This window comes from Actinosynnema sp. ALI-1.44 (assembly GCF_001984155.1).
Classification (GTDB): domain Bacteria; phylum Actinomycetota; class Actinomycetes; order Mycobacteriales; family Pseudonocardiaceae; genus Kibdelosporangium.
The window spans coordinates 1-56,443 of the sequence record NZ_MTQO01000030.1 but is presented as its reverse complement, the minus strand read 5'-3'; the positions used below and the strand labels follow the sequence as shown (position 1 = coordinate 56,443).

Below are 56,443 nucleotides of genomic sequence, written 5' to 3'. Positions count from 1 at the left end.
ACCTCCGCAGAGGCCCCGGCTAGTGCCAGGTGCCGGGTACCCAGCAGCAGCCCGAGGATCGAAAGATCGACCGCAGGGGCGACGAGCGGGGCGACCCAGACGGGTACGCCGAGCCGGAGAGCGAGGTTGAGGACGTTGCCGAAGCCAAACAAAACGTCAGGCCGACGACTGTCCCCATGATCACGGTGACGGACTTGACGACAACCGCCGGGTCGACCGCGGGTCGCCCAGGCCTACTGGCCTCGACCGCTGCCATCAGGCATCACCGCCCGCCGGATCCACAGGGAAGGTGCCCTCAATCACCAGTCGGCCGGTAAGAATCCCCCGGTCAGACCGACATCCTTCTGCATGATGCACCGCCAGGGGTTCGAACCTGCGCACGAAGTGGATCACGGTTCATCCACCTGCTCGCGACGCTCCATCACTAGAGGCACACGCGCCTCAATGACCAGCGGTTTTACCGTGAGCCGGGTGCTATCCGAACGAGCCACCCCTACCACCTGAGCGGATCGGAGATCCGTGTGCATCCTGTACGAGCCGCTCCAGGGGCTCGAACGCACACATCGTGAGAAGCAACAGCACCCGATGCATCTCGCGCGATGCCCGCCCAGACCGGCTGTGGGCAGCACGCCGTCGTCGCTCGGTAAGGAGTGTCCTCAGCCAAGACACGCTGCTTGCCACCCGACGAACGACGTTCACCGGAAATCACGCATGGTCAGCGCAGTTCTGGCTGGTTCGATACATTCACCCGTTCGTGGACGACCTCATTTGGTGTTAGTCAAAGAGCTGGAGCCAGTCGCTCCTTATTCGCTCCTCCTCCGGCCGTTCAAGATCATTTCGTGACCATTCTGTGACCATTCAAAGATCAACAAGCGGACACAAAAAAAGCCCGCCGACCTGGGCATTTACCCAGAGTCAGCGGGCTCGTTCCGACCGTCGGGACGACAGGATTTGAACCTGCGACCCCTTGACCCCCAGTCAAGTGCGCTACCAAACTGCGCCACGTCCCGGCCGCATCCGGTTTCCCGGGTGCGAGGAATAGCTTAGCGTACGTCCCCTGGGGGTCCGCACCGGGTTACTTCTTGCGCTTCTCCCGCACTCGTACTGAGAGGCGGACGGGGCTGCCGACGAAGCCGAACTCCTCACGGAACTTGCGTTCGATGAAGCGCCGGTAGCTCGCCTCCAGGAAGCCCGAGGTGAACAGGACCAGTGTCGGGGGCCTGGCCTGTGCCTGGGTTGCGAAGAGGACCTTCGGCTGTTTGCCTCCTCGCACCGGTGGGGGTGTCGCTGCGATCAGGTCGCTCAACCAGGAGTTCAGCTGTCCTGTCGGCACCCTTGTGTCCCACGACTTCAGTGCCGTACGGAGGTGGGGGGCCAGCTTGTGCACTGCGCGGCCGGTGAGGGCTGAGATGTTCACTCGCTCCGCCCAGGGGATTCGGACCAGGCCTCGCTCCAGCTCACGAACCAGCTGGTGCCTCCTGTCCTCGTCCACCAGGTCCCACTTGTTCATCGCGATCACGCAGGCCCTGCCTGACTCGACCACCATCGTCAGCACTCGCAGGTCCTGCTCGCTGATCGGGGTCGAGGCGTCCAGCAGGACGATCGCCACTTCCGCCGCGTCGATCGCCGCTTTTGTCCGCAGCGAGGCGTAGTACTCCGCTCCGCTTGCCGTGTTCACTCGTTTGCGCAGGCCCGCGGTGTCCACGAAGCGCCAGACCTCGTCGTCCAGGGTCACCATCGAGTCCACGGGGTCCACCGTCGTCCCCGCCACCGAGTCGACCACCGCGCGGTCTTCGCCGGTCAGCTTGTTCAGCAGCGAGGACTTGCCCACGTTCGGCTTGCCGACCAGGGCCACCCGGCGGGGACCTCCCGCCCGGTTGAAGTCGTCCCGCGGGGTTTCCGGCAGCACTTCCAGGATCTTGTCCAGCAGGTCCCCTGAGTTCCTGCCGTGCAGCGCACTGACCGGGAAGGGTTCTCCCAGCCCCAGGTTCCACAGCGCCATCGCGTCCGCGTAGAGCCTGTCGTCGTCCACTTTGTTCGCCACGACGAGCACGGGCTGCTTCGAGCGGCGCAGGATCTTCGCCGCCGCTTCCTCCGTCGCCGTCGCCCCCACCGACGTGTCGACAACCAGCAGGATCGCGTCCGCTGTGGACATCGCGTATTCCGCTTGGGCCGCAACGGCTTTCTGCAGGCCCGCCGCGTCCGGTTCCCAGCCGCCGGTGTCGAGCACCGTGAACTTCCTGCCGTTCCACAGCGCGTCGTAGGCCACCCTGTCACGGGTTACCCCCGGCACGTCCTGCACGACGGCTTCCCTGCGCCCCAGTATGCGGTTGACCAGCGTCGACTTTCCGACGTTCGGCCTGCCGACCACCGCGAGCACGGGCTGGGCCGCCACGCCCTCCGCTTCATCATCGGTCCCCGCGCCGATGTCCCACTCGGACTCATCGACCCAGGTACCGTCCAGCTCAGTCATCGCAAGTCTCGCATTCGATCCAGTTCACCGACCAGGTCCGCCAACGCGACCCTGATCTGTTCGGTTCCGGCGACAAGGCCGGAACGGCCAGGTCCGACGGTCAGCTCGAACGGCTTGCCGACCAGCACGTCCACCACCGGCCGGAAGCGCCGTGGCGAGCCTTCGGGCCGCCGGGTCCCGCGCACAGCCACCGGCTGCACGAGCGCGCCGGACTGCCGCACGAGCCACGCGGCGCCCTGCTCGGCGTTCACCACGTCACCTTCGCCTCGGGTTCCTTCGGGGAACACACCGATCACACCACCACCGCGCAGCACGCGCACGGCGGCGAGCAGCGGTTTGCGGTCCGCCTCTCCCCTGCGGATCGCCAACTGGCCGATCGCACGCAGACCGCGGCCGGCTATCCCCTTGAACAGCTCACCTTTGACGAGGAACACCGACCGGCGCGGCACTATTCCGAACAGCACCTGCGGCTCGATCATCGAGCTGTGGTTGGCCACCAGCACGACGGGGCCGTCCATCGGGAATTGGTCCATGCTGTGCACGCGGAAGCGGAACGCCGGGCGATACAGGTACCGGCCGATCACCCTGCCGACCTCGTGCACCCACGGGATCGCGCCTTCCGGCAGGTCGGGGGCGGAGGTCTTGCTCACCTGCCCACCGGCTGGCACGTGTGCCACGTGTCGCCCTTTCGTCGCATGACCGCTTCAGCCCTCTATTCTGCCTGGCCGCGCTGGGGGTGAACGCCCAGGACCGGTTGCAAACGTTTTCAACGCTGTCTGTGCCAAGATCGTGGCTATGCAGAGCGTGATACTCAAGCCCGCTGACGCCGCGTTGGTCCTGGCGATGAACAACGCCGCGGTGCCCAACGTGAACGAGGCCACTGAGGCCGAACTCGCCGCGTTGATCGAGATGTCCGGTCTCACGGTGGCGCTCGAAGAGGACGACGCGCTGCTCGGCTTCGTGCTCACGCTGCCACCTGGCGTCGACTACCCGAGCGAGAACTACCGGTTCTTCAGCGAGCGCTACGACCAGTTCATCTACGTCGACCGGATCGTGGTCTCCGACGGGGCACGCAACCGCGGCATCGGCGCCAAGCTGTACGACCTGATCGGCGAGCACGCCGCCGAGCACGGGATCCCCCGCGTGCTGTGCGAGGTCAACCTCGAGCCGCCGAACCCCGGCAGCCTGCGCTTCCACAAGCGGCTCGGTTTCGCCGAGGTCGGGCAGCAACGCACCAAGGGCGGCACCTACCTCGTCTCGCTGCTGGCCAAGGAGTTCTGACGGCCCAGCGCCAGGTCCGCGGCGATCGTGCCCAGCAACGGCGCCAGGGTGAGCCCGCTCGGGCCGAGGCCGGTCGCGACCACCAGGCCGTCGACCGGCGCCGTGATCGTCGGGTCGCCGCTCGTGCTCAACGGCCGGAACCCGATCCTGACCTCGGTCAGGGTCGCGTCGGCCAGCCCTGGCGCCACGCTCAGCGCGTCGGCGAGGATCTTGTGCACTCCCGCCGCTGTCTGCCGGTGGTCGAACCCGCTGCCGGTCTCCCTGGTGGCACCCGCCACGATCCTGCCGCCGGGGAACGCCAGCAGGTAGTGGTCGCTCATCGTGCGGATCACCGGCCAGCCCGACGTGTCCACTCCGGACAGTTCAAGGTGCGCGATCTGCCCGCGCTGGGGTCGCACGGGCACCTCGACGCCGATTTCCTGACACAGCGTGGCTGTCCATGCGCCCGCGGCGACGACCACCGCGTGCGCGCCGATGACTTCGCCGCCGACGTCCACACCGGTCACTCGCGACAACGCTGTCACCAGTTTGGCTTCGCTGTGGATCCGGCGTGCTCCGTACCGCTCCGCCGCGCGCAGCAACGACTCCCGCATCACGCGGCCGTCGACGCGCGCGGCTCCGCTGACGAACAACCCGGCCAGTTCGTTACTCAGTACCGAAAACCGCTTCGCGGGCTCGCCGACGGGCAGTGTTTCGATGTCCCCGACGGACGGATCGCGGTCTCGCAACGGACGGATCGCCGCGGCCATCGCGTCCAGGCCGCCGGCGTCCTCGGTGATGGTGATGCCACCGACCCGTGCGTAGCCTGGGTCCGGCTCGCCGTCCTCGGCCAGTTGACGCAGCAACGCCGGGTACTGGGCCGCGGCAGCCCACCAGAACTCCTCTGTGCCCAGCGACGGCTTCCCCATCGGCCACGGCCACACGATCCCGGCGCCCGCCGCGGTCGCCTGCCCCGCCCGGCCCGCGTCCACCACCAGGACTTCCGCGCCTTCCGCGGCCAGCCGGTACGCCGTCACCGCGCCGACGATCCCGCCACCGATCACGACCACTCGCATGAGCTCCAGCTAACCGCACCCGGCCGCACCGGACCAGACGAGCGCGGACAAACCCTCGCGAGTGCCGCCTCGCGAGGGCTCGTCCCTCCCCCGATTCCCCAGTGCGGAGAGTGTGCCCGTGCCATCATGGAGAAACCTTGAACAGACCTTGAATGGGTTCACGACATGGTGACAGCGGCGCTGGGATTGCGACCCCGGGGGCTCGTTCGCAGGCAAGCTCCCGGGGCCGCAAGTCTTGCTAGTTCAAACCGCCGCGCAGGGCGGTGATGAGTTCACCGTTGGTGGTGTCGCCGGACAGTTCCCAGAAGAACGCGCCACCGAGACCCTGGCTCTTGGTGTACGTCATCTTCCCGCCGATCGTGGCCGGGGTGTCGTAGCTCCACCACTCGCTTCCGCAGTGGGCGTAGGCGGTTCCGGCGACTGTTCCCGTCACGGGGCACTTGGACTTGAGGACCTTGTAGTCCTCGATTCCCGCCTCGTAGGTCGCGGGGGCCGCGCCCGTCGCTGTTCCCCCCGGCGCGCTCTGGGTCACGCCTGTCCAGCCGCGGCCGTAGAAGCCGATGCCGAGCAGCAGTTTGCTCGCCGGGACGCCCTTGCTCTTGAGCTTCTGGATCGCCGCGTCGGAGTTGAAGCCCTGCTGCGGGATCCCGTCGTACGACGTCAGCGGCGAGTGCGGTGCCGTCGGTCCCTTCGCGTTGAACGCGCCGAAGTAGTCGTACGTCATCACGTTGTACCAGTCGAGGTACTGGGCCGCGCCGCCGTAGTCGGCCGCGTCGATCTTTCCACCGTTCGAGCCGTCGGCCGTGATCGCCGCCGTCACCAGGTAGTCCTGGCCGAACCGGTTGCGCAGCGCCTGCGACAGGGTCTTGAACGACGAGAAGCCGCTGGTGTCACAGGAAAGGCCGCACGCGTTGGGGTACTCCCAGTCGATGTCGATGCCGTCGAACACGTCCGCCCAGCGCGGGTCCTCGACCAGCTTGTAGCACGAGTCGGCGAACGCCGCCGCGTTCTGCGCGGCCTGCCCGAAGCCGCCGGACCAGGTCCAGCCGCCGAACGAGAACAGCACCTTGATGTGCGGGAACTGCTTCTTCAGCTTGCGCAACTGACCGAAGCTGCCGCGCAACGCACCCGTGTCCCACGTGTCCGCGACGCCGTCGACGCTGTCCGCGGCGGAGTACGCGCGGTCGTAGTCGGCGTAGGTGTCACCCAGCACGCACTGGCCGTTGGTCACGTTGCCGAACGCGTAGTTGATGTGCGTCAGCTTCGATGCCGAGCCGCTCGTGACGATGTTCTTCACGTGGTAGTTGCGGCCGTAGACGCCCCACTGCGTGAAGTACCCGAGGCTGATCTTGCCGCCAGGCGTCGGCGGATTCGTGGTCGGCGGCGTTGTGGTGGGCGGGGTCGTCGTCGGCGGCGTGGTCGTCGGCGGTTCGCCGGTGGCGTCACAGGAGCCGCCGTCGAGCTTGCAGCCGGTCGGCGCGGTGAACGCGCCGCTGTAGCCGACGTTGAAGCCGAAGCTGATCGACGCACCCGGCGCGATGCTGCCGTTCCAGGTGTTCTTGACCGTCACGTGCTGGCCGCTGGTGGTGTAGCTGCCGTCCCAGAGGCCGGACAGCTTGTGCCCGGCGGGCAGGTCGAACTCGATCGTCCACGACGTACGCGCGGTGGTCCCGCCGTTGCGGATCGTGTACTTGCCCTCGTAGCCGGTTCCCCAGTCGGAACCCTTGCTGAAGGCGGCCGAGACGCCACCCGCGCCCGCGGCGGGCGCGACGGCGAGGCCGAGGACCACCGCTGCCGACGTGGCCACTAAAGCCGAGGCATGGTGCCATCGAAGCTTGGACATCAGTCTCCTCAAGGCAGGGAGCGGAGCGATGTCCCTACGATGTGGTCCAGACCACTACACGGCAAGGGTCTAGACCACTCTGTCACTCGAATGGGGTAGTGCCGGAAAATCGCACGTCAGACGCGACGAGTACTTTGTGTACTCCTAACCATACAAAGTACTGACTTGCTTGACTTCCGGCGCGATGTCTGGTCGCTCCACAACGGTCACTCCGGCCGCGGCGAGCGTCTCGAAGCCCTTGCCGACCACGAACCGGCTCGGCTCGCGCAGCCCGAACACCGCGCGCGGGATACCCGCGTCGATGATCCACTGCGAGCAGCTGCGCGGACGCGACTTGCGCGTACTGCACGGTTCCAGCGAACTGTAGATGGTCGCGGTCGCCAGCCGCGGATCACCGGCGCCGACCTTGGCCAGCGCCTCCTCCTCGGCGTGCGCCGTCGGATCGGTCTCACGGGAGTAGCCGCGCGCGATCTCGGCACCGTCGGCTCCTACGATCACCGCGCCGACCGGGAACGCGGTCTCCGACGGTGGGCACTTGCGTGATTCCTCGACGCACACCCGCAGCCAGTACCGATCCGCGTCCGGGAACATCCGCATCACCGTGACGTCCCCGACCCGGCGCACGTCACCGAGCACCATCCGGCCGGCGTCGAACTGTCCATCCTGGACGAACCGGGGCGCGCGGCTGTCCCCGACGAAGACCGGGGCGACGGCCAGCTGGATCTCGTCGGCCAGGTTCTGCGTCAGGAACGCGGTGTGCACGGCACTCCCGCCTTCGACCATCAGCCTGCGCACGCCACGCCTGGCCAGGTCCTCGACCACTACGGACAGCGGAACGGCCGGTGGGCCGTAGACGACGAAGTTGTCGTCGCTGAAGAACTCGGCGTCCCTGTCGAGCCCGCCGGACGCCGTGCAGGTGACCCGCAGCGGGTTCTCCGGCAGTCCACGCGCCACGCGCTCCGCACGCCGCGTCTCCGAACGGACCCGCAGGCGCGGGTTGTCCTTGCGGATCGTGTTGGCGCCCACCATGATCGCGTCCACGCCCGCGCGCTGCTCGTCCACCCGGTCCCAGTCCTCGGCACCGGACAGGACTAGCCGCGCGTCACTCGCGTCGTCGATGTAGCCGTCGACCGACATCGCCGCGCTGAGGATCGTGTACGGACGGTTCACCGTGTCACAGACCGACAGCGGAGTAGAGCGCGCCGATCTCGTTGCGGTTCAACGCCCGCATCGTGCCGGGCCGCTGGTTGCCGAGCCGGACGTCGGCGAACGCGGTCCGCACCAGCCGCTCCACCGGGTGGCCCACCTTGTCCAGCATCCGCCGGACGATGCGGTTGCGGCCCTCGTGCAGCACGATCTCGACCATCGCCTTGCCCGGCATGGAGTCGACGAGCCGGAACGAGTCCGCCCGCGCCCAGCCGTCGTCCAGCTCCACGCCCTCCTTGAGCCGCTTGCCGAGCTCCTTGCCGATCGGGCCGGGCACTTCGGCGACGTAGGTCTTGGGCACCTCGTACGACGGGTGCGTGAGCCGGTGGCCCAACTCGCCGTCGTTGGTCAGCAGGAGCAGGCCCTCGCTGTCCGCGTCGAGCCGTCCGACGTGGAAGATCCCGGCGTTGGCGTTGCGCTCGTACTTGTGCACGTAGTCACCGACGCACGGACGGCCTCGGTCGTCGGTCATCGTGGTGTGCACACCGAGGGGCTTGTTGAACGCGAGGTACACCAGGTCCTCGCTGAGCACCACGCGGACACCGTCCACATGGATCACGGCGTTGCGCGGGTCGACGCGGCGGCCGAACTCGCGCACGACCTCGCCGTCGACACTGACCCGGCCCTCGGCGATCAGGTCCTCGGCCGCGCGCCTGCTCGCGACCCCCGCCTTGGAGAGCACCTTCTGCAGCCGGACACCTTCCGGGCTTTCAGACATCGTCGATCGCATCCACTTCGGGCAACAGGGGGGCGATCGGCGGCAGGTCCTCGAGTGAGGACAGCCCCAACCGCTCCAGGAACAGCTCGGTAGTCCGGTAAAGGATGCCACCCGTGTCCTTGTCCGTGCCGGTCTCCTCGATGAGACCACGCACAAGCAAGGTACGGATGACACCATCAACGTTAACGCCACGCACAGCGGCAACCCGCGCTCGCGTGACCGGCTGACGGTACGCGATGACCGCGAGAGACTCGAGGGCGGCACGGGTCAGCTTCGCCCGCTGGCCGTCGTGCAGCAGCTTCTCGACGAACGGCGCGTACTTGTCCCGCGTGTAGAACCGCCAGCCGCCACCCACATCCCGCAGGTCGATGCCCCGGTTCTGCTCGTGGTACTGGGCGGCCATGGTCTTGAGGGCCGCCCGGACGCGCTTCACGGGCTGGCTGAGCGCGTCGGCGAGGTCCTCGACTTCCGCGGGTGAGTCGACGACGAGCAGCAGGGCTTCGAGCGCCGAGTGGAGGGCTTCGTCCTCGGTGAGGTTCGGGAAACGGGACGGGGCGCCGTCGGAGTCGTCCTCGTCGGTGTCGTCGGCCTGGTCGGTGGGGATGTCCAGGGGAAGAGTGGAGGGCGCGTCCGGGGATGGCTCGGCGTCAGCCACGAACTGCTGATCGGCTTGGCCATCAGCGGCATCCGGCTGCTCGGCGGCTGCCTCATCGGCGGACGAGGACTCGACCACGCCACTCGCGGCGGCATCCGGCTGAACGTCGGCAGCGGCTTCATCCTCGGCGGCGGCTGACCCGATGGTGGCCTCAGCCTGGCCGGTGTCCGCCGCGTGCGCGGTTTCCTCGGGCGCAGGGGCTTCCTGGTCCGGTTTGTCGGCGGTTTCCTGCTCGGGCGTGGTCACCCGTACTCCTCTTCCTCTGCGGAGGCCTTGGCTGCCTCGGCCGCTGCCTTGGCCTCCTCGACGCTGCCGCCGGTCCATTTCACGCGCAGTTCGCTCAGCGGTTCGTCCTGCTCGAACAGGACCACCGCTTCGCGGTACAACTCGAGCAGACCCAGGAAGCGGGCGACCTTGTCCACGATCTCCGCGCAGTCGGCGGTCAGCTCGGCGAAGGTCAGCGTTCCCGCTTCCGCCAGCATGACCCGGAGGATGCCCGCGGTCTCCTTGACCGAGACCTGGCGCATGTGCACGTGCGCCAGTGACACCGTCGGCGGTGGCTTCGGGCGGAACACCGCCGCCGCTATCTCGGCGAACTTCTCCGGTGACACCCCGAGCATCACCTCGGGCAGCAGCGAGGTGTACCGCTCCTCCAGCGCCACCGACCTCGGGTATCGCCGCAGCGCGGTGGCCTCCAGCTCCGCGAACAGGGCGGCGACCTGCTTGTACGCCCTGTACTGCAGCAACCTGGCGAAGAGCAGGTCGCGAGCTTCGAGCAACGCCAGGTCGTCCTCGTCCTCCACGTCACCCGCGGGCAACAGCCTCGCTGCCTTCAGGTCGAGCAGCGTCGCCGCGACCACCAGGAACTCCGTGGTCTCGTCGAGGTCGAAGTCCTTGCCCACCGCCCTGATGTACGCGATGAAGTCGTCGGTCACGCGGTGCAGCGCGACCTCGGTGACGTCCATCTCATGCTGCGAGATCAACTGCAGCAGCAGGTCGAACGGGCCTTCGAAGTTCGACAGCTTCACGGTGAACTTCGGCGCCCCGGCCGCCGCTTCCGGAGCCGGTTCGGGCGGGGCCACCCCCGGGACGGAGTCGGGCTGGGCAGTGGCTTCCGGGGCCGGTTGGGCAACGGCAACTGCTTCTTCCGCCGCCGGTTCTGGCTCCGGTGCCGGTTCCGGCGGGGTGTCCGTCGCCAAGTCGGTCGTCACTGCCCGTTTTCCTGGCGCAGCCTGCGCACCAGCATGGACTCCTCGCCGAATTCGTCGAGGTCGGCCAGCAGGACGGCGATCGCCTCACGCACCACGCGGCCGCGGTCGACCGCCAGCCCGTGCTTGGCGCGGAGCGCCAGGCGGGCGTGTTCCAGTGCCAGCAGTTCCTCGTCGGACACGTAGACCGTGATCTTGGTGTCGTGTTTCTGGCGCGGCGAGCCACCCCGGACCACTGTCGGCCGGGATTCCGGCTTCGGTGGCGTCGTCGGACGGAAGAGCTCGGCCGCACCCGGCAAAGGGGCGCGGCGGGTCACCTGGCGATCACCTCGCGAGCAAGCGCGCGGTAGGCCTTCGCACCGGCCGATCGCGGCGCCCAGCGCGTGATCGGCTCGCCGGCGACAGTCGTCTCCGGGAAGCGCACGGTCCTGTTGATCACGGTGTCGAACACGATATCCCCGAACCTCTCCACGACGCGGGCCATCACCTCGCGTGAGTGCAGGGTACGGGGGTCGAACATGGTCGCGAGAATCCCGGTGATCTCCAACCTCGGGTTCAGCCTCTCCTGGACCTTCTGAATCGTGTCCATCAGCAGTGCGGCGCCACGCATGCTGAAATACTCGCATTCGAGCGGGATCAGCACGCCGTCGGCCGCCGCCAGCGCGTTCACTGTCAGCAGTCCCAGTGAGGGCTGGCAGTCCACCAGGATGTAGTCGTACTTGTCGATCACCGGACGCAGCGTGCGCAGCAGCGCGTGCTCACGGCCGACCTCCGCGACGAGCTGCACCTCGGCCGCGGACAGGTCGATGTTGCTCGGCAGCAGGTCCATGTCCTCGACCGTGGTGCGGATGACCACTTCGTCGAGGTTGGGCCCGCGCTCGATCAGCACGTTGTAGATCGTCTGGTCGAGCTGGTGCGCCGGGATGCCCAGGCCGACCGACAGCGCGCCCTGCGGGTCGAAGTCGACCAGCAGCACGCGGCGGCCGAACTCGGTCAGCGCCGCGCCGAGGTTGATCGCCGACGTGGTCTTGCCGACGCCGCCCTTCTGGTTGCAGATCGCCAGCACCTTCGCCGGGCCGTGCCGCTCGAGCATGGCCGGTTCGGGAATGTGCCGTTTCGGTCGCCCGGTCGGGCCGATCGATCCGTCCGGACCGGTCGACGGGTCGTCTTCTTCGGCATCTGTCGCTGGCTTCGCGGGGAGACTCAAGGGATCCTCAGTGGGGCGCACTGCCGGTGCCGCACTGACTGGCGGGCGCTCCTGCGGTTGATACGGCTGTTGCTGCTGCGGTGACGGCTGGGGAACGGGATAAGGCGCTGGTGCGGACACGGTTGGGTAAGGCGGAGCCGAGGCGTGCCCCGGCACGCCGAATGGCTGCGCCGCTGACTCGAATGTCGACATGCCGACCTAGCTCCTTGTCGTCCGGTCTTGGCGCAGACTAAGGGTGACCAACCCACGTGGCAACGCGCCTCGCCGGTAAGAGCCGTATCCGCAGTTCAGGAAACGAACGCCGCCGCACGTGCGTGCGCGCCCAGAACCGCGTCCAGCAGGTGCGGGAATTGGCTGTCCAGCGCGTCACGGCGGACGGACAACCACCGCTGGTTGCCGTCGGGTCTGGTGTGCGTCACTCCGGCTTCCCGCAGCACACGCAGGTGCTGCGACAACGTTGATTTGGCCACGGTGACCTCAAGGCAGCCGCATGACATCTCGCCGACTCGTTCCAGCTGCGCGACGACGGCGAGTCGAGTTGGGTCGCTGAGCGCGTGCAGTACGTCGGTCAGGGTGAGCCGCTCATGAACAGGCTCGTCTACCCCAAACATCGTCCGCGCCACCTCCGTTTTGTCCGGCCTCTGTCAGATTAGCCGCCGCCGCGAGGATGAGCGGTCGCGTACACCTCGCGGAGCGTATTCACCGTTACTAGCGTGTAGATCTGCGTTGTGGTTACGGAGGCATGGCCGAGAAGTTCCTGAACCACCCGAACGTCGGCCCCTCCTTCCAGCAGATGTGTGGCAAAAGAGTGACGAAGTGTGTGGGGGGAAACTTTTGCCGTGACTCCGGCACGTTCCGCCGCGTCCTTCAGCACCTGCCACGCGCTCTGACGAGAAAGCCGTCCGCCGCGTTGGTTGAGGAATACCGCCGGGGTGCCGCGCTTGACCAAGCTCGGTCGCGCGCGGACGAGATACGCGTCAAGCGCCGCGAGCGCGGGACGGCCGACCGGCACCAACCGCTGCTTGCCGCCTTTGCCGTCGAGCAACGCCGTCCGCTCGATCGTGTCGATGTCGTCGAGGTCGAGACCGACGGCTTCGGAAATCCGGGCACCGGTGGAATACAGCAGCTCGAGCAGTGCGCGGTCCCGCAACTGCGCCAGGCCGTCGCCGGGGACGTCCAGAATCCGGAGCACGTCGTCCACCGGCAGCGCCTTGGGCAGCCGGCGCGGCGTCTGCGGCGGTTTCACGTCACGGGCCGGGTCGTGGTCGACCAGTCCTTCCCGCACCGCGAACTTGTGCAGACCGCGTACGGCAGCCAGAGCACGAGCCGCCGAGGAGGCGGCGAGCGGTGGGTGTTCGTCGTCGCCCTCACGCAGCACCGCGAGGAACTCGGCGACCGTCGCGTCGGTGATCGCGCCGAATTCGACCGCTCCCTCTTGCAGGTAGTCCGCGTACCTGGTGAGGTCACGTCGGTAGCTGTCGAGCGTGTTGCGCGCGGTGGCGCGCTCGACGGCGAGGTGGTCGAGATACCCGGCGATCACGGAACCAACAGCCAGGGCGCCGGACATGTCCAGACCCTACAGTCGACCACTTCAGGAAGCTGAACAGTCCAGTTGGTCTCGGGCGTTTTCGTCACCTCGGTTGCGTACTGTGGGATCTGTGAACGACCCGGACTTGGTACGCATCGGCACCCAGGAGCGGGACGAGGCGCTCTCGGTGCTCGGCGACCACTTCGCGCAGGGCAGGCTGCCCATCGCGGAGTACGACGATCGGGTCCAGAAGGCAGTCGACGCGCAGACCCGCGCGGACCTGCGTCCCCTGTTCGCCGATCTGCCGCAGCCGCATCCCAGCTCGCTGGCCGCCCCGCAAGCGGCCCCTCCGCTGCCCTCGTTGCCGTTGATACCGCCGCCCCACCCCCAGCTCCAACCGCCCGCGATGATGCCGCCTCCACTGGCGATGGCGACTCCGAACAGCGTCACCTGGCCGAACCAGCGGTACCGGGTCGCGGCAGGCCTGCTGCAGCTGCTCCTGCCGTTCGGGATCGGCCGGTTCTACACCGGGCACGTCAAGATGGCCGTCACCCAGTTGGTGCTGTCGTTCGTCGGCGTCGGCGTCTTCTGGTGCTGGATCGATGGGATCATCCTGCTGGCCAGAGGCGGAACGGACGCCGAGGGCCGCGAGCTGATCTAGTACCTCGGAACTGGCCGACTGGGCCCAGTGCCTGTCGGCGGACCAGCCGAGAAACCGCCGTCCACCGTGGACGGTGCCAGCCGAGTCGAACCGCTCGCCGCGCACCACCGCGGACATGGCGGACAAGTTCTCACTGTTGCGCAACGCGGGCTTCAGCGGGGTGGTTCCTGAGGTCGCCGCCGGAAGGCCGGAATACAGGTTGTCTTTGGCTTTTCGGCGGTGGCGTCAGGGACCGCATCCGGCCCGGCTATCGCGGGCGGGGGCGTCGATGTAGGCACTAGGCTCGCCCGTATGGATCTCAAACCGCGTAGCCGCGATGTCACCGACGGGTTGGAACGGGCGGCGGCCCGGGGCATGCTCCGGGCGGTCGGGATGGGCGACGAGGACTTCGCCAAGCCGCAGATCGGCGTCGCGTCCTCGTGGAACGAGATCACACCGTGCAACCTGTCGTTGCAGCGCCTCGCGCAGGCGAGCAAGCAGGGGGTGCACGCCGCGGGCGGGTTCCCGATGGAGTTCGGCACCATCTCGGTGTCCGACGGCATCTCCATGGGCCACGAGGGGATGCACTTCTCGCTGGTGTCCCGTGAGGTGATCGCGGACTCCGTGGAGACCGTCATGCAGGCCGAACGGCTCGACGGCGCGATACTGCTGGCCGGGTGCGACAAGAGCCTGCCGGGCATGCTGATGGCGGCCGCGCGGCTGGACGTCGCCGCGGTCTTCCTGTACGCGGGGTCGATCCTGCCGGGCACTGTGGACGGTCGCGAGGTCACGATCATCGACGCGTTCGAGGCCGTCGGGGCGTGCGCGCGTGGCCTGATCTCCCGTGAAGAGGTCGACAAGATCGAACGCGCGATCTGCCCGGGAGAAGGCGCGTGCGGCGGCATGTACACCGCGAACACGATGGCCTGCGCGGCGGAGGCGCTGGGCATGTCGCTGCCCGGTTCGGCCAGCCCACCGTCGGTCGACCGGCGACGGGACACGTTCGCGCGCGCCAGCGGTGAGGCCGTGGTCGGGATGCTGGCCAAGGGCATCACCGCGCGCCAGATCCTGACGCGGGAGGCGTTCGAGAACGCGATCGCGGTCGTCATGGCGCTGGGTGGTTCGACCAACGCCGTGCTGCACCTGCTCGCGATCGCGCACGAGGCCGAGGTGGAGTTGACGCTGGACGACTTCACCAGGATCGGCGACCGCGTGCCGCACCTGGCGGACGTGAAACCGTTCGGGCGGCACGTGATGACCGCGGTCGACCGGGTCGGCGGCGTTCCAGTGGTGATGAAGGCGTTGCTCGACGCGGGTTTGCTCAACGGCGACTGTCTCACTGTGACAGGGAAGACGTTGCGGGAAAACCTGGACGAGCTGGCACCGCCGGAGTTGGACGGCGAGGTGGTGCGCAAGCTCGCCAACCCGATCCACCCCACCGGCGGGCTGACGATCCTGCACGGCAGCCTGGCGCCGGAAGGCGCGGTGGTGAAGAGCGCGGGCTTCGACTCGTCCCGTTTCGAAGGCACGGCACGGGTTTTCGACGGTGAGAAGGCCGCGATGGACGCGCTGCCCACGTTGAAGCCGAACGACGTGGTGGTGATCCGCTACGAGGGGCCGCGCGGCGGGCCGGGGATGCGGGAGATGCTGGCGGTCACGGGCGCGATCAAGGGCGCGGGTCTCGGCAAGGAAGTCCTGCTGCTGACCGACGGCCGGTTCTCCGGCGGCACGACCGGCCTGTGCATCGGGCACGTCGCGCCGGAGGCCGCGCACGGCGGGCCGATCGCGTTCGTGCGTGACGGCGACCCGATCGTGCTGGACATGGAAGCGCGGACCTTGGACCTCGCGATCCCGTCCGAGGAGTTGGAGCAGCGCGAACAGGGCTGGACAGCGCCCGAGCCGACGAGGCGCACCGGCGTTCTGGCCAAGTACGCGCGCCTCGTCGGCTCCGCGGCTCAGGGAGCCATCTGCTCTTAGGGCCGTGGGATCGCGACCGCGTTGTACGGGGTGTCCGGCGTCGGTGGCGTGGTGAAGCGGGCGTTCGGCAGGTAGAGGCGCCTGCCGAACGACGCCACCGTGGTCGGGACGTCGAACCGCGGGTCGGTGACCTTGGTGACCAGCTTGCCGGTGGTCCCGGACCTGTTCAGCCGGAACACGGCGACGGTGTTCAGCCGGTTCTGCACCACGTACAGCGTGCTGCCGAGCACGAGCAGGCCGTCGCCGTTGGTGAGCACCTCGCCGCCGAGCGCGACTTCCTTGGTCACACCGGTGGCCGGGTCGACCCGGAACAGCTTGCCGGTGTTGGTCTGCACGATCAGCAACGCCCGCCCGTCCGGGGTTTCGGCGATCCCGTTGGCGTTGGTCGCGCCGGGAGTCAGGGCGAAGTCGCCGGTCAGCGGCAACGGCGTGAAGGTGTCGGGCAGTTTGCCGTGCCGCCCGAACGGGACTTTGTACAGCACAGCCTTGCGGGAGTCGGTGTAGTACGCGGCCCGGTCGGTGACGACCACGTCGTTGACGAACGTGTCGGTGTCGGCGAACTTGTAGCTCTTGAGCACCGCGCCCGAGCGGGCGTCGACGACCCGCGCGTCACCGGCTGTGCCGCCGGAGACGAAGACCCGCTCGCGCTCGTCGATCTTGAGACCGACCGACGGGGTGCCGGGGCCTTTCGAGAACACCTCACCCTTGCCGGTCCGCAGGTCGACGCGGAAAAGCGAACCGTCGGCCCGTGAGCCGAAGTACGCCGTCGGCGCGTCGCCGACGGCGATGCCCTCCGGCAGGAAACCGTTCGGCAGGGCGAACTCGGCCGGGAACCGCCCGGACGAGCCCGGCTCGGCGGCCGCCGCAACCGGCGCGACCAGGGTGACCCCCAGCACTGCCACGGCCAGCACGCCAAGTCTTCGGTACATGCTCACTCCTAACGCTCGCAGGGGGAAGACCTGCCGATCCTTACGCAGGAACCGGACAGAAGGTTCAATCGACAGCAGACCGACAGTGTTGATTGTCCTCGCTCCGCTCGGACGGGCATTGTCGCCAATGCCAGGCCCCGGATATCCACAGGACCTTCACATATCTCGCGGGAGCTCTCCATACGCCGCGCATAGAGTCGGGCCCATGCGGGAGGGGCAACGGCGGGTCCTGGTCGTCGAGGACGAACTGACGATCGCCGAGTCGGTGGCCGCGCGGCTGCGCGCGGAGGGGTTCGAGGTCGAGCTGGCCCACGACGGGCCGTCGGCGGTGGAGAAGGCCGGGCAGACCGTGCCCGACCTGATCGTGCTCGATCTGATGCTGCCAGGCTTCGACGGCCTGGAAGTGTGCCGTCGGGTGCAGGCGCACCGCCCTGTGCCTGTGCTGATGTTGACGGCGCGAGACGACGAGACCGATCTGCTGGTCGGTCTCGCCGTCGGCGCCGACGACTACATGACCAAACCGTTCTCGATCCGGGAGCTCGCGGCACGGGTGCACGCCCTGCTGCGGCGCGCGGAACGCAACCAGCAGGCCGGGTCCACGATCGTGCTCGGCGACCTGGAGATCGACCCGGTCGAGCGCCGGGTGCAGCGGGCCGGGGAACCCGCGCACCTGACGCCGACCGAGTTCGAACTGCTCGTGCACCTGGCGGGCCGTCCGCGTGCGGTCGTGCCGCGTGAGCGTCTGCTCAGCGAGGTGTGGGGCTGGTCGGACTCCGCGGGGACGCGGACGGTCGACAGCCACATCAAGGCGCTGCGCCGCAAGCTCGGCGCGGACCTGATCCGGACCGTGCACGGCGTCGGCTACGCGCTGGAGGCGCCTCGATGAAGGGTCTGCCGAGGCCGCTCGACCCGATCCGGTCGATCAAGCTGAAGATCGGCCTGCTGGTGGCGGGCGCGGGGGCGACCGCGTTGACGTACTTCTGGCTCCGGCTCGGCTGGTTGCCGACGTACACGTCGCTCATCGCGATCACCATCGGCGTGATCACCTCGCAGTTCCTCGCGCACGGCATGACACGGCCGTTGCGTGAGATGACGGCCGCGGCCAAGGGGATGGCCCGTGGCGACTACACGCGCCGGGTGCGTGCCACGTCCCGGGACGAGGTCGGTGAGCTCGCGCGGGCGTTCAACACGATGGCGGCCGACCTGGCCACGGCCGACCAGCAGCGCCGTGAGCTGATCGCGAACGTCTCGCACGAGCTGCGGACGCCGATCTCGGCGCTGCGCGCGGTGCTGGAGAACGTCGTCGACGGCGTCGCCGAGCCGGACCCCGCGACGCTGCGGACCGCGCTGTCGCAGACCGAACGCCTGGGGCGCCTGGTTTCCGAACTGCTCGACCTGTCGCGTGTGGACGCCGGGGTGAGCCCGCTGCACCGCGAGTACTTCGAGCTCTCGCCGATGCTCGACGAGGTCGTCGCCGAGGTCTCGGTGGCCGGCCGCGAGGCTCGGTTCGTCCTGGATGTCCGGCCGGGCAAGGTGTTCGCCGACCGCGCCCGGTTGCACCAGGTGATGTGGAACCTGGTGGACAACGCCGTGCGGCACGGGCCGCAGGGCGGAGACGTGGTCGTGGTGTCCCGCCCGGTCGGCGACGGCGGCGCGGTCGTCGAGGTCCGCGACCAGGGCCCGGGCATCGCGCCCGCCGATCGCGAGCGCGTGTTCGAGCGGTTCACCCGAGGGGAGAGAGCGGGCGGTGGCACCGGACTGGGGCTGGCCATCGCCCGCTGGGTGATCGACCTGCACGGCGGCGAGATCTCGGTCGTCGACCCAGCCGGAATCCGCGTCGTCCTGCCTGGTCAGCCTTCGTGAGAGTTTCGGCCGGTTAGAACCGGCCGGAACACTCACGAGTCATCACCTGGAGGAACCCATGAATGATCGATCAGCAACCGCGTCGGCCCTGCCGCCCGCACCGCCGGTGCTCAACCAGCCACTCCTGCCGTCCACCACCTATCCCACGGTCATGCACTGGGAAAGACCCGAGAAACCGGCGCCGCCGCGGACACTGCTCGCCATCGGGATCGCTGGTACCGCCGGCGCGGTCGCCTTACCCGAGACCACGTCCGGCATCGGCTACGTGATCGTGGCCATCGCGTGTGCCGCGGCGGCGTGGATGGTGATGCGGCGCCCGGCGCCCGGGACGCTCGCGTGGGGTGGGCTTTCGCTGGCACTGATCGGCATCACGCCGTTCCGGGACGCGGACTGGTTGTTCTACCTGTGTCTGCTCGGATCGCTCGCGGCGGCGTCACTCGCGCTCGCGGGCGGCAGGTCTCTGGCGGGCATCTTCCTCGGCTCGGTCACGGTGACGTTCGCCAGCATGCTTGCCGTGCCGTGGGTGCTTCGCGGCCTGAAGGCGTTGCGCGACAACGGCAAATCGCACAGGAAGGTCCGAGTCGCCAAGCCGGTGCTGCTCAGCGCCGCGCTGCTGGTCGTCTTCGTCCCGCTGCTCGCCAGCGCCGACGCCGCGTTCGCGGACCTGCTCGGCAGCATCACGCCCGACGTGGACGGCGACTTCACGGTCCGCTGGTTCCTGCTGTTCGTCCTCGTCGCGATCGGGATGGCCGGGGCGAGCCTGGTGATCGCGTCGGGACCGGAACTGCCGGACGAGCCACGCAAGCCGTCCCGTCTGTCCATCATGGAATGGGCGATGCCGGTCGGCATCCTGGTCCTGCTGTTCACCGCCTTCGCCGCGGTCCAGTTCACGGTGCTGTTCGGCGGAGCCGACTACGTGCTGCACACCGCCGACGTGACATCGGCCCAGTACGCCCGTGGCGGTTTCTGGCAACTGGTCGCCGTGACCGTGCTGACGCTGGGTGTCGTGGCTGCCGCGGCCCGGTGGGCGCCGCGGCGGACGTCGGCGGAGCGGACGTGGCTGCGCGGCCTGCTCGGGTCGTTGTCCTTGCTGGTGCTGGTGATCGTCGCCTCCGCGTTGAGCCGGATGTGGACATACCAGCAGGCGTACGGCTTCACCGTGCTGCGCCTGTCGGTCGAGGCCTTCGAGCTGTGGCTGGGTTTGCTGTACGTGCTGGTCCTCGTGGCCGGTGTCCGGCTGGAGGCCCGGTGGCTGCCGCGGGCGATCGTCGGCTCCGGCCTCGCCGGGTTGTTCCTGTTCGCCTTGGTCAACCCGGAACGCGTGGTCGCCGAGCACAACGTCGACCGGTACGAGCAGACGAAGAAGGTCGACGTGGACTATTTGTCCAGGCTGTCCGCGGACGCCGTGCCTGTCCTGCTGCGGCTGCCGGTCGAACACCGGTGTGCGATGACCGGCGCGCTCGAGCGGCTCGACGACAGGTCGTGGCAGAGCTGGAACCTCAGCCGCGCCACGGCGTTGCCCCGCGTCACGGGCCTTCGGGCCGAGTGCTCGACACGCTATTGAGCCCCGGTCAGCACACTCGCCAGGAGTTCAAGCCCCAGTCTCTGATCGTCTGCCTACCCTCGTGGTCGGCCAGCAGGATGAACTGCATGCCGAGCGGGTTGCTGTCGAGGACGATCTCCTGGTGTGAACTGAAGTCGGCGTCGAGCACCGAGCAGTACTCCTGGACGTCGGCCTCACCCTGGACCAGGTCCGTCCGCTGGGCCGGGGTCAGTCCGATGTGGACCCGCATGATCGCGGCCTCGCAACTGGACGTGCGCGTCCTGGTCTGGAACTTCTCCAGCGCGGCGCCGGACAGGAGATGGCACGCTGTCGGGGCATCGCCCGCTCCGACAGCGCGGAAGAACTGGTACACGGTGGCGCCACTGGCCCTGAGGTTGGCCGAGCAGGACTGGAACATCAGGAACACCGACGAGATGATCACCGCGGCGACGGCGACGCGGATGAGGAACTGCCGCACCTTCACGACGTGTCCTTTCTAGCCGGGGTTGCCGAAGTAGTCGGTGCTGCCGACCGCGACCCAGGTGGCACGGCCGTCCGGGCTGATCACCACCAGGCCTTCGCCCGCCGTGTCGCCTGGGGCCCGGACGTAGATCAGCGTGCGGTTTCCCGGGCTGGTCAGTGCGCGGGCCGTACCGGTGCCGGTCGGCAAGGTCGCGGTGACCTTCCCGGTCCGCAGTGACACCACGCTGAGCGCGCGGTCCCTCGAGTTGACGTCACGGTTGTGGTGCACGACAACGAGTCCGGCGCCCGCGCCCGCCGCGGTGGTGGACCGGCGGCCGGTCGGGAAGTCCTCCGGTTCGGCCTCGCCGGGCGGCGGCGTGAGGGGGATCTGCGCCTCGTGGAAGACCGCGTCTCCCACTGGTGTACCGCCGCCACCGGTGCGGCGCACCAGGCTCAGGCCTGGGGCGTTGCCTCGCGGCTGCAGTCGCACGGCGTCCCCGCCGGGCAGCAGCCCCTCGGTGCCGGAGGAGCTGCTGGTCGCGCCGATGGGACGCTTGGCACTCAGCTTGCCCGCCCACGCGGTCACCACCTCCGGCGACGCGGGGACGGCGCTGATGGCGTCCAGTGCGATGGTCCGCAGGCCGCCGTCGGCGTCCATGGCCACGACGGCCTTGGCCGACGCGTCGTACCCGTAGGCGCCGCGGGAGGTCACCGGCCGGGGCAGGCCCTGGATGCCGTGGTCACGGGCCAGGATCTCACCGGTGGTCAGGTCGAGGATCACCAGACCGTCATCGGTGACGACGTAGGTGTTCCACGAGCCCGACGCCAGCACCCTGGCCTGCCAGCTCAGCTTGTCCGCGAGCGGCACGTCCCACAGCGCGTGTCCGGTGTCCAGCTCGGTGGCGGCCAGCCGCACCTGGAACATGTCCTGCGTGATCATCTGGTACATGCCCCTTTTGCCGCTGCGCTGGTACGGCAGCAGCGCGATCTCCTTGCCGGACACCGCGGCGAACCCGGCGCCGGGCTGCAACGTCACGTCCGGCTCCGGCGTGACCAGGTAGGAGAACCCGAAGAGCATGAACCCGACTATCACGACCGGGACCAGGGCGAAGAACCGGGCACGTCGAAACCTGACGCGGCGCTCGCGTCGCACCTCATAAGGCCCAGGGGGCGCCCACACGTACCCGGACTGGCTGGTGTCGTTCATCGGAGCCTCTCCTCTCGTCATGGGAGAAGCCTCGAACGCAGGCAGCTACTACCGATCACAACTTTGCGGTCGCCGCCTACGATATGACCATGACAACGCCAGCGGGGCCGAGCTGGCAGCGATGGAGACAACTGCACAACGAGGGTGCGCAGCTGGCCGCCGAAGGCGACTGGGAAGCGGCCGCCCCGCGGATACGCGAGGCGTACGAACTGACCTTGGCCGCGTCCGGCGATCCCGAGGCACTGGCCCGGCGTGCGCAGACGTTGATCAACCTCGCCGGACTCACCGACGGCGACGAGGCCATCGCACTGGTCACCACCGCGATCGACCTGACCCACGAGTGCGAGGCGCTGGTGGGCGACGAGTTCGGCACCGTGTCCTTGCGCGCGACGCTGTTCGCCACCCGCGCGCAGATCGTCCTGAACACCGGAGCCTGGCAGGAGCCACTGGCCGACCTGCGGCGGTCACTGGACATCGAACCGGCCAACGAGACCGCGCAACCCGTGCTCGGCAACGTGATCACCTGGCACATCCAGTTGGCACAAGCGTTGCGCCACAACGCCGATTTCGCCACGGCCCGGCAGGTGCTGGACACCGGGCTCGTCGCCGTCACCTGGTTCCCGCTCCCCCAGGAGGCAGGCCTTGCCGCGTTGCTCAGCACCCGCGCCGACGTGCTGGCCACCGCGGGTGACTACGCCGAGGCCGCCGCCGACGCGGACCGGGCCATGGCGCTGGCGAGCCAGGCGGCTCCGCACCTCATCCCGAACATCCACAAGGCGCTGGCCGAGATCGCCGACGGCACCGGCGACCAGATCACCGCCGCCGAACACCTGCACCTGGCGCGGGAGTTGTTCGCCGCGATCGGCGAGCACGACGGCGAGGCCGTCGCGTTGAACAGCCTCGGCAGGCTCGCTCACCTGGCAGGCCGGGACGACGAGGCGGTGGCGCACTACACCGCGGCGGCGCGGCTGGGCACCGACCCGTGGCACCAGGTAGCCAGCCGATTCGGCCTCGCGGCCGCCGCGGTCACGCAGTCCCGCCCGCAGGAAGCGCTGCGGTTGCTCGACGAGGTGCCGGTGGATTCGCCCCGCATCCACGCGGGCGTGTTGTCGGTGCGCGGCAACGCCTACGAGGCGATGGGCGAGTTCGCCGATGCCGACGAGTGCTTCGACCAGGCGCGGGCGCTGTGCGTGGACAACGGCCTGTGGCACCTGGCGCTGAACCTGGACTGGTGGCGGGCGGACGCGTTGCACCGCCGCGTCCTGCACGGCCTGCCGCAGCCGGAGCTGGGTGCTCGGGCGCTGGACCTCGCTCTGCCCGCGGCACTGGCGGCCGAGGCCGCCCGCAGGCGGTTCCGGGCAGGCCCGCTGCGTGAACGCTGGATCGCGCTGGCGGCGGCTCCGGCGACCAAAGCCGCTCTCGTCGCCATCGGTGCCACCCTGGACGTGCCACTCGCGGCTGCCTACCTCGACCACCTGGCGGCCACGGTGTCCCTGCCGGGTCAGTCCGTCGAACCGGCCGGGCCCACCGACCTGCTGTCGCTACCGGCGCCAGACGATCTGGCGCTCGCCGCCACGGGCGAAGGCGAGCCGCTGCCAACGCCCGAACTGCTTGTACCGCCACGAGTCCGGGCGGATCTCGCGGTGCCGTCGGCACTGGAACCGTGGTTGGACCTCGCCGAGCAGCGCTACGGCATCCAAGTGCGTTCGGCGGAGGTGGTGCGCTCGTGGTGACCGTCCAGGTGACGTACGTCGACGCGGGCGACCTGTATGTGAGCTGGCGCTGGGAACACGACCCGGACAACCCCCGGGTGCTGATCCTGCCGCGAGACCGAGTCGCCCCACCGCTGGCGGCACTGGCCGACGCGCTGCCGACGCCGCACCCTGGCGAGTCCATCCACCAGGCGTTGACCAGGGCGCTCACCGGCGGCGCCCTGACCGACCGGGACCGCGAGTGCGCGCTGTCCACCAGCCTCGCCGCCGCGCTGATCCCCGCGCAGCTGGCCAGGGAGTTGGACGCGGTGATCCTCGCCGGGGACCAGCTGCACGTACGCATCCAGCCGTCCCCCTCCACCACGCAGGTTCCGTGGGAGGCGCTGCGGGTCGATGAGGCGGAACGGTTCGTGCACAACGCGAAGCTGTCCATCCTGACCCCGGCCACCGTCCGCAACGCCCGCGCCCGCCGGGTGTCGCCCAACACCGGTCCGGTGGCCGCGGCGGTCGACCCGCCCACCCCGCTCGGCCGCGTCCTCACCGAGGTTCCGCAGGCCCTGGCGGCGTTAGACGTCCTCGACCGGGAAACCCTGCGTCCTGCACTGGCCGAGGCGGGCCGGTTCCTCTACGTCGGCCACGTGACCACCGCCGCGCACGCTCTCGACGCCCGCCTGCACCTGGCGCAGGGCCCGCTCACCGCCGCCGACCTGCTGGGCTGGCGCATCCCCAATCGCGCTGCCCTGATCGCGTGCGAAAGCGGCGGTGACCACCGCTACGCCGAACCCTCCGGCCTGGTCGCCGCCCTGGTGCACGGCGGAGCGGAGTACGTCATGGCCACCCGCTGGGTCCTGCCCACCGACGCGGGCCTGACCGCGCTGATGCCGGGCTTCCACGCCCCGGCCGGAGGGACGCTGGCCGGGGCGGTGCTGGCCGTACACGACGCACAGCAGCAGGAAGATCCCGTCGCGGCGCTCAACGACTGGCAGCGTGCGCAGGCCGATCACTGGGAGAGCACCGGGGCCCCGGAGTCGACCCCGTTGGTGTGGGCGGCATTCGGCGTCGCGTACGCGCCCGCACCGCCCGGATAGGCTCGGCACGCAACGAATGCCACCTTGGTTGCGTTTTTCGCAACGAAGGCCACATTGGTTGCCAACAGCGCAACGAAGGCCACATTGGTTGCACCGAGGTCGGTGCTGGGGAAACGTCAGGAAAGGAATCCGCGCAGCAAGGACGCTGTTCCGTCGAGGTGCTCGGCCATCGCGTCGCGCGCACCAGCCGTGTCCCCGGCAAGGATTCGGTCGACGATCGCGGCGTGCTGGACCGCGGAGTGATCGATGTTGGTGTGCAGCAACGGGATCGCGTCGAGCAGCTCGTTCAGCCGGACCCGCACGTCGGCCACGGCGGACGTCAGCGTCGGTGACGCCGCGACCTCCGCGATCGCCAGGTGCAGCCGCGAGTCCTTGCGCCGGTACTCCGACAGGTCGTCGGTCCTGGACTCCACCAACTGGTTGCGCAGGTACACGCGGTCGGTGTCGGTCAGGGAACGAGCCGCCGCGGCCTCCGCCGCGCCCATCTCGAGGACCCTGCGCATGGTCAGCACGTCCTCGATGTCGCCAGGCGACACCTGGCGGCCCGCCGGTTTGGCGGCCGGGAGCGTGTCGTTGACGAACGTGCCGCCGTACCGGCCGCGTTTGGACTCGACGTACCCAGCTTCCTGCAGCGCCCGGATCGCCTCGCGCAGGGTGACCCGGCTGATGTTCAGCCGGGTCGCCAGGTCCCGTTCCGCGGGCAGCCGCTCACCCGGCCCGGCGACACCGAGCCGGATGGCCTGCAGCAGGCGCTCGACCGTCTCCTCGAACGCGTTGCCGGTCCGGACCGGCCGGAACAGCGCGTCGTCCGCGCTGGCCAGCGTCGATGCGTCCGGGTCGGTCATGGGACGAGTGTAGTGGCCGTCATCAGCACTCGATCACGTTCAGCGCCAGGCCGCCGCGCGCGGTCTCCTTGTACTTGGTGCTCATGTCCGCACCGGTCTCGCGCATCGTCTTGATCGCCTTGTCCAGCGGGACGATGTGCGAACCGTCGCCACGCAGCGCGATCCGCGCCGCGTGCACGGCCTTGGTCGAGCCGACGGCGTTGCGCTCGATGCACGGGATCTGCACGAGCCCGCCCACCGGGTCGCACGTCAGGCCGAGGTGGTGTTCCAGGCCGATCTCGGCGGCGTTCTCGACCTGCAGCGGCGTACCGCCCAGCACCTCGGCCAGCCCGGCGGCCGCCATCGCGCAGGCCGAGCCGACCTCGCCCTGGCAGCCGACCTCCGCACCGGAGATCGAGCCGGTCTCCTTGAGGATCACGCCGATCGCGCCTGCGGTGAGCAGGAACCGCACCACGCCCGCGTCGTCGGCGCCCGGCACGAACCGCTCGTAGTAGTGCAGCACGGCCGGGATGATGCCCGCGGCACCGTTGGTCGGCGCGGTCACCACACGCCCGCCGGACGCGTTCTCCTCGTTGACCGCGAGCGCGAACAGGCTGATCCAGTCCATCGCGTGCAACGGGTCCTGCGTGCCGTCCTCGTGGATCAGCTTGTCGTGCAATGCTTTCGCGCGCCTGGGCACCTTCAGCCCGCCGGGCAGCGCGCCTTCCTGCGTGCACCCCTTGCGGACGCACTCCCGCATCACGTCCCAGATCTTCAGCAGTCCGGCCGTGATCTCTTCCTCGGTACGCCACGACAGCTCGTTGGCCAACATCACCTGGCTGATCGGCGACCCGGTCGCCGCGCAGTGCTCCAGCAGTTCGGCGCCGGTGCGGAACGGGTGGCGCACCTCGGTCGTGTCCGGCACGATCCGCAGTTCGCCGGTGGTTTCGGCGTCGACGACGAACCCGCCGCCGACCGAGTAGTAGGTGTGCGCGGCGATCTCCTCGCCCCGCCCGTCCAACGCGGCGAACTTCATCCCGTTCGGGTGCGCGGGCAGCGACTTGCGCCGGTGCATCACCAGATCGGCGTCCTCGTCGAACGTGATCTCCTTGCGCCCGAGCAGGTTCAGCCTGCGCCGGTCGCGGATGGCCGCGACCCGCTCGTCCACCGAGTCGGTGTCGATGTCCTCGGGGCGTTCACCCTCCAGCCCGAGCATGACCGCCTTCGGGCTGCCGTGGCCGTGGCCGGTCGCGCCGAGCGATCCGAACAGCTCGGCGCGGACGGTCTCGGTCCGTTCGATCAGACCGTGCTCAGCCAACCCCGCGGCGAACGTGCGAGCCGCACGCATCGGGCCGACCGTGTGGGAGCTGGACGGCCCGATCCCGATGCTGAACAGGTCGAAAACGCTGATGGTCATGACAAGCCAGGGTAGAGCGGGTGTTTGCCTGCGAGCGCGTCGACGCGGGACCGTGCCGCGTCGAGATCGGCTCCTGGTCGGAGTACCTCCGCGATCACGTCGGAGACCTCGGTGAACTCCGCCTCGCCGAACCCCCGGGTGGCCAGCGCCGCGGTCCCGATCCGCAGGCCGGACGTGACCATCGGCGGGCGCGGGTCGAACGGCACGGCGTTGCGGTTGACGGTGATCCCCACGCTGTGCAGCAGGTCCTCGGCCTGCTGACCGTCCAGTGCGGACTCACGCAGGTCGACGAGCACGAGGTGCACGTCAGTGCCGCCGGTGAGCACGTTCAGCCCGGCGTCGAGCAGCCGCGCGGCCAGGATCCGCGCCCCGTCGAGGGTGCGCTCCTGGCGCTCCTTGAACTCGGCGCCCGCCGCGATCTTGAACGCGACCGCCTTGGCCGCGATGACGTGCTCGAGCGGACCGCCCTGCTGACCGGGGAACACCGACGAGTTGATCTTCTTGGCCAGGTCCTTGGTGCTGAGGATGACGCCGCCGCGCGGGCCGCCGAGCGTCTTGTGGGTCGTCGTGGTGACGATGTCGGCGAACGGCACGGGGTTCGGGTGCAGTCCGGCGGCGACGAGTCCGGCGAAGTGCGCCATGTCGACCATCAGCCGCGCGCCGGTGGCGTCGGCGATCTCCTTGAACTTCGCGAAGTCCAACTGGCGCGGGTACGCCGACCAGCCCGCGATGATCAGCTTGGGCCGGTGCTCCTTGGCCAACTGCTCGACCTCGGCCATGTCGACGAGGCCCGTGTCCTTGTCGACGTGGTAGGCGACGACGTTGTACAGCCTGCCCGAGAAGTTGATCCGCATACCGTGCGTGAGGTGCCCGCCGTGCGCGAGGTCGAGGCCGAGGATCGTATCCCCCGGTTCGAGCAACGCGAACATCGCGGCGGCGTTGGCCTGCGCGCCCGAGTGCGGCTGGACGTTGGCGTGCTCCGCGCCGAACAGGGCTTTCACCCGGTCGATGGCCAGCTGCTCGATCACGTCGACGTGTTCGCAGCCGCCGTAGTAACGGCGGCCGGGGTACCCCTCGGCGTACTTGTTGGTCAGCACCGAGCCCTGTGCCTCGAGCACGGCCTGCGGCGCGAAGTTCTCCGACGCGATCATCTCCAGGGTGCCGCGCTGGCGGGACAGCTCCGCCGCGAGCGCCCCGGCCACTTCGGGGTCTACTGTGGACAGTTCGGCGTCGAACATCCGGGAGCTCCTCCTCGTAGGTTTCGGAACTCCCCACTCTGTCCTTGCTGCCTGAGAGCTTCACCGCGTGCGCGGCTTTCACCGTTGGCGAGGCGTCGTGACGCCTTCTTTCCAGAGTTGCCTGGCCGTGGCGGTAGCTGTACCTGAGAGATTGCGGGGAGGCTTGCTCCTTCGGTGCTTCGCGGATCCGGCTGGCGAAGGCTCTCCCGCCGCGGCTCATAGCGGCTCGTATGCAGTTGTCTACGACTGTGCTCAACCTACGCTCAGACCGTAGTCCGAGTCCACCTCCAGAATGACGGACCGCAGTCTGATGCACCCTGTGACCAGGCCCGATAGCGTACAGAGCATGACCGACAAGCGACCGTTCCTCGCCCGGAAGCTGAAGCTGTGGGAACTCGTCGCGGTCGACGCGATCGCGGCGGCCGCGCTGCTGCTCGCGCACATCTCGTTCCTGGACCTGCCCGGCGACGCGAGTCAGGAACAGTTCACCGGCCCGCTCTGGTTCGGTTGGCTGATTTCCATCATCGCCACCGTGCCGATGGCTGTCCGCAGGCTGTGGCCGGGGCCGGTCCTCGCCCTGACGCTGCTCGGGTCAGCGCTGGCCACGATCTTCAACGCGACCCGTGAACCATGGGTACCCGCGGCGGCGGCGCTCTACATCATGGCCACCACCCACCGCAGACCGGTGTTGTCCCTGGTCTCCGCCCTCGGCACCGTCGTGGTCGCGGTCGCCGTCACGTCCGCGCTGACGCCCGCGCAGTTCGCCAGCCTCCCGCGCGACATCCTCATCTCCGTCGGACTGATCATGGTGGCCGTCTGGGCGGTCGGCCGTTGGATCGAGGCCCGCCGTTCGTACCTGGCCCGCTCCGCCCACCAGTTGGCCCAGTCGATGGTCAGCGACGAGCGCCTGCGCATCGCCCGCGAACTGCACGACGTGGTCGCGCACAGCATGAGCCTCATCGCGGTCAAGGCAGGCATCGCCAACCACGTCGCGGACCAGCGTCCGGAGGAAGCGCGGGACGCGCTTCGCGTCATCGAGTCGACCAGCCGCACCACGTTGATCGAGATGCGCCAGATGCTGGGGATCCTGCGCTCCTCCCCCACCTTGCCCGCTTCCCCGGGCGAACACACCACACCAGGCCCGCGCTTAGCCGGGTCCGGGGCATCGGCGGACACGGAGTTCGAGCGGGAGGACGACGACGCCCCTGGGCTGACGCCCGCGCCTGGACTCGCCGACCTGCCCGCGCTGGCTCAGCGGGCCAGGAGCGCCGGGGTCGATGTGACCATGTCCGCACTGCCTTCGCTGTCCTTGCCGTCCGGGCTGGAGCTGTCGGCGTATCGCATCGTGCAGGAGGCGCTGACGAACGTCGTCAAGCACGCGGGGGCGGTCGCGTGTTCGGTCGATGTCAGCGTGTCCGAGGGGGCGCTGCGGGTGTCGGTGGTGGATTCGGGCCGTCCGGGTCTGTCGCGGGTGCCGGGGTCCGGGCATGGTCTGATCGGGATGCGCGAACGCGTCATGATGTACGGCGGGCAGTTCTTCGCTGGGCCGTCGTCTTCCGGCGGGTTCGCCGTGTCCGCCACCCTTCCCTGTTCAGGAGTGTCGCCGTGATCCGTGTCGCCGTCGCCGACGACCAGGCGTTGCTGCGTGGCAGTTTCCGGATGCTGATCGACACCGCCGACGGCCTGGAGACCGTGGGCGAGGCCGGCAACGGCATCGAGGCGATCGACCTGGTCCGCCGGGAGCAGCCGGACGTCGTGCTGATGGACGTGCGCATGCCGGAGATGGACGGCATCGAGGCGACCAGGCAGATCTGCGCCTCGACGGACACTCGCGTGTTGATGCTCACCACGTTCGACTTGGACTCGTACGTGTACGGCGCCTTGCGCGCCGGGGCGAGCGGGTTCCTGCTCAAGGACACGCCACCGGCGGACCTGCTCACCGCGATCCGAATCATCGCGGCGGGTGAGAGCCTGCTCGCGCCCACCGTGACCCGCAGGCTGATCGCGGAGTTCACCAACCGCCCGGAACCGGCCACCAGCCCGGCGCGGGAGCTCGACGGCGTCACCGACCGGGAACGCGAGGTCCTCGCCCTGATCGCCCGCGGCCTGTCCAACACCGAGATCGCCGAGCACCTGCACGTCGGCCTGGCCACGGTCAAGACCCACGTCAGCCGTCTGCTGTCGAAGCTGCAGGCCCGTGACCGCGCCCAGCTGGTCATCGTCGCCTACGAGACGGCGCTGATCACGCCGTCGGGGAGGTGACCGGCCCGTCGAAGCGGTGGCGGGCCGCCTCGATGTGCCGCAGGTACTGCTGGGTCCAGTCGCACATGCCGTCGACCGTCTTGCGCAGGCCGTGGCCCGCGTCGGTGAGGGTGTAGTCGACCCGCGGCGGAACGGTCGGGTGCACGGTGCGCACCACCAGGCCGTTGCGCTCCAGCATGCGCAGGTTCTGGGTGAGCATCTTGTGGCTGATGCCTTCGATCTCGTCCCGGAGTTCGGTGAACCGGCGGGTGTCGTCGCCGACCGACTCGATGATCAGCAACGCCCACTTGTTGGCGATGTCGGAGAAGATCTCGCGCGCCAGCGAGTCCGCGCGAGTCAGATCCGCGTCCGGCGTGCCCTGGAACTGCTTGGTCACCATCAGGTTCCCCAGTCACTGAAAAGTGCGTTCTTCCATGTCAGCGCTCACTCTCCTACGGTTCCCGAGTAACCACAAGAGACCATTGGGAGAAGACGATGCCCGTCAATCTGGTGAACCCGGCAGGCCTGCCCGTGATCGACGGCTACCACCAGGTGTCCGTCGCGACCGGCTCGAAGCAGGTCTTCGTCGCGGGCCAGGTCGCCTGGGACGCCGACGGCACCACGATCGGCGAGGGCGATCTCGCGGCTCAGGTCGAGCAGTGCTACCCCAACATCGACGCCGCTTTGACCGGTGTCGGCGCCACCTTCGCCGACGTGACGAAACTGACTGTCTACGTCGTCGACTGGACCCCGGACAAGCTGCCGCTGTTCTTCGAAGGCGCCGCCCGAGCGGCCGCCAAGCTCGGCATCACCCCGACACCGCCCGGCACCCTGATCGGCGTCGCGGCCCTGGACGTGCCCGAACACCTGGTGGAGGTCGAAGCCGTCGCCGTCATGGACTGACCGGCGGCACGCCACCGGCACGGGATCCGGCCAGGTTCACCACAATGCCCACGGCGAACCAGATCGCGCCGACGATGAGTGCGGTCGTGCTGGACAACGCCAGTACCGCGACCATCACGGCGGCGCCGAGGATCGGGACCACGAGGTGCGCCAGCACCCTGTACCGGCCACGGAAGTAACCGATCACCGACAGGTGCAGGAGGGTGAAGGCGGCGAGCGCGCCGACATCCACAATGGACACCAGGATGTCCAGTCCGTCGTCGCGGCTCGCCGCCCAGACCGCCACCACCAGGGTCAGCACGGCGGCGAACAGGATCGCGGTCCATGGCGTCTTCGTCCGGTTGTCCACCGCCGCGAGTTGCTTCGGCAGTCGTGATTCCCTGGCCATGCTGTACAGCAGCCGCCCCACCGCCGCCTGCGCGACCATCGCGGAGAACGCCGGGCCGACGGCTTTCACCGCCGTCACCACCACCGCCAGCCATGGGCCGATGCTGGTGCGCAGCATCTCGTAGAACACCTGCCCGGAGGAACCCGATGGACTCGCGGGGGTCAGCAGGGCGCCGAGGTACGTCTGCACCACGAACAGGAAACCGGCCAGCACGAGGCAGAACAGCGTCGCACGGCCGACGACCTTGCTGGGGCCGACGTTCTCCTCCGCGAACGACGCGATCGCGTCGAAACCGAGGAACGACAGCACCGCGACCGACACCGCGCCGACCACCGCGGTGACCTCGAACCCCGAGACACCGGTGAACGGCGACTGCCACGGGCGTTGCGCACCATCCGTGACAAGCACCACCACGGCCGCGACGACGAACACCACCAGCAGCACGATCTCCACCACGAGCACGACCAGGCCGACGACGGCGGCCAGGCGTACACCGGCGAGGTTCACCGCGGTGGTCACGAGAATCGCCGCGCCGGTGGCCAGCCAGACCGGGATCCCGGGCACGAGCGCGTTCGTGGCGATCCCGGTGAACAGGTACGCCACACTCGGGATCAGCAGGTAGTCCAGCAGCACCAGCCATCCGGCGAAGAACCCAGCCGTCCTGCCCAGTCCCGCCGAGGCGTAGGAGAACACCGAGCCCGCTCGGGGGATTTCCGCGGACATCGTCGCGTACGAGTAGGCAGTGAGTCCCATGGCGACGGTCGCGACGAGGTAGACCAACGCCACCGCGCCGCCGCTGCGGGCATCCAGCACGCCGAACACGCCGACGGGCGCCAGCGGCCCAATGAACAGCAGACCGTAGACGACCAGGTCACGCAGGGTCAGCGTGCGCCGTAAGGTGGGGATCTCGCTCACTTCGGCCCCTCGTCGTGGAACACGATCAGACCTCACCACGTTCCACTGCGCGGGACCACCGAAGACCACCTGATGGGAGACCAGCATGAACCCGACCCCGGTCCAGATCCGGCGGTCCGCCCCGGCGAAGTTCGTCGCGACCAACGCCCGCGGCGCCGAGATCAAGATCGGCCGCTCGGGCGACGGCCCGGACTTCTCGCCGGTCGAACTGCTGATGGCGGCGCTCGGCGCGTGCGCGACGCTGTCGGCCGACAGCGTGATCTCCCGCAGGCTCGGCGACGACGCCCCGATCGACATGGTCGTCACCGCCGAGAAGGACGTCGAAGCCGACCGGATCACCAGCGTCGAGACCAAGTTCGACCTGGACATGACCAAGCTCGACGAGGCCGGTCAGGCCCAGCTGGTCAAGCTGGTGGTCAAGGCCGTCGAGCTGACCTGCACGGTGAGCCACTCGGTCGAGCCGGGCACCCCGGTCAAGGTCACCGTCTGATCAGGCCGTCGCGCCGCCGTCGACGACCAGGTCGTGCCCGACGACGTAGCTGGCCGCGTCGGACGCGAGCCACAGCACAGTCGCCGCCACCTCACCCGGGTCGCTGACCCGGCCCGCGGGGACGGCCGCGGCGACGCGGGCGTCGCGGTCCTCCTTGGTCTCGCCTGGCCGGTACGACATGGGTGTGTCGCTGGCGCCGGGGCTGATCGCGTTGATCCGGATGCCGTCCGCGATGTATTCGCGGGCGGCGGTCTGGGTGAGCACGCTGACTGCCGCCTTGGAGCTGGCGTAGGCGCTCAGCCCGGGGCGTCGGCCGTGCGCCCCGATGTTCGACGAGACGTTGATGATCGCGCCGCCCCCGGTGCGCCGCATGGCAGCGATCTCGTACTTCATGCACAGGAAGACGCCGGTCAGGTTGGTGTCCAGCACCGACTTCCACGTGTCGAGCTCGAGCGACGCGACCGGCGCGGGTTTGCCGAACACGCCTGCCGCGTTCACGGCCACGTCCAGACGGCCGTGGCGGCGCACGACGGTGTCGACCATCTCCGCCACGTCATCCGGGTTGGTCACGTCGGCCACCACCCAGCTCACGTCCCTCTTGCCGCCCGCGGCCTCGGTCAGCCGGTCGGCGTCACGTCCGGCCAGCACGACCTTGGCTCCGTCCCCGACGAAGGCGTCGAGGATCGCACCGGCGAGCGCGCCGCCACCGCCCGTGACCAGAACTACCTTACCGCTAAGAGACATGGCTCCACCGTATCAGCGGTGGACGCTCCTGATCGCGGCAACGTCCGGATGGGGCAGCAGCTCAGGCAAACCCGCGGCGATGTGGCCGAGTTCACGCTTGACACGCCGCGCGATCCCGTCGCGCCAAGGGGTTGCGCTTCAGCCACAGGCCGCGCACGATCCCCGGTGAGGCAGCGATCCGCTCGGCGACCGAACACGCGCCGCCTTCGCCGATCCCGTTGCACCCCAGGTAGACGGTCGATGCCCCGGCCTTGATGGCACCTTCGGTCGCGGACACGGCGCCCTCGTCGCCCAAGCCGTCCGTGCCGAGCAGCAGGTGCCGCACCGGCCCCGCACCGGGTAGAGCGTCCACAACGGACTGGACACCCACCGGCCCGAGGTGGGACTTGCACAGATCCAGCCTGCCGTCCGGCAGTGCCGTGCCGACCGGGAAGTCCAGGCGGCGAGCGGTTTCCGCGCCGCTGCGCAACCACGCGAGCAACGGGTCCAGGCTCACCACGCCACCTCCCGGTAGTCCTTGAGCAGCACACCCGACGGCGGCTCACCGGCCTCTCCGCGCACGATGGGGTCGTAGATCCGCGCGGCGCCGTCGAGCACGTCCAGCGGTGGCCGCCAGCCCTCGTCGGCGATCCGGGTCTTGACCGGCGCGGGGTTCTCGTCCGTGATCCACCCGGTGTCCACACTGGTCACATAGATGCCCTGTCCGGCGAGGTCCTCGGCGCTCGTCCGGGTGAGCATGTTCAAGGCCGCCTTGGCCATGTTGGTGTGCGGGTGCGCGCCGGACTTGTACCTCGCGGCGAACCAGCCCTCCACCGCGGAGACGTTCACGATGTAGCGCCTGGGGGAACTCGACGCGCGCAGCAACGGCATCAGCCCGTCGGCCAGCAGGTACGGCGCGACCGCGTTGATGAGGTGGACTTCGAGCAACTCCGCCGGGTCGACGTCCCCGAGTTTCGCGGTCCACGAGTTCGTCGGCGCCGGGTCGACCATCAGGCCGCTGGCGTCGACCTGACCCTGCCCGGCGGTCGCGATCTCCGCCGAGGACAACGCTTTCGCCCAGTCCGGCTCAGGCAGGGCGGGCGAGAAACCGGGCGCGGCGCCGACCGCGAGCGGCGGTTCGGCCTCGGTAACGCGCGCACCTTGGCCAGCATGGCGAGGCAGGCATCGAAGTCCGCGTCGTCGATCACGTAGAGCCTGCCGGAATCGAACCGGCGTCCTCACTGCTTTGCAGGCAGCGCGCGACGACCTCTGCGCTACCTGGCCTGCGTCGGCCACCTTACAGCGGGGTCACGTACGCGCCAGTGATGCCGCCGTCGACCAGGAAGCTCGACGCGGTCATGAACGACGAGTCGTCACTGGCCAGGAAAGCCACGGCGGCGGCGATCTCCTCCGGTTCGGCGAAGCGGCCCATCGGGACGTGCACCAGGCGTCGCTGCGCCCGCTCGGCATCGGCGGCGAACAGCTCCTTCAGCAACGGCGTGTTCACCGGTCCGGGGCACAGGGCGTTGACCCGGATGCCTTCACGGGCGAACTGGACACCGAGTTCGCGGGTCATCGACAGGACCGCGCCTTTCGAGGCGCTGTAGGAGATCTGCGACGTCGCCGCGCCCATCACCGCGACGAACGACGCCGTGTTGATGATCGATCCCTTGCCCTGGCGCTGCATGTGCGGGATCGCGGCCTTGCAGCAGAGGTAGACCGAGTTGAGGTTCACGGTCTGCACGCGCTGCCAGACGTCCGGCTCGGTGTTCAGGATCGACTCGTCCTCCGGCGGGGAGATGCCCGCGTTGTTGAACGCGACGTCCAGCGATCCGTACGTGTCCACCGCGGTCTGGAAGAGGGCTTCGACCTGCTCCCGGTCCGTCACGTCGGTCCGCACGAACAGGCCACCCACCTCGTCGGCCGTGGCCTTGCCCGCGTCCGCGTCGATGTCGGCCACGACGACCTTGGCGCCCTCGCTGGCCAGGCGCCGCACCGACGCGAGGCCGATGCCGCTGCCGCCGCCGGTGACGACCGCTACCCGGTCCTGCAACCTCATGGAAAAGCTCCTCAGTCGTTGGCGATGAACACGTTCTTGGTCTCGGTGAACGCCGCCACGGCGTCCGGCCCGAGCTCCCGGCCGAGGCCGGACTGCTTGAAGCCGCCGAAAGGCGTCCAGTACCGCACCGACGAGTGGGAGTTGACGGACAGGTTGCCCGCCTCGACCCCGCGCGACACGCGCAGCGCGCGGCCGACGTCCCGCGTCCAGATCGAGCCGGACAGGCCGTATTCGGTGTCGTTGGCCAGCCGCAGCGCGTCTTCCTCGTCGTCGAACGGTAGCACGGCGACGACGGGCCCGAAGACCTCGTCGGTCACCGCACGGTCCGAAGGGGACACTGGCGCGAGAACGGTTGGCGGGAACCAGAAGCCAGGCCCGTCCGGCGCGCTGCCCCGGAACGCGACGGGAGCGTCACCGGGCACATAGGACGCCACGGACGAGCGGTGCGCGGCCGAGATGAGCGGGCCCATCTCGGTCGATTCCTGACCGGGGTCGCCGACGACCACGCCCTTCACGGCCGGTTCGAACAGTTCCATGAACCGGTCGTACACGCTGCGCTGCACCAGGATCCGTGACCGCGCACAGCAGTCCTGCCCGGCGTTGTCGAACACCCCGTACGGCGCCGTCGCGGCGGCTTTCTCCAGGTCGGCGTCGGCGAAGACGATGTTGGCGTTCTTGCCACCCAGTTCGAGCGTCAGCCGTTTCACCTGGGCCGCGCAGCCCGCCATGATCTGCTTGCCGACCTCGGTCGACCCGGTGAACACGACCTTGCGCACCAGCGGGTGGTCGACGAACCGTTGCCCGACAACCGATCCCTTGCCCGGCAGGACCTGGAACACGTCCTCGGGGATGCCCGCTTCACGGGCCAGCTCGCCGAGCCGGATGGCGGTCAACGGGGTCAGCTCGGCCGGCTTCAGCACGACCGTGTTCCCGGCGGCGAGCGCGGGCGCGAAGCCCCAGCCCGCGATCGGCATCGGGAAGTTCCACGGCACGATCACGCCGACCACGCCGAGCGGTTCGGCGAACGTCACGTTCACCCCGCCCGGCACCGGGATCTGCCTGCCGAACAGCCGTTCCGGCGCCGCCGAGTAGTACTCGACGACGTCACGGACGTTGCCGGCCTCCCAGCGGGCGTTGCCGATGGTGTGCCCGGCGTTGGTGACCTCCAGCCGCGCGAGGTTCTCGATGTCGGCGTCCACAGCGGACGCGAACCGGCGCAGCAGCCGCGCCCGGTCGCCCGGTGCGACCGCCCGCCAGGCGGGCCACGCCGCGTGGGCGCGCCTGATCGCCGCGTCCGTCTCGTCGGCCGAGGTCAGGGCGACGGTCCTGACGATCTCCTCGGTGGTCGGGTTGATGACGTCAAACCCTGTTGTCACTGCGACTTCCTCCGGAACGCGGCCCGTACGAGGCCTTGGAACAGGCGGACATCCCTGGAGTTCTCCTCCGGATGCCATTGCACACCGATGACGAACCCGGCTTCCGGCAGTTCGACGGCCTCGATCGTGCCGTCCTGCGCCCAGCCGACGGCCGACAGACCCGAGCCGAGCTGGTCGATGGCCTGGTGGTGATGGCAGTGCACGATCGTGTTCTCGCCGACCAGCCCGCCGACCACGCTTCCCGGCGCGAGCTTGATGTCGTTGCTGCCGAACACACCCGGCGACGGGTTGTGGGTCTTCGACCCGGCCACGTCGGGCACGTGCTGGTGCAGCGAACCGCCGAGCGCGATGTTGATCAGCTGCAGGCCGCGGCAGACGCCGAGCACCGGGAGGTCGGCTTCCAACGCGAGGTGGAACAGGCTGAACTCGGACGCGTCCCGCTCCAGCCGCAGCGTCCCGGTCGACGCGTGCGGCGCCTGGCCGTAGCGGCTGGGGTCGATGTCCGCCCCGCCGGACAGCACCAGTCCGTCCAAACGGGACACGTGCTCCGGCAGCCAGCGACCGACCGGCGGCAGCATGACCGGCATCCCGCCCGCGGCGACGATGCAGTCCAGATAGGACTGCATGAGCACCGCGGACGGCACGTCCCACAGGCCGAACCTCGCTTGTTCGAGGTACGTCGTGATGCCGATCAACGGCGTGTCAGAGCCGTTCGAAGCCACGGACCCTCTCCCAATCGGTGACCGCGGCCTCGTAGGCCGTGAGCTCGACTCTTGCCGCGTTCAGGTAGTGCTCGACGACCTCGGCACCGAACGCCGACTTCGCCAGTTCGCTGTCCGCGAGCAGGTCCGCGGCGTCCCGCAGGGTGTGCGGGACGTGCTCCTTGTCGGAGTCGTACGCGTTTCCGGTGAACGCCTGCTCCAACGGCAACTCGTTCTCGATGCCGTGCAGACCGGCCGCGATCAGTGCGGCGACCGCCAGGTACGGGTTGACGTCCCCACCGGGAACGCGGTTCTCCACACGCAGTGACGAACCGTGCCCGACGACACGCAACGCGCATGTCCGGTTGTCCTCGCCCCACGCCACTGCCGTCGGCGCGAAGCTTCCGTGCACGAAACGCTTGTAGGAGTTGATGTTCGGTGCGAAGAAGTACGTGAACTCGCGCAGGCACGCCAACTGCCCGGCGATGAAGTGCTCCATCAACTTGGAGAACCCGTGCTCACGGTCGCCTGCCATGACAGCGTTGCCGTCCTTGTCACGGACGCTGATGTGGATGTGACAGGAATTGCCTTCGCGCTCGTTGTACTTGGCCATGAACGTCAGGCTCTTGCCGTGCGCGGCGGCGATTTCCTTCGCGCCGGTCTTGTAGATGCTGTGGTTGTCGCACGTCGCCAGCGCATGGGTGTACCGGAAGGCGATCTCGTGCTGGCCGGGGTTGCACTCCCCCTTCGCCGACTCGACGTACAACCCGGCGCCGCTCATCTTGTTGCGGATGTCGCGCAGCAGGGGCTCAAGCCTTCCGGTGCCGAGCATCGAGTAGTCCACATTGTACAAATTGGACGGCGTCAGGTCGCGGTAGCCGTTGCGCCATGCCTGTTCGTAAGTGTCGTCGAAGACGATGAACTCCAACTCGGTGCCGACGAACGCCTCAAGCCCGCGCTCGGCCAGCCGGTCGATCTGGCGGCGCAGGATCTGCCGGGGCGACGGCCCGACCGGTCCGCCCTGCACCCTCTCCAGGTCCGCGAGGACGAGCGCCGTGCCGTCGTGCCATGGGACGCGCCGCAGGGTGCTCAGGTCCGGCCGGAGCACGAAGTCGCCGTAGCCGCTCTCCCACGAGGACATGGCGTAGCCACTGACCGTGTTCATTTCCACGTCGACGGCCAACAGGTAGTTGCAGGCCTCGGTGGCGTGGACGAGGACTTCCTCCACGAAGTACTCGGCCGAGCACCGTTTGCCCTGCAAGCGGCCCTGCATGTCGGTTATGGCGATCAACACGGTGTCGATCTCGCCGGAGTCGACGAGCTCTCGTAGCTGCTCGACGCTCAGCAGGCCGTCGGTGTGTCGCATCGGCACCCCATTCCAAAGGATCGCTTCCGATCCATTGCTGGTCATTGCTACCCGAGTGACAAGGTGCATGTCAACGCCACCGGATGTACCGCCGACCACGCCCTTGACAGGATTATGTAACCCGTATCACCCTCTCCGGCAACCAAAGGACCGTAGCTGACCCATTGTTCAGGGCCGACGGGAGCGCCAGTGTCCAAGCAATACGAGACAGTCGACCAGCAGTACCTGGAGAAACGCCAACTCAGGCGAGGCGCGGCGGGCTGGGTGCTGCTCGCCGGGCTGGGCGTCTCCTACGTCATCTCCGGGGACTTCGCCGGCTGGAACATCGGCCTCGCCAAGGGCGGCTGGGGCGGTCTGCTGATCGCGACCGTGCTGATGGCCGTGATGTACACGTGCATGGTCTTCGGACTGGCCGAGATGGCTTCCGCGCTGCCGGTCGCGGGCGCGGGGTACGGCTTCGCCCGCCGCGCGCTCGGCCCGACCGGCGGGTTCGTCACCGGCATGGCGATCCTGATCGAGTACGCCATCGCACCAGCCGCCATCTCGGTGTTCATCGGCCAGTACGTCGAAGCGCTCGGCCTGTTCGGGCTGACCAGCGGCTGGCCGGTGTTCCTGGTCAGCTACCTGGTCTTCGTCGGCGCACACCTGTGGGGCGTCGGCGAGGCGCTGCGGGCGATGTTCGTGATCACCGGGATCGCCACGGTCGCGCTCGTCGCCTTCGTGGTCGGGATGATCGGCAAGTTCGACCCGGCCAAGCTGCTCGACATCCCGATGACCGACGCGGTGGGCGCGAGTTCGTTCCTGCCGTTCGGGATCGCGGGCGCGGTGGCCGCACTGGTCTACGGCATCTGGTTCTTCCTCGCCATCGAAGGCGTTCCGCTCGCCGCCGAGGAAGCCAGCGACCCGAAGCGGGACCTGCCACGCGGGATCATCGTCGGGATGTCCGTACTGCTGCTGTTCGCCGCGCTGATGCTGGTGTTCGCGCCCGGTGGCGCCGGCTCCTCAGCGCTGCAGGGGTCGGGCAACCCGTTGCCGGACGCGGTCCGCGTGGCCTTCGGCGGCGACAACTTCCTGGCCCAGTTCGTGAACTACGTGGGTCTCGCCGGTCTGGTCGCGAGCTTCTTCTCGATCATCTACGCGTACTCGCGGCAGCTTTTCGCCCTGTCGCGCGCCGGATACCTGCCGCGCTGGTTGTCGGTGACCGGGAAACGCAAGATCCCTTACCTGGCACTGATCGTGCCGGGCACGATCGGGTTCGTCCTGGCCGCGTGGATCCACGACGGCGGCAAGCTGATCAACATCGCGGTGTTCGGGGCGACGGTGTCCTATGTGCTGCTCAACGTCTCGCACATCGTGCTGCGGGTGCGCGAACCGGACCTGGAGCGACCGTACCGGACGCCCGGTGGTGTGGTGACCACTTCAATCGCCGCTGTGCTGGCGATCGCGGCCGTGGTCGCGACTTTCTTCGTCGATGTACCCGCCGCGGCGATCACCGCGGGGATCATGGTGGTGGCGTTGGCATACTTCTGGTTCTACAGCCGTCATCACCTGGTGGCGAATGCTCCTGAAGAGGAGTTCGCCGCGATCGCCAGGGCGGAGAAGGAGCTGGAATAGCGCGAAGCCGGGAGGTCAGCCATCAACGAGAGCCACATAGCGCTGCTGCGGGCTTTGCACCACGAGCACGCGGCCACGCTGTTGCGGTACGTGCTGCGCCTGACCGAGGACGAACAACGCGCTCAGGACGTCGTGCGGGACGTACTGCTGCGCGCGTCGAAGAACCCGGACCTGCTCACCGCACCGGACGTGGCCACGGTGCTGTACTCGGCGGCACGCGAGGCGATCGGCGCGTCGGACCCGGCACTGGACTCGTGGCTGGTGTCCGACGCGCTCAGCCAGCTGACGCCGGAACACCGGACGGTGATCGTACGGGCGTATTACATGGGACAATCGGTGTCGGAGCTGGCCGAAGCTCTGGATGTGCCCGAGGGCACCATCCTGTCACGACTGCACTACGGGCTGCGCGCGTTGCACCTCGCATTGCAGGAGAGAGGGGTGACCGGGCCATGAAGTCGTACCGGGAATGGGACGCCGCGTACGTTCTCGGCTCGCTGTCACCCGATGAGCGCAGCGAGTTCGAGCAGCACATGGAGACGTGCCAGTCCTGCAAGGAACAGGTCGCCGACCTGTCGGGCTTACCGGCCATCCTGTCGGCGTTGCCGCAGGATCAGGCCATCGACCTGCTGGACCCGCCGCGAGACACCATGCCCGCGTTGATCAACGCCGCCACGCGGGCACGGCGGTGGGAACGCGCCTGGATCGCCGCCGCGGTGGTCGCGGCCGCGGCCCTGGGAGCGGTGCTGGTGTACGTGCTGCGTCCCAGCGAGCCGGTGGAGGCGAGTGGCGTGACCGCCCGGCTGACACAGACGGTGCCGAGTCCGGTCACCGCGTCGGTGACGTTGGTCGAGGAGCCGTGGGGCACGCGCATCGACGTGCGATGCGACTACGCCGGGTCGAGTGCGGACGGTCCGGCGTTGCCGTACACCTTGTACGTCGCCGACGCGTCCGGGTCCTTGACGCCTGTCGGTAGCTGGAGCGCGGGGCCTGGCACGTCGATGACGCCGACGGCGACCACGGACATGCCACGCGGCCGGATCACCAGGATCGAGATCAGGCTGGCCACGATCGACAAGACCGTGCTGGAAGCGCGGTTTTAGTGCCTTCCGGCATGTGACGCCCGGAAAGCGGCCCTCGCAGGAAATTTGCCGTCCGCGTTGAACACGGGGCGGTGCTGTCTCGTTCAGAACGGGTGACCCGACAGGCCAGCCTGAAAGGCGCCTCCACCGTGACAGCACCGTTTCAGCTCTCCGCGTTGCCCGTCCAGTTCCAGCGCTACGGCGCGGGCCCCGTCTGCCCGCCCCGGTTCAGCCGCGTCCACCACGCCTTCGAAGCGCAGGTGGCCAAGCACCCCGACGCCATCGCCGTCGAGCACCTCGGTACTTGCCTGACATACCAACAACGCCGCGCGGGGCGAGAACATCCACACAGGACTGGAGGTGGAGCTGGCGGCGTTCCGGCAGGCGTTCACCACACCGGACCTGCGCACGGACGCAGCGGCGTTCCTGGCCAAGCGCAAGCCGGTCTTCAACCGGGGATAAGGGGCGTGCGTCATCAACGACAGCCATATGGCGCTGCTGCGTGCTCTGCACGACGAGCACGCGGCACCGCTCCTGCGATACGTACTGCGGCTCACCGGCGATGACCAGCTCGCTGAGGACGTCGTGCAGGAAGCCCTGTTGCGGGCGTGGAAGAACCCGGACATCCTGGCCCACGTTGACCCGCGCGGCACGGACGTCCCGCCGGCGTGGCCGTGTCCGGATCGCGGCGGCTCTTGCCGGAACCGCCACTTTGGGCGCGCTGGTCACGGTCGTGCTCGGCACCGCCACTTTGGGCGCGCTGGTCACGGTCGTGCTCGGCACCGCCAAGAGCGCCGGGGCATGGCGGGCGGGGCCCGGCGGGTTGATGACGCCGAAAGCGACGACGGACATGCCCCGCGCAGCCGTTGCCCGCATCGAGATCCGGCTGCTCAGTACTGGCAAAACCTTGCTGGAAGCCTGGTTCTAGAGCGGCCGGGGCGAGCGGGCCCACGCAGCCGTGGACCCGCCCTTTCCGAGAGATCGACCTACTTGCGGCGTTCCGCGAACGCGGTCGGCTTGTCGTCCCAAGGTGCGTCCGCCGGGCGCAGTTCGGCGTGCCCGTTGCGCACCGCGTACGCGGCCAGCAGCCCGGCCACGGTGGAGGCGTTGATGATCTCGCCCGAGAACACCTTGGCCACCGCCTCGGCCAGCGGGACGCGTTCGACGACGATGTCGGCTTCCTCGTCGCCTTCCGGCTCGACCCGGTTGGCCTTGGTCAGGCCACGCGCCAGGAACACCCGGACGACCTCGTCGGTGAAGCCCGGCGACGCGGCGACGTCCACCAGGACACCCCACTCGGCGGCGGCGAGGTCGACCTCCTCCTCCAGTTCACGCGCGGCGGTGGTGACCGCGTCCTCGCCGGAGACGTCCAACAGTCCGGCGGGCAGTTCCCACAGCCTGCGGCCGACCGGGTGGCGGTACTGGTGGATCAGCACCACTTTGTCCTCGTCGTCCAGCGCGACCACGGCGACCGCGCCGAGGTGCTCGACGACCTCGCGCATCGCCGTACCGCCGCCGGGCATGCGGACCTCGTCCATCCGCAGGCCGACCACCCTGCCGATGTGGATGTCCTTCGTGGACACGACGTCGAACGTGTGCCGGTCGGTCACGATCCCACGCTCACAATGTGGTTGTTCTCCGGCAGCTCGACCGGCAGCCGGTCGGCCGTGCGGTACGCCAGCGCGGCCTTGACGAACCCGGCGAACAGCGGGTGCGGACGGGTCGGGCGGCTCTTGAGCTCCGGGTGCGCCTGCGTGCCGACGTAGAACGGGTGCTTGTCGGCGGGCAGCTCGACGAACTCGACCAGGTGCCCGTCCGGCGAGGTGCCCGAGAAGACCAGCCCTGCCTCGGCCAAACGCTTGCGGTAGGCGTTGTTGACCTCGTAGCGGTGCCGGTGCCGTTCGGAGACCGAGGTCGACCCGTACGAGCTCGCCACGAGCGACCCCTCGGTCAACGCGGCCGTGTACGCGCCGAGCCGCATGGTGCCGCCCATGTCGCGCTCGCCCGCGACGACGTCCTCCTGGTCGGCCATCGTCGAGATGACCGGGTGCTCGGTGTTCTCGTCGAACTCGGCGGAGTTCGCGCCGGTCAGCCCGGCCAGGTTGCGCGCCACGTCGATCACCATGCACTGCAGGCCGAGGCACAGGCCCAGCAGCGGGATCTTGCGGTCACGGGCGAAGCTGATCGCACCGAGCTTGCCCTCGATGCCCCGCACGCCGAACCCGCCGGGGATCAGCACACCGTCCACACCGGACAGTGCGTGCGCGGCACCGGACGGCGTGTCGCAGGAGTCCGACGCGACCCACACGATCTCGACCTTGGCGCGGTTGCCGAACCCGCCCGCGCGCAGGGCCTCGGTCACCGACAGGTACGCGTCCGGCAGGTCGACGTACTTGCCGACGACCGCGATCCGCACGGTTTCCTTCGGGTTGTGCACGCGGCCGAGCAGATCGCCCCACACGGCCCAGTCCACGTCGCGGAACGGCAGGCCGAGGCGGCGCACGACGTAGGCGTCAAGGCCCTCGCCGTGCAGCACTCGGGGAATGTCGTAGATGGACGGGGCGTCCGGCGCGGCGACGACCGCTTCGGTGTCCACATCGCACATCAGGGCGATCTTGCGCTTCAACGAGTCCGGGATCTCCCGGTCGGCGCGGCAGACGATCGCGTCGGGCTGGATACCGATGTTGCGCAGCGCGGCCACGGAGTGCTGGGTCGGCTTCGTCTTCAACTCGCCCGACGGCGCCAGGTACGGCACCAGCGAGACGTGCAGGAAGAAGCAGTTGTCCCGGCCCACGTCGTGCCGGACCTGGCGGCACGCCTCCAGGAACGGCAGCGACTCGATGTCGCCGACCGTGCCGCCGACCTCGGTGATCACCACGTCCGGGACGATGCCGTTGGCGTCGGGCAGGGCCATGGCCTGGATGCGGGACTTGATCTCGTCGGTGATGTGCGGGATGACCTGCACGGTGTCGCCGAGGTACTCGCCGCGCCGCTCCTTGGCGATCACGGTCGAGTACACCTGCCCGGTGGTCACGTTGGCCGTGCCGGTGAGGTCGCGGTCGAGGAACCGCTCGTAGTGCCCGATGTCCAGGTCGGTCTCGGCGCCGTCCTCGGTCACGAACACCTCGCCGTGCTGGAACGGGTTCATCGTGCCGGGATCGACGTTGAGGTACGGGTCGAGCTTCTGCATCGTGACGCGCAGCCCGCGCGAGGTCAGGAGCTGTCCGAGACTGGAAGCGGTGAGTCCCTTGCCCAGTGAGGAGGCGACGCCTCCCGTCACGAAAACGTGCTTTGTCGTCCGCGCTTGAGGCAGCCGCCTACTGTTTTCCACGGGGCTCCACGGTAACACCTTCTTGCCGACCGGTGGGGAACCGGGTATATGAGCGTGTCGGCAACTACCGTACGTGACGATCAGGGGACGACGGACTGCGCCGTTCCCGCGGTGCCGTACCGGCCCGCTTTGCCCTCCAGCTGCTCACCGAGCGCCAGAACCGCCGCCACCCGGCCCGCGTTCAGCTCGACGTTGTCCACAGTAGACAGAATGGCCGTCGTCGCGGTGTCCGCGCGCGCCATGCCGACCGGGCCGGTGGCGTCCGCCGAGCCCGTGTCCCCGGCGAGCACCGCACCGGCACCGGAGCGGTCGAGCTGGGCGGCGAACCGGGCGAGCGTGGACGCCCGGTCCCCGGCACCGTCGCCGGTCGACGCGCTCCCGGTGAGGACCAGCGCGAGCTGGCCGGGCTTGAAGTTCTCCGGCATGCGGACGAACCCGGCGTCGGACAGGCCGGTGAACGCGGCGGTGACCTCGTTCGGTTGGGCCTGCGGCTGGTTGGTGTCCTTGTTGATCACGGCGAGCGACCCGATCAGGCCACCGGAGAGCGTGCCGGGGTCCGACGCGGTCGGCAACTGCAGCCCGGCGGGCAGCAGGCGGGTCACGACGTCCCTGAGCTGGTCGGCCTTCTGCGGATCGGCGAACGCGTCGGTGAGCGCCAGCTCGCCGGAGACCGAGCCGCCCGCGTTGCCGATCAGGGCCTTCACCGCGTCCCGGTCGGCCGGGCGCGCGTCGGACGTGGTCACGAGCACCACGGTGCGCTGGTCCAGCTCACCGCGGACCGCCATCGGCCCGATCGACCCGGCGAACCCGTCCGAACTGGCCAGCCGCGCGTTCAGGCCGTTGCGCTCGGACTCCAGGTCGGCGACTTGCTTGGCCAGCCCGTCGCGGTCGTCGGCCAGCCCGGACAGCAACGTGCGGCTCAACGTGCTCGACCCGAGCACGACACCGACCGCGAGAGCGAGGAAGACCGCGGCGACGGAGATGATGTGGTAGCGCAGCGAGATCACGTGAACAACCCCTTGATCCAGGCAACGAAGTCGTTCCAGGTGCTGACCGTCCAGTCGGCGTAGGACCCGCCGACGCCGGAAACGGCCAGCCCGGCGGCGACAGCGACGAGAGCGGCGAGAACGAGAAGGACGATGGCGGCGGTGGAGACCCGGGTGCGGTGCAGGCGCGCCGCGGCTTTGCCGTCGACGAGTTTGCTGCCGAGCTTCAACCGCGTGAGGAAGGTCGACGGGTTGGACCCGGACCGGCCGCTGTCGAGGAACTCCCGCAGCGTGGCCTGGAACCCGACGGTGACGACGAGACAGGCACCGTGTGCGTCGGCGAGCAGCAGCGCGAGGTCCTCGGCGTTGCCGGACGCGGGGAACGTGACCGCGCCGATGCCGAGGTCCTGAATGCGTTCGAGACCGGGGGCGTGCCCGCCCTCGTCGGCGGGGATGACGACCTCGGCGCCGCCGAGGAGGGTGTCGGTGCTGATGCGGTCGGGGTCCCCGACGATGATCTCCGGCTTGTACCCGGCGTCCTTGAGCGCGTCGGCGCCACCGGACACCCCGACGAGGACGGGCCGGTGCTCGGAGATGTACCGCTTGAGGCTCTTGAGGTCCTCGACGAAGTCGGTGCCCGGGGCGACGATGAGGACCTGCCGGTCCTTGATGGGCACCCGCAGCTCCGGCACACCGACGCCGTCGAGGATGAGGGATCGTTCGCGGCGCAGGAACTCGATGGTGTTGGCGGAGAACGCTTCGAGCTGAGCCGACATCCCGGCCTTCGCCTCGATCATCTGGTCGGCGATGGTCTCGGCGGTCTGCTGAACCCCGGTGGCGACCTCTTTGCCTCCACAGTAGACGGCGGAGCCGTGCAGCCGCAGCTTGCTGCCCTCACGAATCTCCCGCAGCGCGTGGACACCGACACCGTCGATGAGCGGAATCCCGGCCTCGAGAAGAAGTTCCGGGCCGAGGTTGGGAAAACGCCCTGAAATGGAAGGAGAAGCGTTGACCACACCGGCGACACCCGCCGCGACCAACGCGTCGGCGGTCGTCCGGTCAAGGTCAAGCTGGTCGAGCACAACGATGTCGCCGGGACCGATCCGGCGAAGCAGATCGCCGGTCCGCCGGTCGACCCTGGCCGCCCCGGTCACCCCGGGCTGACTCTGGCCGGCGCGATTGAGCACTCCCGGAAGCTTCATAACAGCGATGGTGACAAATGGACAGTCCACAATAACCACGCCACGCCGACGCAAAAGGACGCTCACCCACAGGGGCGATCCACAGGTGACATGCTGTGACCAGCCCAAATGCGCACAATTGCGGCAAAGGCCGGAAGATCCCCAGCATGCGACCGAGATCCGCGAGACCGCGCAACGATCACCCGCTTGACGACATCCGTGGCACTGAGGGCCAGCGGAACACCCTGAGTGAACCTCGCCGTGTCCCCCACCCCAGCACCCCGGAAGGTCCCATCTCGGGGTGCCGGAACGCAGGACACGGCGTGCCCGAATTCGGGACACGCCGTGTCAGGTGCGGCTGGTTACTTCTTGCGGCGGGACTTCTTTCCGTTGATAGCCTCCCGCTTGGCGGCCTCAGCCAACCCGAGAAGCTCCTCGGCATGAGCGCGCCCGGTCTCGGTGGACTCCATCCCGGCAAGCATCCGGGCGAGTTCCACGACCCGCTGCTCTGCCGTCAACGTCTTCACGCCGGACTTGGTGAGGCCGCCCTTGGCTGACTTGTCCACGACCAGGTGGCGATCCGCGAAGGCGGCGACCTGGGCGAGGTGGGTGACCACGACGACCTGGTGGCTGCGGGCCAGCCGGGCCAGCCGCCGACCGATCTCGATCGCCGCCCGACCGCCGACCCCCGCGTCGACCTCGTCGAACACCATCGTCGGCACCGGGTCAGCGTGTGCGAGCACAACCTCGATCGCCAGCATCACGCGCGACAACTCACCGCCGGAAGCCGCCTTGTGCACCGGCAACGCCTGCGCGCCGTCGTGCGCCTTGAGCCGCAGCTCGACCTCGTCGACACCGTCCGGCCCGGCGGACAACTGCACGTCGCCGACCTGCAGCGCGTGCGCGTCATCGGCGGACGCCATCCGGGGACGCACGGCGACGTCGATCCCCGCCGATCCCATCGCGAGCCCAGCCAGTTCGGCGGTCACCTCAGAGGACAACTCCTGCGCCGCGCGCTCACGCTGCTCGGTCAACGTCGCCGCGTGCCGGGCCAGCTCCACCGCCAGCGAGTCACGCCGGGCCGCCAGCGCGGTGAGAGCCTCTTCGGACGTGTCCAGGCCCGTCAGCTGCTGCGCCGCGTCCGCCGCCCACGCCAGCACGCCGTCTATGTCCGTGGCGTATTTGCGCGTCAGCATCTTCAGCTCGGCCTGCCGGGCCAGCACCTGCTCCAGGCGCGCCGGGTCCGCCTCGAGGCCTTCCACGTAGCTGCTGAGCTCGTTGTTCACGTCGCTCAACAACACCGCCGCCTCCGCCAGCCGCGGTTCGAGGTCACGCAGCTTCGGGTCTTCCGACGCCGACAGGCGCCGTCTGGCCTCGTCGACCAACGACATCGCGCCGCTGCCGTCCGCCGGATCGTCCGGCGACCCGCTCAACGCGAAGTGCGCGCCTGCCGCCGCCTCACGCAACTGGTCGACGTCCGCCAGCCTGCGTGCCTCGTCGACCAACGCGTCGTCCTCACCCGGTTTCGGGTCGACCGCCTCGATCTCCTTCAGCCCGTGCTGCAGCATGTCGGCCTGTTTGGCCAGTTCACGCGCGCGCTCGGTCTTCTCGCGCAGTTCCTCGATCACGTCGAGCCACTCGGCTCGCGTCGACCGGTACTCCGCCACCGCCTTGGCGACCGCGTCCCCGGCGAACGTGTCCAGCACCGCGCGCTGCTCCGCCGGGTGCAGCAGGCGCAACTGGTCGTTCTGACCGTGCACCGCGATCAACTGCTCGGCCAGTTCGGACAGCACGCCGACGGGCACCGACCGGCCACCGAGGTGGGCGCGGGACCGGCCGTCCGACCCGACCGTCCGCAGCGCGATCAGGCTGCCGTCCTCGTCGGGTTCCGCGGCCGCTTCGACCGCCACCTTCGCGGCCCGTGAATCAGGCGGCACGTGGAAACGGCCCTCGACCACGGCACGGCTCGCGCCAGAGCGCACTCTGGACGCCTCGGCACGGCCGCCGGACAGCAGATGCAGCCCGGTCACGACCATGGTCTTGCCCGCCCCGGTCTCACCTGTCACTACCGTGAACCCGGGGTCCAGTTGCAGGGTCGCCTCGTCGATGACGCCGAGGCCCTGGATGCGCATCTCGGCCAGCACAGTGCGAACCCTACCTACCCGCCATGACAGTCATCGCTTCCGCCACCCCTGTACGGGCAAACCGAACTTCTTCACAAGCCGGTCGGTGAACGGCCCGTCCCACAGCCGGACCAGCCTGACCGGCTCCGATCCCGCCGAAACCTCCACCCGCGCGCCCGGCGGCAGGTCGAAGGTGCGTTGACCGTCACAGAACAACACCGCCGGGTGTCCGTTCGGGTCGACCTCCATCGCCACGGTCGACGTCGGCGACACGACCAACGGCCGCGCGAACATGGCGTGCGCGTTGCTGGGCACCACGAGCATGGCCTGGACGTCCGGCCAGATCACCGGTCCGCCCGCGGAGAACGCGTACGCCGTCGAGCCGGTCGGGGTCGCGCACAGCACACCGTCCGAACCGAACGCCGACACCGGACGGCCGTCCACCTCGATCAGCACGTCCAGGATCTTGTCCCGGCTGCTCTTCTCCACACTGGCCTCGTTCAACGCCCACGTCCGCGCGATCTCGTCGCCCTCGTGGGTCGCCACGACCTCGAGCGTCATCCGCTCGTCGACGTGGAACTTGCCGTCCAGCACCCGCCGCACGGCCACGTCGAGGTCGTCGGAGTCCGCCTCGGCGAGGAACCCCACCCGGCCGAGGTTCACGCCGAGCACCGGCACCCCCGCGGGCCGCGCGAGTTCGGCGGCGCGCAGCAGCGTCCCGTCGCCGCCGAGGACGAACACGAGGTCGACGCCCTTCGCGGCGTTCTCATCGGTGGGGACCGTCGCCAAGCCGGGACTGAAGTCGCCGGACTCGACCTCGAGCGCCCGGACGGACACCCCGGCTTTCGCGAACTGCTCGGCCACCAGTTCGGCGGTCCGCCGATTCGCGTGGCGGCCGGTGTGCACGACCATCAGGATCTCGTAGATCGACGGTCTGTCGTCGGTCATTGTGGCCCCTTCTGCACCGCAGTGTGAACCATGTCGGCGACCTGCTCGGAGTCGAGCCGGTCACCACGTCGCAGCCAGACGAAGTACTCGACGTTGCCCGACGGCCCCGGCAACGGGCTGGCCACCACGCCGTGCGGGCGCAGACCCAGTTCGGCCGCGGCGGTGAGCACCTCGATGACGGCGTCGGCACGCAGTCCAGCATCCCGGACGACACCGCCGGAGCCCAGTCGTTGCTTGCCGACCTCGAACTGCGGTTTGACCATCGGCACCAGGTCGGCGTCCTCGGTCGTGCAGGCCAGCAGCGCGGGCAGGACGAGTTTCAACGAGATGAACGACAGGTCGGCGACCACCAGGTCGACCGGCCCTTCGGTCAACTCCGGGGTCAGGCCGCGGACGTTGGTCTTGTCGAGGACCATGACCCGCGAGTCGGTCATCAGCCGCCAGACCAGCAGGCCACGCCCGACATCCGCGGCGACGACCTGAGTGGCCTCGTTGCGCAGCAACACATCGGTGAACCCGCCGGTGGACGCGCCCGCGTCGAGACAGCGCTTCCCCTTGACGGTCAACCCATCCGGTCCGAACGCCTCGAGCGCGCCGATCAGCTTGTGCGCGCCGCGTGACGCCCAGTTGTCGTCCGCGTCCTCGCGGACGAGCACCGGCGCGTCGGTTTCCACGGCGGTGGCCGGTTTCCTGGCCACCACGCCCTTGACGGTGACGTGGCCGTCCGCGATCAGCTGGGACGCGTGCTCGCGTGACCTGGCCAGGCCACGACGCACGAGCTCAGCGTCCAGCCGCGACCTGCGGGGCATGGGATGTCAGACCTTGTCGATGCTGGACAGCGCCTCGGTCAGCGCTGTGTGCACCGCGTCGAACCGTCCCACGTGCTCGACCGGCTCCAGCTGGTCGAGCCCTTCCAACCCGGCGAGTGCCGCGGTGATCGCGGCCGTCGGGTCCGGCGGCGGACCTGGGACGGGAGGCCGCCAGCTGCCTTCGGAGTTGAACTGCACCACTTCACGGTACCGCCGTTCTGGCAATTCCCAGTGCCACGAGTGCGGCTCGTGTCGTGTCGTCCTCGGCGCGCACCTTGATCTCGCCGCCGTCGATCGGCCGGTGGGCCGCGCACAGCGCCCGCAATAAGGCCAGTTCGTCGACGGGTGAGCCGTTTCCGGCCCACCGGGCGGTCAGCTGGTGGTCGGTGCGGTCGACCTCCCATGCACGTTGTGCCGCAATCTCCAGCCCGGCAGCGGGCCCGCAGACGTCACCGATCGACGCAGCGACGTACCGCGGCCTGAGCCACGCGGGCGCGGCCAGCAACTCGGCGGGTGTCGTGACCCCGGTCAGCACGAGCAGGGCGTCCACCTCGGCGGTGACGGCACCCGCGATGTCGGTGTCCAGCCGGTCCCCGACGACCAGCGGGCTGCCCGCGTTGGCCGACGTGATCGCCTCGTCCATCAACGGCCGTGCGGGCTTGCCCGCGACAACGGGTTCCTGGCCGGTCGCGGCACGCACCGCTGCCACCAACGAGCCGTTGCCGGGCAGCTCACCGCGTTCAGTCGGCAGTGTGGCGTCCATGTTGCACGCCACCCACAGCACGCCTGCCCGGATCGCCAGGGTCGCCTCGGCGAGGTCGCGGTAGGCGACGTCCCGTGACAGACCCTGGACCACGGCTTTGACGGTGTCGGTGAACATCCGGACCGGTCGCAGGCCCGCCTCGTCGACGATGTCGGCGAGCGCGTCCGTCCCGACGACGAGGACCTCGTCGCCGGGTTGGAGCCGCTCGGCGAGGACACTGCCCGCCGCCTGTGCGCTGGTGCTGACCTCGGACGGCGCGGCGGCGACGCCGAGGCCCGTCAGGTGCTCCGCGACGTCTTCGGGACTGCGCGACGCGTTGTTGGTGACGAACCGGACCGCTGTGCCGTTCTCCCTGGCGGCCTGGACCGTTTCCGCCGCTCCCGCCACCGCCTCACCGCCGCGGTAGACGGTTCCGTCCAGGTCGAGCAGCAGAGCGTCGTAGATGTCGAGCAGCCGACGTTTCACTGCAGCGCGGCCCCGAGTTCCACGGCCCGCTCGGCCGCGTCGGTCTCTTCGTCGTCGTCGGCCTGGGCGGCGTTGAGGAACCAACGGATCGCCTCGTCGGTACGACCGGCAGCTTCGAGGTTGTCGGCGTACGCGTAGAACAGCCGCGCGCTCCACGGGTCCTTGCGCTTCGGGTCCAGGTCCGCGCCCTGCAGCGCGACGACCGCGGCGTCCAACTGCCCCATGTCACGCCGCGCACCGGCCGCGACGATCCGCAACTCGACGGCGGTCGCCGGGCTCACGCCCGCCCCGGCCTCCTTGGCCAGGTCCAACGCACGCTCGGGGCGGCCGAGGGCGCGCTCGCAGTCGGCCATCACGGCGATGTGCGCGTTCGAACCCGTCATCCGGCGCACGGCACGCAGATCCGACAACGCCTCGGACCACTCGCCCGCGTGGTACGCGGCCAGACCGGCGGCTTCCCGGACGATGGCGACCCGTGAGGCCTTGCCACGGGCGATCCGGGCGTGCTTGAGGGCCAGTTCGGGGTCCTCGTCGATCAGCATGCCCGCCGCGGCGAGGTGCTGGCCGACGTCCTCGGCCTGGGCCTTGGGCAGGCTCTTGAGCTCCTGCCGGGCCTCGGGGTCGAGCTTGGAGATGTCCGCGCCCTCCGGCAACGTGGCCAGGTCGGGGTTGGCCGGTTTCTCCGGCTTGGTGTCGGCGGCTTCGGCCTGCTCGTCGGCGTCGCCGGACTCGGCGCTCACCGCGTCCGTGCCCCGCTCGTCCGCGCCGTCCACCGTCAGGTCGTCGCGCTCGACGACGTCAGCGGACTCGGACACGTCGCCAACCAGTTCCTGGTCCACGGCGTCTTTGCGAGGGCTGAGGTCGTCCCGGCCTTCACCGCGGGGACCGCGGTCGTCCTTCGCGAAGTCCCGCCGTGGGCGATCGCCGAAGTCCTTGCGGGGACGGTCACTGCCGCCGAAATCCCGGCGAGGACGGTCGTCCCGGCTGGAATCCTTGCGCGGACGGTCGCCGCCACCGAAATCCCGGCGCGGGCCGTCGTCGCTGTAGTTCCGACGGGGCCGGTCGTCGCGGCCGTAGTCCTTGCGGGGTCCACGGTCGCCGCCGTAGCTACCGCGAGATTTGTCGTCACGGCCGTAGTCCTTGCGGGGTCCACGATCATCGCCGTAGCTACCACGAGGCTTGTCGTCACGACCGAAGCTCTTGCGGGGTCCACGATCATCGCCGTAGCTACCACGAGGCTTGTCGTCACGACCGTAGTCCTTGCGGGGTCCACGATCATCGCCGAAGTTCCGACGGGGCCGGTCGTCGCGGCCGAAGTCCCTACGAGGACCACGATCGTCGCTGTAACTGCCGCGGGGCTTGTCATCTCGGCCGAAGCTCTTCCGAGGACCGCGGTCGCCGCCGTAACTGCCACGAGGCTTGTCGTCACGGTTGAAGCGTGGCCGGTCGTCTCCGCCGCTGAAGGTGCGTCGGGGTTTGTCGTCCCGGTTGAAATCACGGCGTGGTCGGTCGTCGAAGTCCCTGCGGGGGCCGCGGTCGCCTTGGCCGCCGCCACGTCCGAAGTCGTTGCGCGGGCGGTCGTCACGGTTGAAATCGCGGCGCGGTCCGCGGTCGGCGTTCCGATCGTTGCCACGGTCGAAGTCACGGCGGGGCCGGTCGTCCCGGTTGAACCGGGGGCGGTCGTCCCTGTCGAAGGAGCGGCGTGGACGGTCCTGGTCGGAGCCGCGCCTGTCACCACTGCGGTTGTCGTTCCTGTTGTCCCAGCGGTTGTCGTTGTCACGGTCGCGGGACGTGAAGTCGCGTCGGGGTTTGTCGCGGTCGTAGCCACGGGAGTTGTTGTCGCGCGCTGGCTTGCGGAAGGGTCGGTCGTCCCGGCCACGGCCGGAGTCCCCGCGGTCATCACGGCGGAAGTCGCGACGGTCGGAGTTGTCCCGGCGTGGTTTGTCGTCGCGGTTGAAGCGTGGGCGGTCGTCACGGCGGTCGTCACCACGCCATGAGTCGCGCCTGCCCTTGTCCGCAGCAGCTCCTCGCGGCTTGCGGTCGGCGGCGTACCCACGCCGACTGTCGTTACGGCGATCGTTCTGACGATCGCCGCCGGCTCCGCGGCCGCGCGGCTGGTCGCCGCTGCCGCCGTCGGGCCGTTCGAACTCTGACACCTAGACCTCCACGCCCCGTCCGGCGGGGCTGAAACATTCACAAGTCGGCCAGCAGGCCGTCGACCATGGTAACAACCGGTCTGGTGAGCTGACGGCTCAGGCCAGAGCGTGACATACCGAAAGGGCCCCGCGATTCTCGCGGGGCCCCTCGAAAAAATATTACCGCAGTGTCCTACTCTCCCACACCGTACCCAGTGCAGTACCATCGGCGCTGAAGAGCTTAGCTTCCGGGTTCGGAATGGGACCGGGCGTTTCCTCTTCGCTATAACCACGGTAAAACCATGAAACCACCTCAAACCAGACCCTCGATCGGATCCCCGGTTTGGTGTTTCAGAACCGTACAGTGGATGCGTAACATCTTTGTGAGCAAGTCCTCGGCCTATTAGTACCAGTCAACTCCACACGTTACCGCGCTTCCATCTCTGGCCTATCAACCCAGTCGTCTAGCTGGGAGCCTTAACCCACAAAGGGGTGGGAGACCTCATCTTGGAACGAGCTTCCCGCTTAGATGCCTTCAGCGGTTATCCCTTCCGAACGTAGCCAACCAGCCATGCCCTTGGCAGAACAACTGGCACACCAGAGGTTCGTCCGTCCCGGTCCTCTCGTACTAGGGACAGCCTTCCTCAAGTCTCCTACGCGCGCGGCGGATAGGGACCGAACTGTCTCACGACGTTCTAAACCCAGCTCGCGTACCGCTTTAATGGGCGAACAGCCCAACCCTTGGGACCTACTCCGGCCCCAGGATGCGACGAGCCGACATCGAGGTGCCAAACCATGCCGTCGATATGGACTCTTGGGCAAGATCAGCCTGTTATCCCCGGGGTACCTTTTATCCGTTGAGCGACCACGCTTCCACAAGCCATGGCCGGATCACTAGTTCCGACTTTCGTCCCTGCTCGACCCGTCAGTCTCACAGTCAAGCCCCCTTGTGCACTTGCACTCAACACCTGATTGCCAACCAGGCTGAGGGAACCTTTGAGCGCCTCCGTTACTCTTTAGGAGGCAACCGCCCCAGTTAAACTACCCACCAGGCACTGTCCCTGAACCAGATCATGGTCCGAGGTTAGACACCCAATTCGACCAGAGTGGTATTTCAACAACGACTCCACCCACACTAGCGTGAAGGCTTCACAGTCTCCCACCTATCCTACACAAGCCGAACCGAGCACCAATACCAAGCTATAGTAAAGGTCCCGGGGTCTTTCCGTCCTGCCGCGCGTAACGAGCATCTTTACTCGTAGTGCAATTTCACCGGGCCTGTGGTTGAGACAGCCGAGAAGTCGTTACGCCATTCGTGCAGGTCGGAACTTACCCGACAAGGAATTTCGCTACCTTAGGATGGTTATAGTTACCACCGCCGTTTACTGGCGCTTAAATTCTGAGCTTCGCACCACAAGGGCACTAACCCGTCCTCTTAACGTTCCAGCACCGGGCAGGCGTCAGTCCATATACATCGTCTTACGACTTCGCATGGACCTGTGTTTTTAGTAAACAGTCGCTTCTCGCTGGTCTCTGCGGCCACACAACGCTCCAGGAGTAAATCCCTTCACGCCACACGGCCCCCCTTCTCCCGAAGTTACGGGGGCATTTTGCCGAGTTCCTTAACCACAGTTCACCCGAACGCCTTAGTATTCTCTACCTGACCACCTGTGTCGGTTTAGGGTACGGGCCGCTTGAACACTCACTAGAGGCTTTTCTCGGCAGCATAGGATCATCCACTTCGCCTCAATCGGCTACGCATCACGTCTCAGG

Annotated in this window: 53 protein-coding genes, 2 tRNA genes, 2 rRNA genes, 2 pseudogenes and 2 riboswitches (1 of these 61 cut by a window edge); of the genes and pseudogenes, 17 read left to right on the top strand and 42 right to left on the bottom strand. The window is 68.7% G+C overall.

What is annotated here, in order from left to right; translation table 11 throughout:
- The 4 genes and pseudogenes from ALI144C_RS05035 to ALI144C_RS05020 form a co-directional block, all read right to left on the bottom strand.
- Nucleotides 1-178: pseudogene (locus ALI144C_RS05035) on the bottom strand (hypothetical protein) (it extends 535 nt beyond the left edge of the window).
- Nucleotides 179-936: 758 nt separating this feature from the next.
- Nucleotides 937-1,010: transfer RNA gene (locus ALI144C_RS05030), tRNA-Pro, on the bottom strand.
- 65 nt (nt 1,011-1,075) lie between these two features.
- The gene (gene der / locus ALI144C_RS05025) at nt 1,076-2,473 is read right to left on the bottom strand and encodes a ribosome biogenesis GTPase Der (RefSeq protein ID WP_076985818.1); all 1,398 of its coding nucleotides are present in this window, start codon (nt 2,471-2,473) and stop codon (nt 1,076-1,078) included.
- Entirely contained in the window at nt 2,470-3,123 is a 654-nt protein-coding gene (locus tag ALI144C_RS05020) for a lysophospholipid acyltransferase family protein (protein WP_076985877.1), read from the bottom strand. The genes der and ALI144C_RS05020 overlap by 4 nt, the downstream gene beginning before the upstream one ends.
- Before the next feature lie 145 nt (nt 3,124-3,268).
- Between ALI144C_RS05020 and ALI144C_RS05015 the strand changes: the two genes are divergently transcribed.
- Nucleotides 3,269-3,754, top strand: a complete 486-nt coding sequence (locus ALI144C_RS05015; protein WP_076985817.1) for a GNAT family N-acetyltransferase — start codon at nt 3,269-3,271, stop codon at nt 3,752-3,754.
- On the opposite strand, the gene ALI144C_RS05010 is transcribed toward ALI144C_RS05015, so the two are convergent.
- The 10 genes from ALI144C_RS05010 to xerD all read right to left on the bottom strand — a co-directional run bounded on the left by ALI144C_RS05010 (nt 3,721) and on the right by xerD (nt 13,213).
- Nucleotides 3,721-4,809, bottom strand: a complete 1,089-nt coding sequence (locus tag ALI144C_RS05010) for an NAD(P)/FAD-dependent oxidoreductase (RefSeq protein ID WP_076985816.1) — start codon at nt 4,807-4,809, stop codon at nt 3,721-3,723. The two genes, ALI144C_RS05015 and ALI144C_RS05010, sit on opposite strands and share 34 nt — an antisense overlap.
- A gap of 238 nt (nt 4,810-5,047) precedes the next feature.
- Nucleotides 5,048-6,652 (bottom strand): glycosyl hydrolase family 18 protein, encoded by a 1,605-nt coding sequence (locus ALI144C_RS05005; protein ID WP_076985815.1) that lies wholly within the window; start codon nt 6,650-6,652, stop codon nt 5,048-5,050.
- A gap of 144 nt (nt 6,653-6,796) precedes the next feature.
- The gene (locus tag ALI144C_RS05000) at nt 6,797-7,822 is read right to left on the bottom strand and encodes a dihydrofolate reductase family protein (protein WP_076985814.1); all 1,026 of its coding nucleotides are present in this window, start codon (nt 7,820-7,822) and stop codon (nt 6,797-6,799) included.
- Between the two features lie 4 nt (nt 7,823-7,826).
- Nucleotides 7,827-8,576 (bottom strand): pseudouridine synthase, encoded by a 750-nt coding sequence (locus ALI144C_RS04995; protein ID WP_076985813.1) that lies wholly within the window; start codon nt 8,574-8,576, stop codon nt 7,827-7,829.
- Nucleotides 8,569-9,477: an SMC-Scp complex subunit ScpB gene (gene scpB / locus ALI144C_RS04990; protein ID WP_143230408.1), complete on the bottom strand. Its 909-nt coding sequence runs from the start codon at nt 9,475-9,477 to the stop codon at nt 8,569-8,571. The genes ALI144C_RS04995 and scpB overlap by 8 nt, the downstream gene beginning before the upstream one ends.
- Complete coding sequence (locus tag ALI144C_RS04985) at nt 9,474-10,442, bottom strand: segregation and condensation protein A (RefSeq protein WP_441297531.1); 969 nt, start codon at nt 10,440-10,442, stop codon at nt 9,474-9,476. The genes scpB and ALI144C_RS04985 overlap by 4 nt, the downstream gene beginning before the upstream one ends.
- Nucleotides 10,439-10,756: a hypothetical protein gene (locus tag ALI144C_RS04980; protein ID WP_076985812.1), complete on the bottom strand. Its 318-nt coding sequence runs from the start codon at nt 10,754-10,756 to the stop codon at nt 10,439-10,441. Before ALI144C_RS04980 ends, ALI144C_RS04985 begins: the two co-directional genes overlap by 4 nt.
- Complete coding sequence (locus ALI144C_RS04975) at nt 10,753-11,838, bottom strand: ParA family protein (RefSeq protein ID WP_441297530.1); 1,086 nt, start codon at nt 11,836-11,838, stop codon at nt 10,753-10,755. The genes ALI144C_RS04980 and ALI144C_RS04975 overlap by 4 nt, the downstream gene beginning before the upstream one ends.
- Before the next feature lie 95 nt (nt 11,839-11,933).
- On the bottom strand, nt 11,934-12,257 hold the full coding sequence (locus ALI144C_RS04970; RefSeq protein ID WP_076985874.1) for an ArsR/SmtB family transcription factor: 324 nt from the start codon (nt 12,255-12,257) through the stop codon (nt 11,934-11,936).
- 38 nt (nt 12,258-12,295) lie between these two features.
- A complete protein-coding gene (gene xerD / locus ALI144C_RS04965) occupies nt 12,296-13,213 on the bottom strand; it encodes a site-specific tyrosine recombinase XerD (protein WP_143230407.1) in 918 nt (305 codons plus the stop codon).
- Nucleotides 13,214-13,304: 91 nt separating this feature from the next.
- On the opposite strand from xerD, the gene ALI144C_RS04960 reads away from it, so the two are divergent.
- Complete coding sequence (locus tag ALI144C_RS04960; RefSeq protein WP_237773989.1) at nt 13,305-13,835, top strand: DUF1707 domain-containing protein; 531 nt, start codon at nt 13,305-13,307, stop codon at nt 13,833-13,835.
- Nucleotides 13,836-14,126: 291 nt separating this feature from the next.
- The gene (ilvD, locus tag ALI144C_RS04955; protein WP_076985810.1) at nt 14,127-15,791 is read left to right on the top strand and encodes a dihydroxy-acid dehydratase; all 1,665 of its coding nucleotides are present in this window, start codon (nt 14,127-14,129) and stop codon (nt 15,789-15,791) included.
- Here the strand turns inward: ilvD and ALI144C_RS04950 are convergent.
- Nucleotides 15,788-16,720: an SMP-30/gluconolactonase/LRE family protein gene (locus ALI144C_RS04950; RefSeq protein ID WP_076985872.1), complete on the bottom strand. Its 933-nt coding sequence runs from the start codon at nt 16,718-16,720 to the stop codon at nt 15,788-15,790. The two genes, ilvD and ALI144C_RS04950, sit on opposite strands and share 4 nt — an antisense overlap.
- 205 nt (nt 16,721-16,925) lie before the next feature.
- Between ALI144C_RS04950 and ALI144C_RS04945 the strand changes: the two genes are divergently transcribed.
- Genes ALI144C_RS04945 through ALI144C_RS04935 form a run of 3 tightly spaced genes read left to right on the top strand, consistent with a single transcriptional unit; the run spans nt 16,926 to nt 20,147 of the window.
- On the top strand, nt 16,926-17,606 hold the full coding sequence (locus tag ALI144C_RS04945; protein WP_083752722.1) for a response regulator transcription factor: 681 nt from the start codon (nt 16,926-16,928) through the stop codon (nt 17,604-17,606).
- Complete coding sequence (locus tag ALI144C_RS04940; protein ID WP_076985809.1) at nt 17,603-18,583, top strand: sensor histidine kinase; 981 nt, start codon at nt 17,603-17,605, stop codon at nt 18,581-18,583. The genes ALI144C_RS04945 and ALI144C_RS04940 overlap by 4 nt, the downstream gene beginning before the upstream one ends.
- Before the next feature lie 58 nt (nt 18,584-18,641).
- The gene (locus ALI144C_RS04935; protein ID WP_237773988.1) at nt 18,642-20,147 is read left to right on the top strand and encodes a DUF4153 domain-containing protein; all 1,506 of its coding nucleotides are present in this window, start codon (nt 18,642-18,644) and stop codon (nt 20,145-20,147) included.
- 7 nt (nt 20,148-20,154) lie between these two features.
- On the opposite strand, the gene ALI144C_RS04930 is transcribed toward ALI144C_RS04935, so the two are convergent.
- Entirely contained in the window at nt 20,155-20,610 is a 456-nt protein-coding gene (locus tag ALI144C_RS04930) for a hypothetical protein (RefSeq protein WP_076985808.1), read from the bottom strand.
- 12 nt (nt 20,611-20,622) lie between these two features.
- Nucleotides 20,623-21,795 carry a PA2928 family protein gene (locus ALI144C_RS04925; protein WP_076985807.1) on the bottom strand — a complete coding sequence of 391 codons (1,173 nt, stop codon included), beginning with the start codon at nt 21,793-21,795 and terminating at the stop codon, nt 20,623-20,625.
- 89 nt (nt 21,796-21,884) lie between these two features.
- Between ALI144C_RS04925 and ALI144C_RS55275 the strand changes: the two genes are divergently transcribed.
- Both ALI144C_RS55275 and ALI144C_RS04915 read left to right on the top strand, forming a co-directional pair.
- Nucleotides 21,885-23,528, top strand: coding sequence for a tetratricopeptide repeat protein (locus tag ALI144C_RS55275; protein ID WP_168211168.1), 1,644 nt, complete (start codon nt 21,885-21,887; stop codon nt 23,526-23,528).
- Complete coding sequence (locus ALI144C_RS04915) at nt 23,522-24,595, top strand: CHAT domain-containing protein (RefSeq protein WP_076985805.1); 1,074 nt, start codon at nt 23,522-23,524, stop codon at nt 24,593-24,595. The genes ALI144C_RS55275 and ALI144C_RS04915 overlap by 7 nt, the downstream gene beginning before the upstream one ends.
- Before the next feature lie 116 nt (nt 24,596-24,711).
- On the opposite strand, the gene ALI144C_RS04910 is transcribed toward ALI144C_RS04915, so the two are convergent.
- Genes ALI144C_RS04910 through glyA form a run of 3 tightly spaced genes read right to left on the bottom strand, consistent with a single transcriptional unit; the run spans nt 24,712 to nt 28,074 of the window.
- The gene (locus tag ALI144C_RS04910) at nt 24,712-25,440 is read right to left on the bottom strand and encodes a FadR/GntR family transcriptional regulator (RefSeq protein WP_076985804.1); all 729 of its coding nucleotides are present in this window, start codon (nt 25,438-25,440) and stop codon (nt 24,712-24,714) included.
- A gap of 22 nt (nt 25,441-25,462) precedes the next feature.
- A complete protein-coding gene (locus ALI144C_RS04905; RefSeq protein ID WP_076985803.1) occupies nt 25,463-26,836 on the bottom strand; it encodes an L-serine ammonia-lyase in 1,374 nt (457 codons plus the stop codon).
- Nucleotides 26,833-28,074 carry a serine hydroxymethyltransferase gene (glyA, locus tag ALI144C_RS04900; protein WP_076985802.1) on the bottom strand — a complete coding sequence of 414 codons (1,242 nt, stop codon included), beginning with the start codon at nt 28,072-28,074 and terminating at the stop codon, nt 26,833-26,835. Before glyA ends, ALI144C_RS04905 begins: the two co-directional genes overlap by 4 nt.
- Before the next feature lie 28 nt (nt 28,075-28,102).
- Nucleotides 28,103-28,195, bottom strand: a riboswitch (glycine riboswitch).
- Nucleotides 28,196-28,293: riboswitch (glycine riboswitch) on the bottom strand.
- A gap of 127 nt (nt 28,294-28,420) precedes the next feature.
- Here glyA and ALI144C_RS04895 point away from each other — a divergent pair.
- The gene (locus tag ALI144C_RS04895; RefSeq protein ID WP_076985801.1) at nt 28,421-29,683 is read left to right on the top strand and encodes a sensor histidine kinase; all 1,263 of its coding nucleotides are present in this window, start codon (nt 28,421-28,423) and stop codon (nt 29,681-29,683) included.
- Nucleotides 29,680-30,336, top strand: coding sequence for a response regulator (locus ALI144C_RS04890; protein WP_076985800.1), 657 nt, complete (start codon nt 29,680-29,682; stop codon nt 30,334-30,336). The genes ALI144C_RS04895 and ALI144C_RS04890 overlap by 4 nt, the downstream gene beginning before the upstream one ends.
- Here the strand turns inward: ALI144C_RS04890 and ALI144C_RS04885 are convergent.
- The gene (locus ALI144C_RS04885; protein ID WP_076985799.1) at nt 30,317-30,715 is read right to left on the bottom strand and encodes a winged helix-turn-helix transcriptional regulator; all 399 of its coding nucleotides are present in this window, start codon (nt 30,713-30,715) and stop codon (nt 30,317-30,319) included. The genes ALI144C_RS04890 and ALI144C_RS04885 overlap by 20 nt on opposite strands.
- Nucleotides 30,716-30,810: 95 nt before the next feature.
- On the opposite strand from ALI144C_RS04885, the gene ALI144C_RS04880 reads away from it, so the two are divergent.
- Nucleotides 30,811-31,218, top strand: coding sequence for a RidA family protein (locus tag ALI144C_RS04880; RefSeq protein WP_076985798.1), 408 nt, complete (start codon nt 30,811-30,813; stop codon nt 31,216-31,218).
- On the opposite strand, the gene ALI144C_RS04875 is transcribed toward ALI144C_RS04880, so the two are convergent.
- Nucleotides 31,208-32,521 carry an APC family permease gene (locus ALI144C_RS04875; protein WP_237773987.1) on the bottom strand — a complete coding sequence of 438 codons (1,314 nt, stop codon included), beginning with the start codon at nt 32,519-32,521 and terminating at the stop codon, nt 31,208-31,210. The two genes, ALI144C_RS04880 and ALI144C_RS04875, sit on opposite strands and share 11 nt — an antisense overlap.
- Before the next feature lie 85 nt (nt 32,522-32,606).
- Here ALI144C_RS04875 and ALI144C_RS04870 point away from each other — a divergent pair, with 85 nt between their 5' ends.
- Nucleotides 32,607-33,011, top strand: a complete 405-nt coding sequence (locus tag ALI144C_RS04870) for an OsmC family protein (RefSeq protein WP_076985797.1) — start codon at nt 32,607-32,609, stop codon at nt 33,009-33,011.
- Here the strand turns inward: ALI144C_RS04870 and ALI144C_RS04865 are convergent, their stop codons facing one another.
- The 8 genes from ALI144C_RS04865 to ALI144C_RS04830 form a co-directional block, all read right to left on the bottom strand.
- Nucleotides 33,012-33,755 carry an SDR family NAD(P)-dependent oxidoreductase gene (locus ALI144C_RS04865; RefSeq protein ID WP_076985796.1) on the bottom strand — a complete coding sequence of 248 codons (744 nt, stop codon included), beginning with the start codon at nt 33,753-33,755 and terminating at the stop codon, nt 33,012-33,014.
- 91 nt (nt 33,756-33,846) lie between these two features.
- Nucleotides 33,847-34,251, bottom strand: coding sequence for a hypothetical protein (locus ALI144C_RS04860; protein WP_143230406.1), 405 nt, complete (start codon nt 34,249-34,251; stop codon nt 33,847-33,849).
- On the bottom strand, nt 34,248-34,976 hold the full coding sequence (locus ALI144C_RS04855) for an SDR family oxidoreductase (protein ID WP_083752719.1): 729 nt from the start codon (nt 34,974-34,976) through the stop codon (nt 34,248-34,250). Before ALI144C_RS04855 ends, ALI144C_RS04860 begins: the two co-directional genes overlap by 4 nt.
- Nucleotides 34,944-35,014: transfer RNA gene (locus ALI144C_RS04850), tRNA-Cys, on the bottom strand. Before ALI144C_RS04850 ends, ALI144C_RS04855 begins: the two co-directional genes overlap by 33 nt.
- 17 nt (nt 35,015-35,031) lie before the next feature.
- Nucleotides 35,032-35,793 (bottom strand): 3-oxoacyl-ACP reductase, encoded by a 762-nt coding sequence (locus ALI144C_RS04845; protein WP_076985793.1) that lies wholly within the window; start codon nt 35,791-35,793, stop codon nt 35,032-35,034.
- Nucleotides 35,794-35,804: 11 nt separating this feature from the next.
- Complete coding sequence (locus ALI144C_RS04840; RefSeq protein WP_076985792.1) at nt 35,805-37,169, bottom strand: aldehyde dehydrogenase family protein; 1,365 nt, start codon at nt 37,167-37,169, stop codon at nt 35,805-35,807.
- Nucleotides 37,166-37,891, bottom strand: a complete 726-nt coding sequence (locus ALI144C_RS04835) for a gamma-glutamyl-gamma-aminobutyrate hydrolase family protein (RefSeq protein ID WP_076985791.1) — start codon at nt 37,889-37,891, stop codon at nt 37,166-37,168. The genes ALI144C_RS04840 and ALI144C_RS04835 overlap by 4 nt, the downstream gene beginning before the upstream one ends.
- Complete coding sequence (locus ALI144C_RS04830) at nt 37,872-39,236, bottom strand: glutamine synthetase family protein (RefSeq protein ID WP_076985790.1); 1,365 nt, start codon at nt 39,234-39,236, stop codon at nt 37,872-37,874. The genes ALI144C_RS04835 and ALI144C_RS04830 overlap by 20 nt, the downstream gene beginning before the upstream one ends.
- A gap of 189 nt (nt 39,237-39,425) precedes the next feature.
- Between ALI144C_RS04830 and eat the strand changes: the two genes are divergently transcribed.
- From eat to ALI144C_RS04805, 5 genes and pseudogenes are all read left to right on the top strand, one after another.
- Nucleotides 39,426-40,850, top strand: coding sequence for an ethanolamine permease (eat, locus tag ALI144C_RS04825; RefSeq protein WP_076985789.1), 1,425 nt, complete (start codon nt 39,426-39,428; stop codon nt 40,848-40,850).
- A gap of 54 nt (nt 40,851-40,904) precedes the next feature.
- On the top strand, nt 40,905-41,303 hold the full coding sequence (locus ALI144C_RS04820) for a sigma factor-like helix-turn-helix DNA-binding protein (protein ID WP_269086652.1): 399 nt from the start codon (nt 40,905-40,907) through the stop codon (nt 41,301-41,303).
- Nucleotides 41,300-41,950: an anti-sigma factor family protein gene (locus ALI144C_RS04815; RefSeq protein WP_076985787.1), complete on the top strand. Its 651-nt coding sequence runs from the start codon at nt 41,300-41,302 to the stop codon at nt 41,948-41,950. Before ALI144C_RS04820 ends, ALI144C_RS04815 begins: the two co-directional genes overlap by 4 nt.
- A 468-nt stretch (nt 41,951-42,418) precedes the next feature.
- Nucleotides 42,419-42,541 (top strand): annotated as a pseudogene (locus tag ALI144C_RS04810) (sigma factor); the annotation flags it as partial.
- A 25-nt stretch (nt 42,542-42,566) separates the two neighbouring features.
- Nucleotides 42,567-42,857: a hypothetical protein gene (locus tag ALI144C_RS04805; RefSeq protein ID WP_076985786.1), complete on the top strand. Its 291-nt coding sequence runs from the start codon at nt 42,567-42,569 to the stop codon at nt 42,855-42,857.
- Between the two features lie 58 nt (nt 42,858-42,915).
- On the opposite strand, the gene ALI144C_RS04800 is transcribed toward ALI144C_RS04805, so the two are convergent.
- The 12 genes from ALI144C_RS04800 to ALI144C_RS04745 all read right to left on the bottom strand — a co-directional run.
- Complete coding sequence (locus ALI144C_RS04800; RefSeq protein WP_076985785.1) at nt 42,916-43,539, bottom strand: NUDIX domain-containing protein; 624 nt, start codon at nt 43,537-43,539, stop codon at nt 42,916-42,918.
- A complete protein-coding gene (locus tag ALI144C_RS04795) occupies nt 43,536-45,242 on the bottom strand; it encodes a CTP synthase (protein ID WP_076985868.1) in 1,707 nt (568 codons plus the stop codon). Before ALI144C_RS04795 ends, ALI144C_RS04800 begins: the two co-directional genes overlap by 4 nt.
- 98 nt (nt 45,243-45,340) lie before the next feature.
- Nucleotides 45,341-46,267: a copper transporter gene (locus ALI144C_RS04790; protein ID WP_076985784.1), complete on the bottom strand. Its 927-nt coding sequence runs from the start codon at nt 46,265-46,267 to the stop codon at nt 45,341-45,343.
- Nucleotides 46,264-47,448: a putative cytokinetic ring protein SteA gene (gene steA, locus ALI144C_RS04785; protein WP_076985783.1), complete on the bottom strand. Its 1,185-nt coding sequence runs from the start codon at nt 47,446-47,448 to the stop codon at nt 46,264-46,266. The genes ALI144C_RS04790 and steA overlap by 4 nt, the downstream gene beginning before the upstream one ends.
- Nucleotides 47,449-47,789: 341 nt before the next feature.
- Entirely contained in the window at nt 47,790-49,571 is a 1,782-nt protein-coding gene (gene recN, locus ALI144C_RS04780; RefSeq protein ID WP_076985782.1) for a DNA repair protein RecN, read from the bottom strand.
- Between the two features lie 30 nt (nt 49,572-49,601).
- Nucleotides 49,602-50,498 carry an NAD kinase gene (locus ALI144C_RS04775; RefSeq protein ID WP_076985781.1) on the bottom strand — a complete coding sequence of 299 codons (897 nt, stop codon included), beginning with the start codon at nt 50,496-50,498 and terminating at the stop codon, nt 49,602-49,604.
- The gene (locus ALI144C_RS04770) at nt 50,495-51,307 is read right to left on the bottom strand and encodes a TlyA family RNA methyltransferase (RefSeq protein WP_076985780.1); all 813 of its coding nucleotides are present in this window, start codon (nt 51,305-51,307) and stop codon (nt 50,495-50,497) included. The genes ALI144C_RS04775 and ALI144C_RS04770 overlap by 4 nt, the downstream gene beginning before the upstream one ends.
- 6 nt (nt 51,308-51,313) lie before the next feature.
- Entirely contained in the window at nt 51,314-51,505 is a 192-nt protein-coding gene (locus tag ALI144C_RS04765; RefSeq protein WP_076985867.1) for a hypothetical protein, read from the bottom strand.
- A gap of 4 nt (nt 51,506-51,509) precedes the next feature.
- Nucleotides 51,510-52,535 (bottom strand): HAD-IIA family hydrolase, encoded by a 1,026-nt coding sequence (locus ALI144C_RS04760; RefSeq protein WP_076985779.1) that lies wholly within the window; start codon nt 52,533-52,535, stop codon nt 51,510-51,512.
- Nucleotides 52,532-54,691 (bottom strand): hypothetical protein, encoded by a 2,160-nt coding sequence (locus ALI144C_RS57230; protein ID WP_076985778.1) that lies wholly within the window; start codon nt 54,689-54,691, stop codon nt 52,532-52,534. The genes ALI144C_RS04760 and ALI144C_RS57230 overlap by 4 nt, the downstream gene beginning before the upstream one ends.
- Before the next feature lie 159 nt (nt 54,692-54,850).
- Nucleotides 54,851-54,967: ribosomal RNA gene (gene rrf / locus ALI144C_RS04750) — 5S ribosomal RNA — on the bottom strand.
- Between the two features lie 86 nt (nt 54,968-55,053).
- A 23S ribosomal RNA gene (locus tag ALI144C_RS04745) occupies nt 55,054-56,443 on the bottom strand; the annotation flags it as partial.

Bases quoted from the DNA above. Each gene is read 5' to 3' on its own strand.
- ALI144C_RS05015 (WP_076985817.1), top strand. From the start codon at position 3,269: ATGCAGAGCGTGATACTCAAGCCCGCTGACGCCGCGTTGGTCCTGGCG.
- ALI144C_RS04940 (WP_076985809.1), top strand. From the start codon at position 17,603: ATGAAGGGTCTGCCGAGGCCGCTCGACCCGATCCGGTCGATCAAGCTG.
- ALI144C_RS04895 (WP_076985801.1), top strand. From the start codon at position 28,421: ATGACCGACAAGCGACCGTTCCTCGCCCGGAAGCTGAAGCTGTGGGAA.
- ALI144C_RS04975 (WP_441297530.1), bottom strand. From the start codon at position 11,838: ATGTCGACATTCGAGTCAGCGGCGCAGCCATTCGGCGTGCCGGGGCAC.
- ALI144C_RS04815 (WP_076985787.1), top strand. From the start codon at position 41,300: ATGAAGTCGTACCGGGAATGGGACGCCGCGTACGTTCTCGGCTCGCTG.
- ALI144C_RS04970 (WP_076985874.1), bottom strand. From the start codon at position 12,257: ATGTTTGGGGTAGACGAGCCTGTTCATGAGCGGCTCACCCTGACCGAC.
- ALI144C_RS04995 (WP_076985813.1), bottom strand. From the start codon at position 8,576: ATGTCTGAAAGCCCGGAAGGTGTCCGGCTGCAGAAGGTGCTCTCCAAG.
- ALI144C_RS04830 (WP_076985790.1), bottom strand. From the start codon at position 39,236: ATGCGACACACCGACGGCCTGCTGAGCGTCGAGCAGCTACGAGAGCTC.
- ALI144C_RS04870 (WP_076985797.1), top strand. From the start codon at position 32,607: ATGAACCCGACCCCGGTCCAGATCCGGCGGTCCGCCCCGGCGAAGTTC.
- ALI144C_RS04865 (WP_076985796.1), bottom strand. From the start codon at position 33,755: ATGTCTCTTAGCGGTAAGGTAGTTCTGGTCACGGGCGGTGGCGGCGCG.
- steA (WP_076985783.1), bottom strand. From the start codon at position 47,448: ATGAAGCTTCCGGGAGTGCTCAATCGCGCCGGCCAGAGTCAGCCCGGG.
- ALI144C_RS04910 (WP_076985804.1), bottom strand. From the start codon at position 25,440: ATGACCGACCCGGACGCATCGACGCTGGCCAGCGCGGACGACGCGCTG.
- ALI144C_RS04905 (WP_076985803.1), bottom strand. From the start codon at position 26,836: ATGACCATCAGCGTTTTCGACCTGTTCAGCATCGGGATCGGGCCGTCC.
- ALI144C_RS04925 (WP_076985807.1), bottom strand. From the start codon at position 21,795: ATGAACGACACCAGCCAGTCCGGGTACGTGTGGGCGCCCCCTGGGCCT.
- ALI144C_RS04845 (WP_076985793.1), bottom strand. From the start codon at position 35,793: ATGAGGTTGCAGGACCGGGTAGCGGTCGTCACCGGCGGCGGCAGCGGC.
- ALI144C_RS04885 (WP_076985799.1), bottom strand. From the start codon at position 30,715: ATGGTGACCAAGCAGTTCCAGGGCACGCCGGACGCGGATCTGACTCGC.
- xerD (WP_143230407.1), bottom strand. From the start codon at position 13,213: ATGTCCGGCGCCCTGGCTGTTGGTTCCGTGATCGCCGGGTATCTCGAC.
- glyA (WP_076985802.1), bottom strand. From the start codon at position 28,074: ATGTTCGACGCCGAACTGTCCACAGTAGACCCCGAAGTGGCCGGGGCG.
- der (WP_076985818.1), bottom strand. From the start codon at position 2,473: ATGACTGAGCTGGACGGTACCTGGGTCGATGAGTCCGAGTGGGACATC.
- ALI144C_RS04775 (WP_076985781.1), bottom strand. From the start codon at position 50,498: ATGACCGACGACAGACCGTCGATCTACGAGATCCTGATGGTCGTGCAC.
- ALI144C_RS05005 (WP_076985815.1), bottom strand. From the start codon at position 6,652: ATGTCCAAGCTTCGATGGCACCATGCCTCGGCTTTAGTGGCCACGTCG.
- ALI144C_RS04770 (WP_076985780.1), bottom strand. From the start codon at position 51,307: ATGCCCCGCAGGTCGCGGCTGGACGCTGAGCTCGTGCGTCGTGGCCTG.
- ALI144C_RS04950 (WP_076985872.1), bottom strand. From the start codon at position 16,720: ATGTACCGAAGACTTGGCGTGCTGGCCGTGGCAGTGCTGGGGGTCACC.
- ALI144C_RS04880 (WP_076985798.1), top strand. From the start codon at position 30,811: ATGCCCGTCAATCTGGTGAACCCGGCAGGCCTGCCCGTGATCGACGGC.
- ilvD (WP_076985810.1), top strand. From the start codon at position 14,127: ATGGATCTCAAACCGCGTAGCCGCGATGTCACCGACGGGTTGGAACGG.
- ALI144C_RS05010 (WP_076985816.1), bottom strand. From the start codon at position 4,809: ATGCGAGTGGTCGTGATCGGTGGCGGGATCGTCGGCGCGGTGACGGCG.
- ALI144C_RS55275 (WP_168211168.1), top strand. From the start codon at position 21,885: ATGACAACGCCAGCGGGGCCGAGCTGGCAGCGATGGAGACAACTGCAC.
- ALI144C_RS04935 (WP_237773988.1), top strand. From the start codon at position 18,642: ATGAATGATCGATCAGCAACCGCGTCGGCCCTGCCGCCCGCACCGCCG.
- ALI144C_RS04945 (WP_083752722.1), top strand. From the start codon at position 16,926: ATGCGGGAGGGGCAACGGCGGGTCCTGGTCGTCGAGGACGAACTGACG.